Here is a 56,694-nt window from a genome sequence, read left to right as displayed (position 1 = left end):
CGGCAGCGGTACGGTGAGCGCCGAGGCGGTGCGCGCCATGCTTGGCCTTGCCGATCGCGCCCGCATCATCGACCTGTTCGAGTATGTCATGAAGGGCGACGTGGCGGCGGCGCTCGCCGAGTTCCGCGCGCAATACGACACCGGCGCCGATCCGGCCGCCGTGCTTACCGATCTTGCCGAGTTCAACCACCTCGTCACCCGCCTGCGCTTCGTGCCGGCAGCCGCCGACGATGCGTCGCTTTCCGAGGACGAGCGCCGGCGCGGTGCCGAATTCGCCGGCACGCTTTCGGTGCGCGTGCTGTCGCGGACCTGGCAGATGCTGCTCAAGGGCATTCCCGAGGTGCAGTCCTCCAACCGCCCGGTCAGCGCCGGCGAAATGGTGCTGATCAGGCTGGCGCACGCCGCCGACCTGCCGACGCTGGACGAGGCGCTGAAATCGCTGGAGGGCGCGGGCCCGCTGCCGAATGGTGCGCCGCGCGCCAACGGAGCGCCGGCCGGCAATGGCGGCGGCGCGAGCCCCGTCGCGCAGACCCGGATGCCTGCTTCCACCGGTGGCGGTGCCCAGACGATGCGCCTGGTCGAAACGCATCCCGCGCCCGCCGCCTTCGTTCCGGCGCCGGAGCCGGTCGCCGAGGCGCCCGTCGTTCCGGTCAAATCGCTGGCCGACATCGTTGCGCTTGCCGACGCCAATCGCGACATGGCCTTCAAGGTGCTGCTGAAACGCTGCGTGCGGCCGGTACGCATCGAGCCCGGCCGGCTCGACGTCACCTTGACCGACGACGCGCCGAAGATGCTGCTCAACGACCTCACCGCCAAGCTGCGCGCCTGGACCGGCCGCAACTGGCTGGTGTCGCTGTCGAAGGAAGAGGGCGGCCAGACATTGACCGAGATGGAGACGACGAAGCGCGAGAACGCGTTTTCCGACGCCAGGAGCGACCCGACTGTCGCGGCCATACTCGCCCGTTTCCCTGGCGCCAAGATCATCGATGTGCGCATCCCGGACGTGCCGGACGTGGAAGAAGCCGAGGCCGACCTGCCGGTCGAGCCGGCGGCCGATGACGACGAGACCTGAAACATTTTTAGAGGACCAACCGATGAAAGATCTTCTCGGCCTTATGGGCAAGGCGAAGGAAATGCAGGCCAAATTCCAGGCCATGCAGGACGAGATCGCCACGCTTGAAGCCACCGGCCAGGCCGGCGGCGGTCTGGTCAGCGTCACGCTTTCCGGCAAGTTCGAAATGAAGACGCTGAAGATCGATCCGTCCTTGATCAAGGCGGACGAAGCCGAGATCCTCGAGGACCTCATCCTGGCCGCCCACAATGACGCCAAAAATAAGGTCGAGCAGATCATGCAGGAGAAGACCAAGGCGCTCACGGCAGGCTTGCCGATCCCGCCCGGAATGAAATTGCCGTTCTGAGGCCGTGTCCGCCAGTTAATTGATTATGAACGGAAATTGAGTCCGGGCTGCAATATTAACTATTTTGCCGGCAATGCTCACGGGCACATTTCGCGGCATTCATAAAGTTTTACCCAAGTCCAGAAGTTGCTAACCTTCTAGCCATCTTTTTGCCCGAAAGAGTCTCATTCTTGCCACATCTCGGGGCGGGCTGGCATCTGGACATGAGGCTTTTTTGGTGATCGCGACGCGATGGAAGACGCCGCTGCTGCTTATCGGCATCGTCACTTCCCCCTTGCTCCTGGCCGGCTGCAGCCAGACCACTTCCTCGCATGGCATGTCGGGTCTGACCGATGCCCTTACGCCGAGCTTCCTCACGCGTTCCTCCAGCCATTCGCTGAAGGACAAGGAATGCTTGCAAAGGGCTATGTTCTTCGAGTCCAACCGGTCGAGCCGCGACGGCATGATCGCGGTCGGCACGGTCGTCATGAACCGGCTTCGCTCGGGCCAGCACGGCAACACCATCTGTCAGGTTGTCGGCGAGCCAGGCCAGTTTGCTCCGGGCGTCATGACTCGGCCGATGAACTCGAAGGCCCTGCCGGATGTCGAGGAGGCAGCCGATGCGGTGCTGAGAGGCGAACGCAAGGCCAAGCTCAAGAACACGATGTATTTCCACACCGCCGGCCTGCGCTTCCCCTACAAGAACATGCATTACACCATGGTTGCCGGCGGCAACGCCTTCTATGAGAAGCGCGGCCGCAACTGGCAGCCGCTGCCGGACGAGCCGATGGTCGCCATGAACGTGGACGACAAGCAGAAGTCTGACCGGCAGAAACCGGCGGCCGACGCTCCGGTGCTCGTGGCTTCCGCCGAGCCGATCGTCAAGACGATCGTCCGTCCGGACCCGGCAAAGCAGGCCGCATTGGCCACGGCCGCGCGGACCGAAGACGCTTCCGCCGAACAGACCTATGTGACGGCTTCTGTTGCACCTTCTGCCAAGTCCGGCCGTCTGGCGCAGAAGCAGATGGTCGTGGCGATGCAGGAGCCCATGGCCGAACCGGACGCCTCGCGTTTCGGCGGCACCCTCAAGGGCCGCTACATCACTTCGGTGCCCAATGCGCCGCAGGAAGCGGCGATGGGCTTCCAGTCGACGCCTGAGAACACCGACGCCATCGGCGCGATGATCGTCAGCCAGGACCGGCCGCTCGAAGCCAACTGAACCCGATTGCATCCAAAGCAAGGCCCGCCATGGCAGCATGGCGGGCTTGTGCCGTTGCTGGCTGTCCTGAAAAATCCTAGATCAAGGCGATGTCGAAGAGAATCGCCGGTCCGGAAATCGAACGCCTGATCCAGCTCCTGGCCAAGGTGCCGGGGCTTGGGCCGCGCTCGGCCAGGCGCGCCGCGCTTCATCTCATCAAGAAGAAGGAGCAGCTGCTCGAGCCTCTGGCCGCCGCCATGGGCGAAGCGGTCGACAAGGTGCGCATCTGCTCGACCTGCGGCAATGTCGATACATCCGACCCTTGCATGATCTGCACCGACCCGCGCCGCGACGCCGGCACGCTGATCGTCGTCGAGGACGTCTCGGACCTCTGGGCGCTGGAACGCGCCGCGGCCATGAACGTGCGCTACCACGTGCTTGGCGGCACGCTGTCGCCGCTCGACGGCATCGGTCCGGACCAGCTCAACATCCGCTCGCTGGTCGACCGTGTCGCCGGCGGCGAGGTGAAGGAAGTCATCCTTGCCGTCAATGCCACCGTCGAGGGGCAGACGACAGCGCATTATCTGACCGACCAGCTGTCTGGCTTCGAGGTCAAGGTGACGCGGCTCGCGCATGGCGTGCCGGTCGGCGGCGAGCTCGATTACCTCGACGAAGGCACGCTGGCCGCCGCGCTGCGGTCGAGGACGGCGTTTTGAAGTTGGCGGGGAGGGCGCGCGTGACAGATGTTATTCCTCGAGATTCCGCGCTCCGTCACACCCCCCTCTGCCCTGCCGGGCATCTCCCCCGCAAGGGGGGAGATTGGCAGTTTCTTTGCCGGCGCTTTTATCCCCACGTCGGCGATTGGCGAAAGCCTGCGCGACATCTGATCTCCCCCCTTGCGGGGGAGATGTCCGGCAGGACAGAGGGGGGTGTGAAGGAACACCAGCATTTCAGGTTGGCTATTCTTTCCTTCCTAGCGACGCTTCTCGCTCTCTTCATTACCACCCCCACCCATGCCGCCCCCATCGACGACCAGTTCCAGGCTTGGCTCCAAACCGACCTCTGGCCCGAAGCCAAGTCCAAAGGCATCTCGAAAAAAACCTTCGACGCTGCCTTCCTCGGCGTGAAGCCGAACCTCAAGCTGCCCGATCTCGTCCTGCCCGGCGAGAAGCCGACGACACCTGAGAAGCAGCATCAGGCCGAGTTCGGCCCGCCGGCCAACTACTTCGCCGAGAAGATCATTCGGGCCGTCACGTCGGGCGGAAGGACGCGCGACAACGCCAACGCCCGGACGCTCGGGCTGATCGAGAAGCGCTACGGCGTTCCGGGCGAGATCGTGCTGGCGATCTGGGGCCGCGAGACCGGCTTCGGCGCGGCCAAGATGCCGTACGACGCGTTCGAGGTGCTGGGCACCAAGGCGTTCATGTCGACCAAGAAGGACTTCTTCCGCACCGAGGTGCTGGCGGCGCTCGAAATCGTCGAGCGCGGGCTGGCGCCGGTCAATGCGATGAAGTCGTCCTGGGCCGGCGCGCTCGGCCAGCCGCAATTCATGCCGACCTCGTTCTTGAAGCACGCCGTCGACTTCGACGGCGACGGCCGGCCCGACATCTGGAACTCGACGCCCGACGTGCTCGCCTCGATCGCCAACTACCTCGTCCATTACGGCTGGGTGAGGGGGCGCGGCTGGGGGACCGAGGTGACGGTTCCGGCAAATGTCTCTTGCTCGCTCGAAGGACCCGACCAGGGCAAGAAGATCTCCGATTGGGTGGCGATGGGCATCAGGCGCGTCGACGGCAAAGCGTTTCCGGCGAGCGAATTGAAGGCGGAAGGTTTCCTGCTGATGCCGGCCGGGCGCAGTGGCCCGGCCTTCGTCGTCACGCCGAACTTCTATGTGATCAAGCAATACAACAACAGCGATCTCTATGGCCTGTTCATCGGCCATGCCGCCGACCGCATCGCCAAAGGCGACGCCACCTTTGCCGGCACCTGGGGCGCGGTCGGCGATCTCCATCGCTCCGATATCGCCACCCTGCAGCGGGCGCTGGAGGCCAAGGGCTACGATGTCGGCAGCGCTGACGGTCTGCCCGGCTTCAAGACCCGCCGCTCGATCGGCATCTGGCAGGCAAAGAACGGCAGGCCCGCCACCTGCTTTCCCGAGGCGGGCCTGGTCGCGCAGCTGAAATAGCGGCTGTCTCCCGAAAGCACGACCCCTGGCAAATTTTTCCGGATCGGCGGCTTCAATCGGCTGGCGCATGGGTCGACTCATGGCGGCTCGACTGGTCCGATACGGTGTCTCGCAGAGCGCGCGTTGCCGCTTCGTGCGCCGTCGAATAGGGAGTTGACCAACTGGACAAAAAACACGACGGTAAGCGGTCAAAGCCGCTGCTGGCCTTGCAAAGAACAATACAGCCCCTGAGCCGGGAACTCAGGTCAACAAGACAGGGAACGATCACCATGATGCTGGAAAAGTTTGCTCTCCGCTCTCGCGCCTTGCTTGCGGGCGCCGCGCTGTCCGCGCTGCTCGTCGCGCCCGCCTTCGCGGTCACGCCCGCCGATACGCTGGTCGAGGGCTTTGCCATCGACGACATCATCTCGATGGACCCGGGCGAAGCGTTCGAGTTGTCGACGGCCGAGGTCACCGGCAACACCTATGATCTCCTGGTCCGTCTCGACCTCAGCGACACGTCCAAGGTCAAGGGCGACCTTGCCGAGAGCTGGACCGTTTCCGACGACGGCCTGACCTACACATTCAAGCTCAAGCCCGGCATGAAGTTCGCGTCCGGCAATCCGATCACCGCGGCCGATGTCGCCTATTCCTTCGAACGCGCCATCAAGCTCGACAAGAGCCCGGCTTTCATCATCAACCAGTTCGGCATCACCGGCGACAATGTCACCGAAAAAGCCAAGGCCGTCGACGACACCACCTTCCAGTTCGTCGTCGACAAACCCTACGCACCGAGCTTCGTGCTGAACTGCCTGTCGGCCACGGTCGCCTCGGTCGTCGACGCCAAGCTGGTCAAGGAACATGTCGCCGCCGTCACGCCGAGCGCCGACTACAAATGGGACAACGACTTCGGCAATGCCTGGCTGAAGACCGGCTATGCGGGTTCGGGCCAGTACAAGCTGCGTGAGTGGCGCGCCAACGAGGCCGTCGTCATGGAGCGCAACGACAATTACAATGGCGAGAAGGCCAAGCTTGCCCGCATCATCTACCGCAACATGAAGGAAAGCTCGGCGCAGCGCCTGGCGCTCGAGGCCGGCGATATCGATGTCGCCCGCAACCTTGAGCCGAACGATCTCGACGCCATCGCCAAGAACGCCGATCTCACCACCACCAGCGCGCCGAAGGGCACGGTCTATTACATCAGCCTCAACCAGAAGAACCCGACACTTGCCAAGCCGGAGGTGCGGCAGGCGTTCAAATATCTGGTCGACTACGATGCGCTGGGCTCGACCATCCTCAAGGGCATCGGCGAAATCCACCAGTCCTTCCTGCCCAAGGGCGACCTCGGCGCGATGGATGACAATCCCTTCAAGTTCGACGTCGCCAAGGCCAAGGAATTGCTCGCCAAGGCGGGCGTGCCGGATGGCTTCAAGGTGACCATGGACGTGCGCACCGGACAGCCGACCACGGGCATGGCGGAATCGATCCAGCAGACGCTCGGCCAGGGCGGCATCCAACTGGAGATCATTCCCGGCGACGGTAAGCAGACGCTGACCAAATACCGCGCCCGCAACCACGACATCTATATCGGCCAATGGGGCCAGGACTATTTCGATCCGAACTCCAACGCCCAGACATTCGCCTCGAACCCGGACAATTCCGACGACGCCAAGATCAAGACGCTGGCCTGGCGCAATGCCTGGGACATCCCGGACCTGACCAAGGAAACCGAGGCGGCGCTGCTGGAGAAGGATTCGGGCAAGCGCGCCGATATGTACAAGGACCTGCAGCAGAAGATCCTCGACACCAGCCCCTTCGTCATCATCCATCAGCAACTGGAAGTGGCCGGGCTGCGCAAGAACCTCAAGGGCTTTGCGCTCGGCCCGAGCTTCGACACCAATTTTGTCGGCGCGGTTTCCAAGGAATAGCGTCGGCGGATCCGCCGCGTGAGCGTAGCTGACAATCAGGTGGCGGCGGGGCGCGGCAGCGCCCGCGCCGTCGCCGTCCTATCGTCGCTCGGTCGCTTCCTGGTCATCGCGGTGACCACCTATCTCGGTCTTCTCGCGGTGACCTTCTTCATCGGCCGCGTCATCCCGATCGATCCGGTTCTGGCCGTCCTCGGCGACCGTGCGCCCACGGCCGTGGTCGAGCGCACGCGCCGCGAAATGGGCCTCGACCTGCCCTGGATCGAACAGTTCTACATCTATGTCAAAAATGCGCTGAGCGGCGACTTCGGCACTTCGGTGCTGACCACCAATCCGGTGATGTCCGATATCCGCCGCGTCTTCCCGGCGACCATCGAGCTGGCGACGCTGGGCACGATCATCGGCGCCGTCATCGGCGTGCCGCTCGGCGTGCTGGCCGCGGTCAAGCGCGGCAGCCTGATCGACCAGGTCGCGCGCGTCGTCGGTCTCATAGGCTATTCGGTACCGATCTTCTGGCTTGGCCTGCTCGGGCTGGTGCTGTTCTACGCCAAGCTGCAATGGATCGCCTTTCCGGCGCGGCTCGACGTCGTCTACGAATACACATTCACGCCGATTACCGGCTTCTACCTGCTCGATGCCGCGATCCAGGGGCAGTGGGACGTCTTCTACGACGCCTGGCGCCACATCGTCCTGCCGGCCGCGCTGCTTGGCTATCTGTCACTCGCCTATATCAGCCGCATGACCCGCTCCTTCATGCTGAACGAGCTGGCGCAGGAATACATCGTCGCGGCGCGCGCCAAGGGCCTGTCGGAAGGTCGCATCATCTGGGGCCACGCGCTGCGCAACGCTGCCGTGCCGATGGTGACGGTGATCGCGCTTTCCTACGCCAACCTGCTCGAGGGTTCGGTGCTGACCGAGACCGTCTTCTCCTGGCCGGGCATCGGCCTCTACATCACCAATTCGCTGCAGAACGCCGACATGAACGCCGTGCTCGGCGGCACCATCGCCATCGGCTCGGTCTTCATCGCCATCAACCTTCTGTCCGATCTGCTCTACCGGCTGCTCGATCCAAGGACGAAGGCCGGATGAGCGCTGAAACCATCCAATCCAGGCGCGCGTGGCTGCTCAGCGACCGGCCGGCCTCGCGCCTGCAGGCAAGGCTCGGCCGCGCCTATGTCGCCTGGCGGCGCTTCTCCGCCAATCGGCTGGCGCTGGTCGGCATGCTGATCATCATCGCGTTGCTGGTGGTCGCCGCCTTTGCCGATGTGCTGGCGCCCTATTCGCCCACCATCGGCGATCTGAAGAACGCCCGCCTGCTGCCGCCCGGCGCCGAGCATTGGTTCGGCACCGACGACCTCGGCCGCGACATCTATTCGCGTATCGTCTATGGCTCGCGCTGGACGCTTTATGTGGTGATCCTCGTCGCCATCATCGCCGCGCCCATCGGCCTGCTGGTCGGCACGATCGCCGGTTATGCCGGCGGCTGGACCGACACGATCCTGATGCGCATCACCGATATTTTCCTGGCCTTTCCGAAGCTGGTGCTGGCGCTCGCCTTCGTCGCGGCGCTCGGACCCGGCATCGAGAACGCGGTAATCGCGATCGCTATCACCTCCTGGCCGCCTTACGCGCGCATTGCCCGTGCGGAAACGCTGACGGTGCGCAACTCCGACTACATCAAGGCGGTGCAGCTGATGGGCGCTTCGCCCTTCCGCATCGTGCTGCGCCACATCATGCCGCTCTGCATCTCCTCGCTGATCATCCGCGTGACGCTCGACATGGCCGGCATCATCCTGACTGCCGCCGGCCTTGGCTTCCTCGGCCTCGGCGCGCAGCCGCCGCTGCCGGAATGGGGCGCGATGATCGCGTCCGGCCGCCGTTTCATCCTCGATCAGTGGTGGGTTGCCGCCGCACCTGGTGCCGCGATCCTTGTCGTCAGCCTCGGCTTCAACCTGCTGGGCGACGGTCTTCGCGACGCGCTCGACCCCCGGAGCGGCGACCAATGAGCGACACGCTTCTCGACGTCGACGACCTGCGCGTCACCTTCCCGACCCGCACCGGCCTCGTGCAGGCCGTGCGTGGCGTCTCGTTCTCGCTCGGCCGCGAGCGGCTGGGCATCGTCGGAGAGAGCGGCTCCGGCAAATCGCAGACCGGCCGCGCCATCATGGGCCTCACCCCGCCGCAGGCCGAGGTTTCGGCGAAGAAGCTCGCCTTCGACGGCATTGATCTGCTCTCCATATCGCCCCGCCAGCGCCGCGCGCTGCGGGGAAACCGCGTCGCCATGATCCTGCAGGATCCCAAATATTCTCTCGATCCGGTGATGACCATCGGGCGCCAGATCGTCGAGACGCTGCGCACGCATGAAAAGGTCTCCAGGGCCGAGGCGCGCGAGCGGGCGCTGGAAATGCTGCGGGCGGTGCAGATCCGCGACCCGGCCCGCGTCTTCGACCTCTATCTGCACGAGGTCTCGGGTGGCATGGGCCAGCGCGCCATGATCGCCATGATGCTGATCGCCGGGCCGGAGCTGATGATCGCCGACGAGCCGACCTCGGCGCTCGACGTCACCGTGCAGCTCGACGTGCTCAAGATCCTCGACAAGCTCGTCGCCGAGCGCGGCATGGGCCTGATCTTCATCTCGCACGATCTGCGCCTGGTCTCCTCCTTTTGCGACCGCGTCGTCGTCATGTATGCCGGCAAGGTGGTCGAGCAGATCAAGGCTTCCGAACTGCGCGACGCCCGGCACCCCTACACGCGCGGCCTGCTCAACTGTATGCCGAGGATCGGCTTCGAGCGCCATCCGCTGCCGGTGCTCGACCGCAAGCCGGAGTGGGCGGCATGACGGCTTCCATCGCTGTCGAAGGGCTGGAAGTTGTCTTCGACCGATTTCGCGCGCTGAAGGGCGTAAGCCTCGAAGTGAGGGAAGGCGAATCCTACGGTCTGGTCGGGGAGAGCGGTTCCGGCAAGTCGACGCTGCTGAGAGCCATCACCGGCCTGGCGCCGGTTTCTTCCGGCACCATCTCTGTCAACGGCAAGCCCCTTGGCAAGACCCGCGACAAGGCTTTTTACCGCGATGTGCAGATGGTGTTCCAGGATCCCTATGGCTCGCTGCATCCGCGCCAGACGGTCGACCGCCTGCTGCAGGAGCCCCTCGCGATCCATGGCATTGCCGACGGCGAGAAGCGCATCGAGCGCGCGCTGGACGAGGTCGGCCTCGGCAATGGTTTTCGCTTCCGCTACGCGCACCAGCTCTCCGGCGGCCAGCGCCAGCGCGTGGCGATTGCCCGGGCGCTGATCCTCGAACCCTCGATCCTTTTACTCGACGAGCCGACCTCGGCGCTCGACGCGTCCGTGCAGGCGGAGGTGCTGAATCTTCTGGAAGAGGTGCGCCGCCGTCGCAAGCTCACCTTCCTGATGGTCAGCCACGACCTCGCCATCATCACCCACATGTGCCAACGGCTGATGGTCATGCAAAACGGTCAAGCGGTGGAGACCCTCAATGCGAGCCAGTTGATCGCGCATCGCGTCAGCGAGAATTATACGCGCAACCTGCTTCGGGCGAGCGAGGGGTTTGTGCGAACGGCGTGACGCCGCTCGGATTGCTTGGGGGACGGAGTATGGGCGAGTGGAAGTTCTCAGACCCACCCAATGTCGCGGTGTTCGTGGACGGGGGCATATTCCGCCGGAATGATTGGATCGCATACGTGTCGCATGACGACGAGGACGGCAGTTGGCAATTTCACAACTGCGACCCCGGACCCGTCGAAGATGGCGACATAATGCTCGTCGGCTTACAGGAAGTGGTTAAGCGCGACGAGAGCATCCTCGAACTGGCGGACTTGCCCGAGGGATGGCACGCTTGGCGCAGTTCAAAATCTTCGCCATGGCAGCGGGCAAAATCACCGCCCGTGGGGTTCAATGACAACGATGACTCGGCAAAAAGTTGAGTTGGGCTTGCAACGGTCCGGCCATCCAAAACCGGGCCTTCTTGGTCCGCCTTGGGCAGGCCCAATCGACCGGGCCATGGTGCCGACTTGAGGAAAACCTGAAATAAGGCCAGAACAGGCGTCACCAAACAAGAACGGGCGCCGGTCCGATGAGGAATGACATGAAGAACTCAGCCATTTCCGAACGCAAGAACCAGTCGATCTCGCGCGGCGTCGGCATGACCACGCAGATCTATGCCGATCGCGCCGAGAACTCGGAAATCTGGGATGTGGAAGGCCGGCGCTATATCGACTTCTCCTCGGGCATCGCCGTGGTCAACACCGGCCACCGACATCCCAAGGTGATCGAGGCCGTCAAGGCGCAGCTCGACCGCTTCACCCACACTTGCCATCAGGTCGTGCCCTATGAAAGCTATGTGCGTCTGGCCGAGCGCCTGAACGGCATGCTGCCGGGAAAATTCGAGAAGAAGACGGTGTTCGTCACGACAGGCGCCGAGGCGGTCGAGAACGCCATTAAGATCGCCCGCAATGCCACTGGGCGCCAGGCGGTCATCGCCTTTTCCGGCGGCTTCCACGGTCGCACCTTCATGGGCATGGCGCTGACCGGCAAGGTCGTGCCCTACAAGGTCGGCTTCGGCGCCATGCCGGCCGACGTCTTCCATGCGCCGTTCCCGGTCACGCTACACGGCGTCTCCGTCGCCGACTCGCTCGCCGCGCTCGACAGGCTGTTCAAGGCCGATGTCGATCCGGGCCGCGTCGCGGCAATCATCGTCGAGCCGGTGCAGGGCGAGGGCGGCTTCTACGAGGCGCCACGCGACTTTATGGCGGCACTTCGCAAGATCTGCGACCAGCACGGCATGCTGCTGATCGCCGACGAGGTGCAGACCGGCTTTGCCCGCACCGGCAAGATGTTCGCCATGGACCACCACGAAGTGGCGCCCGACATCACCACCATGGCCAAGAGCCTTGCCGGCGGCTTCCCGCTGTCGGCCGTCACCGGCCGCGCCGAGATCATGGATGCGCCTGGCCCCGGTGGGCTCGGCGGCACCTATGGCGGCAGCCCGATCGGTGTTGCCGCGGCCCATGCTGTGCTCGACGTCATCGAGGAGGAAAACCTCTGCGATCGCGCCAATGCCCTTGGCGCCAGGCTGAAGCAGCGGCTGGACTCGATCCGTGACGACGTGCCCGAGATCGTCGACATCCGCGGTCCGGGCTTCATGAACGCCGTCGAGTTCAACGACGTGAAGAAGGGCCTGCCGTCGGCGGAGTTCGCCAACGCGGTCAGGCTGAAGGCGCTGGACAAGGGCCTCATCCTGCTCACCTGCGGCGTCTACGGCAATGTCATCCGCTTCCTGTCGCCGATCACCATCCAGGACGGAGTCATGACCGAGGCGCTGGATATCCTGGAGACCTCGATCCGCGACGCGCGGGCCGCCTGATCGAAGTTGTCAGAGTGTCGGCTTCAACTATCCTTGGGCATTTTCCTTTCATCGAAAATGCCCTGGATGTCGCGCGAGCCATGCAGGATGCGCTCAACGCGCACATTGTTACGCTCGACGGTATAGAAGATGACATATCTCTGGAACGCGACGGAACGCAGGCCTCGCCAGAGTTCGGAACGGGGAGCGCCACCACGTGGTGCATCCAAGATGGTGTCGCATCGCACTCGAAGTGCCGCTATCAAGCGGCGGGCGGCCGCCGGATTTTCAGCTTGGATGTAATCGCCAATCTCTTCGATGTCCTGCACGGCGGCAGGCGCGAAACTGAGAGCCATTATTTGCGGCTTTCCGCCGCGTATCTTTTCTCCAGCCGATCGAAAACGTCGTCGGCTGTTATAGCTGGTCCGCTCTCTACACCCTTGCGGATGTCTTCACGCAGTGCAGCAAGCTTCGCCTGCCGGTGCTCTTCACGCTCCTCCAGCAGGCGCAGACTATCGCGCACGACTTCGCTTGCACTGGCGTAGCGGCCACTCTCGACAAGCTCGCGCACGAATGCCTCGTAGCGGGAGCCAATGCTGTAGCTTGCAGGCACGGAGCAAATCTTTCGCTTTATCCGAAATTATCAATTTATGATAATTCGGCGATCGCCTTTTGCCAAGGCTTGGTGGGTGCGTCCTTTCGCGCCCCCGAGCGTTGTTATCATCATATTGGATTGAACAATCAGCCCGCCGCCCTGGTCGGTTCGTCCTGACTGAAGTCCGCGAGCGCCGCCTTCAGCGCATCTGGCCCGCCTGCCACCGTCTGCGGCGCCGGCGAGAAGCCGGCGCCGAGCATCTTGCGGCCAAGCATATGGTCGGCCGGACGGTTGACGGATTCGATGCCGAGCAGCCGGTCGCCGGCATAATGGTAGATCGAGAACTTGTTGTCGGCGAGATCGCCGAGCACAACGTGGCTGTCCCCGCCTTGCGTCAGCCCCACCATCTGCAGCTTCATGTCGCCGATATCCGACCAGAACCACGGCACGGCCGAGAACGGCTCGGCATGGCCGAGGATGGTGCGGGCTGCAAGCCTGGCCTGGTCGGTGGCGTTCTGCACCGATTCCAGCCGCACGTCGCCGCCGGTGAACCAATGCCGATAGGAGGCCGCGTCGCCGATGGCGAGGATTTCGGGAACGGAGCTTTGCATATGCTGGTCGACGCGGATGCCGTTGCCGATGGCCAGGCCGGCGGCTTCCGCCAGTTCGACATTGGGCACCACGCCGATGCCGATGATGACCATCTGCGCCGGCAGGCGCTCGCCGCCGGACGTGATCGCGACCGAGACGCGGCCGTTTTCGCCCTCCAGGCGGACGATGGTGGTGCCGGTCAGGATGCGCACGCCGATCGCTTCCAGGCGCTGACGCACATGCGCGGCGATGACAGGCGCCACGGCGCGGCCAAGCAGCCGGTCGACGGCCTCGACGACGGTGACGTTGCGGCCCGCGGCTCTCAGTGTGGCCGCGATCTCCAGGCCGATGAAGCCGCCGCCGAGAATGACCACGTCCTCGGTTTGCGCGCTGAGCTCGCGGATCGCCCGCGCGTCGGCCAGCGAGCGCAGCGAGACCACGCCGGCAAGGCCGGCGCCGTCGAGCTTGAGCAGGCGCGGCCGCGAGCCGGTTGCAAGCACCAGCCGGTCGAAGCCGAGCGTTCCACCGCCTGCGACATTCAGCTGGCCCGCGCGGGCATCGGTGCTCTCGATGCGCACGCCCGGCCGGTAATCGATGTTGTTGCCGGTGTAGAACGCTTCGCCGCGCAGGGGCTGCGGCTTGGCCTCGGCGTCCTTGATGAAGGTCTTGGACAGCGGCGGCTTGTGATAGGGCAGTTCCTTCTCGTCGCCGATCAGGATGACAGGCCCTTCATAGCCCTCATCGCGCAGGCTGGCTGCGGCCTGCACGCCGGCATGGCCGGCACCGACAATCACAACCCCGTTCGTCATCGCAATCCTTTTGTCTTGGAACTCTAGGCTCTTGCGCCAAGTGGCGATTGTCTGCCGCCGCCGCAAGGGCAGGCGTCCGGGTCGCACCCAGAACGGCTGCCTGTCAATCCGGTCTCCCGGTCGGGCGATCGTCTTAAAGTTGATAATCCTAGTTTAGAATAATTCTAAACTATTGTTTCAATTGAATTTTTTCTGCCGCGCCAGTTGACTCCCGGCCTCTCCATCGCTTTATGGAGAGCTGCGCGCGAAGCGCATCCCTTTGATGGCTGGGCCTTGAACCCTTTCGATTGGAGGCAAGTGGGTGTCTTTTTATCGCGAACCGCGCATCGGCGCGGCCACCATTTTTCCCGGCATGCTCATGCCTCGGCGCGGGTGGACACATGCGCCTATTGTTGAATTTCCAAGGAACTGGAGAAGGATAATGACGGCACGTAATGGCGGCAGGCTGGCTGCGATCTGCGCCACGGCTGCGCTGACGGCGGCGGTGTTCGTGTTGCCGGCGAAAGCCGAAACGGACGCCAAAGCGGTAATCAAGACCTATGCCGACATCGCTTTGGCCAAATATGAGGATTCTCTGACCACTGCGCAGGCGCTGGATAAGGCGGTGGATGCGCTCATTGCCAGCCCCTCGGCAGACACGCTGAACGCCGCGCGCGAGGCCTGGAAGGCGGCGCGCATTCCTTACCAGCAGACAGAAGTCTACCGCTTCGGCAACAAGATCGTCGACGACTGGGAAGGCAAGGTGAATTCGTGGCCGCTGGATGAGGGCCTGATCGACTATGTCGCCAAGAGCTATGGCAGCGAGTCGGACGAAAACGCGCTCTATACAGCCAACGTCATCGCCAACAAGGAAATCGAGATCAACGGCAAGAAGGTCGACGCCTCGAAGCTGACGCCGGAGTTCCTTTCGGGCACGCTGCAGGAGGCCGGCGGCGTCGAGGCCAATGTCGCGACCGGCTATCATGCCATCGAATTCCTGCTCTGGGGCCAGGACCTGCACGGCACAGGCCCGGGCGCGGGCGAGCGGCCCTTTACCGACTACGATCTCAAGAACTGCACGGGCGGCAATTGCGACCGTCGCGCCGAATATCTGAAGTCGGCGAGCGATCTTCTGGTGTCCGACCTGCAGGAAATGGTCGGCAACTGGAAGGAGGACGGCGCCGCGCGCAAGAACCTCACCGACGGCGACGCGAATGCCGGCATCTCCACCATCTTCACCGGCATGGGCTCGCTCTCCTATGGCGAACTGGCCGGCGAGCGCATGAAGCTCGGCCTTTTGCTGCACGATCCGGAAGAGGAGCACGACTGCTTCTCCGACAACACCTACATCTCGCATCTCTATGACGCGGTCGGTATCCGCGACGCCTACCGTGCCAGCTACAAGCGGCTCGACGGCTCCGTGGTTTCGGGTCCGTCGGCGTCTGATATGGTGAAGGCCGCCGATCCGGCGATCGACAAGGAACTGTCGGGCAAGCTCGACACCACCGTCGCCAAGATGGAGGCCATCCAGGCGCGCGCGCTGGCCGGCGAGGCCTACGACCAGCAGATTGCCGAAGGCAACACCGAAGGCAACGCTACCGTCCAGGCGGCAATCGACGCCTTGATCGACCAGACCAAGTCGATCGAGCGCGCCGTCGGCTCGCTCAAGCTGAACCAGATCGCCTTCGAGGGCTCCGACAGCCTGGACGCTCCCGACAAGGTGTTCAAGTAAGGTCCAGGGCATGATCCCAAAAAGTGGATACCGGTTTTTTGGACGAGATCATGCCCGACTAGGAAACAGGCATGATCCCAAAAAGTGGATACCGGTTTTTGGATAAGATCATGCCCGACTAACAAATAATCCAAGCGGCGCCGTGGCCGGCGCCGTCAGCCAGAGCAAGTGAATGCTGATCTGCCATTGCAACATCATCACCGAGAAGGAGATCGAGCAGACGATCGTCGGCCTGCTGGATGAGGATCCCTGGCAGCTGATCGTGCCCGCGAAGGTCTATCATGCGATGCGCAAGCGCGGTCGCTGTTGCGGCTGTTTCCCAAATGTGGTGGAAACGATCATTCGGGTCACCGAGAACTACCACGCCCGCTCAGAGGTGGGCGGCGTGGACATCGTTTCACACCTGGACCGCGTGAGAGGCTTGCGCGTCCAATACGGGAGCAGACCCCATGAAAGGCGAACCGCAGGTCATCGGGCGGCTTAATGAAGCTCTGTTTCTGGAGCTTGGAGCCGTCAACCAGTACTGGGTGCATTATCGTCTGCTCGAGGATTGGGGCTACACCAAGCTGGCAAAGAAGGAGCGGGCGGAATCGATCGAGGAAATGCATCACGCCGACAGGCTGATCGCGCGCATCATCTTCCTCGAAGGCCATCCCAATCTGCAGTCCGTCGCGCCGTTGCGCATCGGCCAGAACGTCAAGGAAGTGCTCGAATCCGATCTGGCCGGCGAATATGACGCGCGCACCGCTTACAAACGCTCGCGCGAGATCTGCCACGAGGAAGGCGATTTCGTCTCGATGAAGCTGTTCGAGGACCTTTTGACCGACGAGGAAGGACATATCGACTTCCTGGAAACGCAGCTCGACCTGCTTGCCTCGATCGGCGAGGAAAAGTACGGCCAGCTCAACGCCGACTCGGCCAACGAGGCGGAGTAAGGACATGCGGGAATGCGGCGCCCCGTAGATCATTTTTCGCGCCGCGCGCTGCGGGCAGCAATCGACGGCCTGCCGCTTCGGAAGACCCCACGATACCGGATCGGCAGCGGGGCGTCGCTTTTGCTGGCGGTCATGCTTTCCGCGCCCGCCATGGCCGGTGAGCCAGCCGCTCTCCCGACGAGCCGCACCGACCTGACGCCGAAGGATCAGGCGCGGGTTCTGGCAGTCACCAGGCCAACGACCGACTTTACCAGGCCCGAACCGTTCGAGCTGATGCAGGGCGGCGCCGGCACGTCGCGGAAGGACGTCAACCGCGATGCCTTTTCGCAATCCTCCGCCAACATCACCTTTGAGGAAGAGGGCAGCTTCAAGCTCGGCAACGCGCTGTTCCGCAAGAACTGGGTGTCGTCGCCATCCTCGACCCAGGCTTCGGACGGGCTCGGCCCGCTGTTCAACGAGCGCGCCTGCCAGAACTGCCATCTGAAGGACGGCCGCGGCCGTCCGCCGGAAGGCGATGCCGGATCGACGTCGATGTTCCTGCGGCTGGCGCGCGACGCCGCCAGCGCCGAGGAAAAGGCCGCACTTGCCGACCACAAGGTGCTGAACTTTCCCGATCCGGTCTATGGCACGCAACTGCAGGATCTTGCGGTTCCGGGCCTCAAAGGCGAAGGCCGGATACGCGTCGATTACCAGGAGCAAAAAGTGACGCTCGGCGACGGCGCCATTGTTGCGCTGCGCAAGCCAAGCTATTCCGTCGAAAATCTCGGTTACGGCCCACTCGATCCGCGCACCACGCTCTCGCCTCGGCTGACGCCGCCGATGATCGGGCTGGGCCTGATCGAGCAGATCGCGCCGGCCGATATTCTCGCCCATGCCGATGCGGATGACCGCGACGGCGACGGCATTTCGGGCCAGCCGAACATCGTGCGCGACGAACTGAGCGGCGCGGTGACTTTGGGCCGCTTCGGCTGGAAGGCGCAGACCGCCTCGATCCGCCAGCAGGCGGCCGATGCCTTTGCCGGCGATATCGGCATCTCCACGCCGGAAATGCCGAAGCATTGGGGCGATTGCACCAAGGCGCAGACGGATTGCCTTGCCATGCCGAACGGCGTGCAGCAACGCCTCGGCACGGCCGAGGCGCCGCCCCCTGTCATGGACCTCGTCACCTTCTATTCGCAGAATCTGGCCGTGCCGGCGCGGCGCGATCTCGACAAACCAGACGTGCTCGCCGGCAAGAAGCAGTTCTACGAGATGGGCTGCATTTCCTGCCACACGCCGAAATTCGTCACCATGCGCGGCACGCCCAACAAGGCGCAGGCCTTCCAGCTGATCTGGCCTTATTCCGACTTCCTGCTGCACGACATGGGCGAGGGCCTTGCCGACGGGCAACGGGTAGGCGAAGCGAGCGGCAGCGAGTGGCGCACCCTTCCGCTCTGGGGTATTGGGCTCACCGCGACAGTCAACGGCAACAGCTTCTATCTGCATGACGGCCGCGCCCGCACGCTTGCCGAGGCGATCCTGTGGCATGGCGGCGAGGGTCGGAAGGCGCGCGATCGCTTTGCCGGGGCCGCCGCGGCCGATCGTGACGCGCTGATTAAATTCCTGGAGTCGCTTTGATGTCGAAACGCCTGGCCGCCGCCCTTGCCCTTCCGCTTTTTCTGGCGATCTCCCTGCCGGCATCGGCCGCGGTGAAAGCCTCCGATGTCATCGGCCGCGCGATCGATGGTTTCGTCCGCCCAGCCTATGCCAGCCTCGACGAGCATGCGGCGGGCCTGACCAAGGCGATGCACCAGCTCTGCGAAACGCCGTCCGAAAAGAATCTCGAAGCGGCGCGCGCGGCGTTTTCCGGCACGGTCGAGGCCTGGTCGGTGGCCGAGATCATCGCCTTCGGACCGATCAAGGAGAACAACCGGCTGGAGCGCATGCTCTATTGGCCGGACCGCAAGAGCATCGGCCTGAGGCAAGTGCAGGCCACGCTGGCATCCAAGGATCCGTCAGCCACCGATCCGTCGCAACTGGCGCAGAAGAGCGTCGCCATGCAGGGCCTCGGCGGGCTCGAATATGTGCTTTACGGCGACGGCGCCGAAACGCTCGCGAGGAAGGACGATCCTTACCGCTGCGCCTATGGTGAGGCGGTTGCCGGCAATGTCGAAGCGATGGCCGGCGAGGTGCGTGATGCCTGGCAAAACCCCGATGGCTTTGCGTCGCTCTGGGCCAACCCAGGACCGAAAAACCCGCTCTACCGAGACGGCAACGAAGCGGTGACGGAACTGGTCGGCGTCTTCATCAACGAGCTGGACATGATCCGCGACGTGCGGCTGAAAGGTTTTCTCGGCGCCAGGCCCGATGCCGACAAGCCGAAGCAGGCGATCTACTGGCGCTCGCGGAACACGACGGCTTCGCTGGCCGCAAACCTGTCCGGCATCGACCAACTGTTCCAGGCTTCCAAGCTCGGCGACGCGCTGCCAGCCGATGCGCAATGGATGGCCGAATCCATCCACATCCAGCTCAGCAACGGCGTGGCGACGGCGAAGTCGATCGCCGGTCCGATCGACAAGGCGCTCGCGGATCCCGCGCTGCGCGGCAAGCTCGAGCATTTCGCGCTGATAACCTCGAGCCTGTCGACCTTGATCGGCACCAGGATGACCGCCGAATTCGGCCTGACCGCCGGCTTCTCGTCGCTGGACGGAGACTGATCGATGGCGTGGACAGGTACAAAGCTCATCGATCGCCGCGATTTCCTGCGGGCCGCGGGCGCGGGCTTTGCCGCCGCCATGGCGCCGCGTGCCTGGGCCGACACGCTTGCCGCGGACGCGGTGTTTGCCACGGCCTTCGTCAAGCGTGACGGCAGCTTCGGCGCCGCCGTGCTCTCCGAGGCGGGAAAAATCCTGCATACGGTCGATCTGCCCGATCGCGGCCATGACGTCGCCTTCGATCCGGTGTCGAAGCGTTCGGTGGTCTTCGCCCGTCAGCCCGGCACCTTCGCCGTCGTCTTCGACCAAGCCGGCCGCGACAAGCCCTTGACCATCGCCAGCATCGCCGGCCGGCATTTCTTCGGCCATGGCGTGTTCTCGCCCGACGGCGCCTTGCTCTATGCGACCGAGAACGATTTCGACAATGCGGCAGGTGTCGTCGGTGTCTACGATGCGCGGGAGAAATTCAATCGCATCGGCGAATTCCCGACCTATGGCATGGGACCGCATGAGCTGCTCCTGCTCGGCGATGGCCGCACTTTAGCCATCGCCAATGGCGGCATCGAAACCCATCCCGACTATGGCCGGGCCGAGCTCAACATCGCGACGATGAAGCCGTCCTACACGCTGGTCGACCGCGTCACCGGCGACCTCATCGAAAAACATGAATTGCCGCCGGCGCTGCATCAGCTGTCGATCCGCCACATGGATCGCGACCAGGCGGGCACCGTCTGGTTCGGCTGCCAATATCGCGGGCCGGCGACCGACCGCCCCGCGCTGGTCGGCCGCGCCGCGCGCGGCAAGGAGCTCGAGCTCTTGGAGATGCCGCAGGATGTGCTCTCCGGCTTCCGCAATTATATCGGTTCGGTCGCCGCCAATGCCGCCACAGGTACGGTCGCCATCACTTCGCCGGAAGGCAATTCGCTGGCCGTCCTCGACGCCGCCAGCGGACGCGTGGTCGCGACCAGATCGCTGGTCGAGGTCTGCGGCCTCGCGCCCGACGGCGCTGGCTTCATGGCAACGACCGGCGCCGGCGAGATCGTTGGCGGCGCCGGCTCGACCCGTTCCGAGCCGGACTATGTCTGGGACAACCACATGCTGCGCATCGCGGTCTCTGCCTGACAACAAGGTCCTGGCGCTGCCGGAAAGCAAAGCCGCTTAACATTTCTCCGCCCTGGCTCTTGCGGCGGCGGCCTATGCCGGGCAGAGGGAATTGTGTTTCGATCCAGTTCATTAATGGCCATATGAAGTTGCCTATATGAAGCTGCTCGCCATCGACTGCGCCGCCAGTCTCTGCGCTGCCTGCGTCTATGATGCAGGCGCGGGGAAGGAGCTTGGCCGTGAGGTGCGCGACCTCGGCAAGGGGCATGCGGAGCATCTGATGGCCGTCATCGAGACAGCCCTGCAAGCCGGCGGGGTCGGTTACCCTGACCTCAACGCTGTTGCCGTCTCGATCGGACCCGGCTCCTTCACCGGCCTGCGCGTCGGCGTCTCGGCAGCGCGCGGCCTGGCGCTGGCGCTGAAAATCCCGGCGATCGGCGTGACGACGCTGGAAGCCCTGGCGGCGGAGGCTGCGAATGCGTTTCCCGGGCGCGCGGTGCTTGCCGCGCTCGATGCCAGCCGCGAGGAAATCCATGCGGCGCTCTATGATAAAGCGTTAGTCGAGACTTACGGACCTTCCGTAGCTGCGCTTTCCGAGGCAGTGACCATGGCCATCGGCGCCGACGCGGTCCTGGTCGGGACCGCCGCGCCGCAGATTGCCAAGGCGGCGGGTCGTGCCTTCGAAACTGGTCCTGTGGCCGCCACAGCCGACATCGCGACCTATGCCAAGCTGGCCTTGGCCAAGGAACCGGGCGAAAAGCCGAAGCCGCTTTATCTGCGCGGCGCCGACGCCAAGCCGCAGGCGGGTTTCATTCTGCCAAGGCAGGACAGGGGAAACGATTCCTGATGCGCATACCGTTCTTTCAGCCGCGCCGCAGGGACTATGCGCTGGAACCGTTGACGGTCGCCGACAGCGCCGCTGTTTCGGTGCTGCATCGCGAGGATTTCGTGCGGCCCTGGACCGACGGCGAATTCGCAGCACTTCTCGAGCAGGACACGGTCTTCGGCTATGCCGCGCGTGAGACCGGCCAAGGCTCCAAGCCGCCGGTTGGCTTCGTGCTCGCGCGGCTGGCGGCCGGCGAGGGCGAGATCCTGACCTTGGCCGTCGCCCGCACGCATCGCCGCCAGGGGCTCGGCTGGCAATTGATGGACGCGGTGCTGCGCGAATTGCATACGCAGCGCGCCGCGGCGCTCTTCCTCGAGGTCGACGAGACCAACACGCCGGCGATCGGGCTTTACCGCAGGCTCGGCTTCCGCCAGGTCGGCCATCGGCCGAACTATTATCGCTCGACCGAGCACGGCCCGACCGGCGCGCTTGTCATGCGCCGCGATCTTCGCTAGCCAGTCCGCGCGATAGGGCCGGAGCGAATGATCAAGAAATTGCGGATTTTCCTGGCGCTCGCCTATGTCGTCGTCTGTTCGCTGGTGCTGGTGCCGCTGCAGATGCTGTCGATGAAGACGGGGCTGTGGCCCGAAACCTTCATTCTCAAAATCTGGCACAGCATGATCCTGCGGGCGCTCGGCATGCGGGTGCATGTGAAGGGCGCGCTGGCCAGGGAACGTCCGCTGCTGGTGGCGGCCAACCACATTTCCTGGACCGACATCATGGTGCTCGCCTCCTTTGTCGATGTGAAATTCATCGCCAGGGCCGACATGGAGGGCTGGCCGCTGATCGGCATGCTGTCCAAGCTGCAGCGCACCGTCTACATCGAGCGCGAGCGCAAGCGCACCTCCGGCGACCAGGCAAGCCAGATTGCCAGGCGCATGGCCAAGGGCGATGCCATGGTGCTGTTCGCCGAAGGCTCGACCGGCGACGGCAACCTCGTGCTGCCGTTCAAGAGCACGCTGTTCGGCGCGGCCTCCATGGCGATTTCGGAAGGGGCGGCCGAACAGGTCTTCATCCAGCCCGTGGCGATCGCCTACACGCGACTGCACGGCATGCCCATGGGACGCCGCCATCGGCCGATGACCGCCTGGATCGGCGACCAGGATCTGATGCCGCACCTGAAAACCTTGCTTGCCGAAGGGGCGATCGATGCCGAGGTGCATTTCGGCGAGCCGGTGCCGTTCTCCAAGGGTTCGAACCGCAAGGAGACGGCAAGGCTGATGGAAGCCAAGGTGCGCGAGATGATGCAGGCCATCCTCGCCGACCCGGCCAAGAGCCGCTGATTGTTATGTCGCCCAAAGGCCTGTAACGGTTTTGGAACAAGGCGGCGCGACGCGCCGCGGGCAGAATCGTCTGTTTTTTGTCACGGAAAGGCGCTAGAAGCCGCCCGATGGAATTGAACACGATTGAAAGCCACGGCATCGGCACTGCGGCCGAGCACTCGGCCGGCACTGACCGCGCGGCGAAAAAGGTCTTCGTCAAGACCTATGGCTGCCAGATGAATGTCTACGATTCCCAGCGCATGACCGATGCGCTGGCCGCCGACGGCTATGTCGCCACCGACGCCGTCGAAGACGCCGATCTGGTGCTGCTCAACACATGCCATATCCGCGAAAAGGCGGCGGAAAAGGTCTATTCCGAGCTTGGCCGCATCCGCGACATGAAAGCCGAACGCGCCGTGGCCGGCCGCGAGCTCTTGATCGGCGTCGCCGGCTGCGTGGCGCAGGCCGAAGGCGCCGAGATCATCCGCCGCGCCCCGGCGGTCGATCTGGTCATCGGCCCGCAGACCTATCACCGGCTGCCCGACGTGCTGGCGCGGGTCCGCGGCGGCGAAAAGATCGTCGAGACCGAATACGCCATCGAGGACAAGTTCGAGCATCTGCCGCAGCCCAGGCGCGCCGAATTGGCAAAGCGCGGCGTCACCGCCTTCCTGACGGTGCAGGAGGGGTGCGACAAGTTCTGCACCTTCTGCGTCGTGCCTTATACGCGCGGCTCCGAGGTTTCGCGCCCGGTGGCGCAGATCGTCGCCGAGGCCGAGCGCCTGGCCGAGGCCGGCGTGCGCGAGGTGACGCTGCTCGGCCAGAACGTTAACGCCTGGCACGGCGTCGGCGGAAATGGTGAGGAATGGGGGCTCGGCCGCCTGCTGTTCCGCCTGGCGGAAATCCCCGGCCTGGCACGGCTGCGCTACACCACCAGCCATCCGCGCGACATGGACGACGAACTGATCGCCGCGCACCGCGATCTGCCGGCGCTGATGCCCTATCTGCATCTGCCCGTGCAGTCCGGCTCGGATCGCATTCTCAAGGCGATGAACCGCCGGCATACGGCGCGCGATTATCTCGCGCTGATCGAGCGCATCCGCGCCGCCCGAACCGACATCGCCATGTCCGGCGACTTCATCGTCGGTTTCCCCGGCGAGACCGATGCCGACTTCGAAGCGACGCTGCAGCTGGTGCGCGAGGTGAACTATGCCTCGGCCTTTTCGTTCAAATATTCGCCGCGTCCCGGCACGCCGGGCGCCGAAATGGATGGCCATGTCTCGGAAGCGGTGAAGGACGAGCGTCTGCAGCGTCTGCAGGCTCTCCTTCTCAGGCAGCAGCAGGATTTCGGCTCGAGCCTGGTCGGCAAGACCATCGGCACGCTGATCGAGAAGCCTGGCCGACAGGCCGGCCAGAAAGTAGGCCGTTCACCGTGGCTGCAGCCGGTTATTGTTGACGACAAGGCCGGCGGAATCGGTGACATTATCGACGTACGAATCACAAGGACGGGCTACAACAGCCTGTTCGCCGAATTGGTCTGACGACCTCGGCAGATGAGGAGAGACGGTTGAGCGCTGCTGAACTGAAGAATCCGCCCCAGAACCAGGCGTCCGGGGCCTCCGACATGGCGCACATCGTACTGACCTTCGACAACAACAAGCTAGCCAGCGCCCTTTACGGCCAGTTCGATGAGAACCTCGCCCGGCTCGAGCAGAAGCTCGGCGTCGACATCCGCTCGCGCGGCAATCAACTGACGATCAAGGGCTCCGCCGCCGCCGCCGAACAGGCGCGCCGCGCGCTGGACACCCTCTACGGCATCCTGCAGAAGGGCGTCGACATTGGCCAGTCGGATGTCGACGGCGCCGTGCGCATGGCGATTGCCGCCGACGACCAGCTGACCCTGCCGACGATGGAGCGCAAGGGCAAGGTTTCGGCCGCCCAGATCGCGACGCGCAAGAAGACGATCTACGCCCGCTCGCTCAACCAGGACGCCTATATGCGGGCGCTGGAGCGTTCCGAAATGGTGTTCGGCATAGGTCCCGCCGGCACCGGCAAGACCTATCTGGCGGTGGCGCATGCGGCGATGCTGCTAGAACGCGGCATGGTCGAGCGCATCATCCTGTCGCGCCCGGCCGTCGAGGCCGGCGAGCGGCTGGGCTTCCTGCCCGGCGACATGAAGGAGAAGGTGGACCCGTATCTCAGGCCCCTCTACGACGCGCTTTACGACATGATGCCGGCCGACAAGGTCGAGCGGGCGATCGCCGCCGAAGTGATCGAGATCGCGCCCTTGGCCTTCATGCGCGGCCGCACGCTGGCGCATGCGGCGGTGATCCTCGACGAGGCGCAGAACACCACGCCGATGCAGATGAAGATGTTCCTGACCCGTCTCGGCGAGAACTCCCGCATGATCGTCACCGGCGATCCGACCCAGATCGACCTTCCGCCCAACACCAAGTCGGGCCTGGTCGAAGCGCTGCGCGTGCTCGACGGCGTGCCCGGCATCGTCACCGTCCGCTTCAACGAAGGCGATGTGGTGCGCCACCCGCTGGTCGCCGAGATCGTCAAGGCATATGACCGCGACGGCAAGCTGGCGCGAGGCTTGGGCGCCGAAAGCTGACTATAGGCCCTATGGCTCAGAAGCCGGAATTTGGCGGCGAAGCGCCGGTCGATATCGATATTTTCGTCGAGGCAGGCGCTTGGCCCGCGGAAGCCGAACTGACGCGTCTCGTCGATCGCGCCGTTGCGGCCGCCTTTGCCGAAACCGGCGCGGGCGGCGCCTCCGAGCTCAGCGTCGTCTTTTCCGACGATGCCCATATCCGGACGCTCAATGCCGAGTGGCGCGGCAAGGACAAGCCCACCAACGTCTTGTCTTTCCCGGCTTTTTCCTTTCCGAAAGGCGGCAAGCTGCCGCCGATGCTGGGCGATATCGTGCTGGCTTCTGGGACGGTGGCGCGCGAGGCCGCTCTGGAAGACAAGCCGATTGAAGACCATATCACCCATCTCGTTATCCATGGCCTGCTGCATCTTTTGGGCCATGATCACGAGACCGACGCTGAGGCGGAGGAGATGGAAGCGATCGAGCGAGCGGCGCTTGCGAGGCTTGCCATTCCCGATCCCTACGCGTAACAAAAAAGCTCAATTGACCCGATGGCGATGAACGACACACCAGAAACTGCCGCCCGTCCGGACGCCGGCAGTGCTGCCAAGCCTTCCGAAAAGACGGAAGAGGGCTCCAGTCCGAGTATTCCCGCCGGCAGCGCGGCCGCGGAGCCGACGCATGCCGGTCCTTCGCTCTTCGACCGCGTGCTCGGCCTGTTCCGGCACCGCAACGGCACCAGCCTGCGCGAAGAGATTGCCGGCGCGCTCGCGGAAACGGCGACCGATGCCGGCGCCTTCTCGCCCGGCGAACGCGCCATGCTCAACAACATCCTTCGCCTGCGCGAAGTCCGGGTCGAGGATGTCATGGTGCCGCGCGCCGATATCGAGGCGGTCGAGATCAACACGACGCTTGGCGATCTGCTCGGCCTGTTCGAGCAGTCCGGCCATTCGCGCATGCCGGTGTATTCCGAGACGCTGGACGATCCGCGTGGCATGGTCCACATCCGCGACGTGCTCGCCCACATCACCAAGCTCGCCCGCGTCAAGAAGGGCCGCAGCAGATCGAAGACGCCGGCGTCGACCGCGCTCGACCTTGCCCAGGTTGATCTTGCGCGTACCATCGGCGATCTCAGCCTGATCCGCCCGGTGCTGTTCGTGCCACCCTCCATGCTTGCCTCCGACCTGATGGGGCGCATGCAGACGAACCGCACGCAGATGGCGCTGGTCATCGACGAATATGGTGGCACCGATGGCCTCGCCTCGCTGGAGGATATCGTCGAGATGGTGGTCGGCGACATCGAGGACGAGCATGACGACGACGAGCCGATGATCACGCAGACCGGCGACGGCGTCTTCGTTGTCGACGGCAAGGCCGAGATCGACGAGGTCGCCAAGATGATCGGCGAGGATTTCGCCGCCGGCGAGCATGGCGAATATGTCGACACCATCGGCGGCATGATCTTCAACACGCTCGGCCGCGTCCCCGCTCGCGGCGAAGTGGTGCAGGCCATTCCCGGCTTCGAGTTCCACGTGCTCGACGCCGACCCGCGCCGCGTCAAGCGCGTGCGCATCGTGCAGAGCCAGAAGGGCGAGCGCCAGCGCCGCCGCGCGGCCCGCACCGAACAGGCCTGATATCGCCGTCCGATGGCGATAGACGATCCGTTCAAGCACGCGGTTCTGGGTTCGGGTGTTTTCTACAAGGATCCACGCGCGGCATTGATCTGGCTGCAGGCGGCCTTCGGCTTCGAGCCGAGCATGCTGGTGAGCGATGCCGACGGTCGGCTGGTGCATGCCGAAATGCGTTTTGGCGACGGCTACATCATCGTCGATTCCGAATGGGATGAGCATATCGCCAGCCCGGCCTCCGTCGGCGGCAAGAACACGCAGGCCGTCTATGTGCGCCTGCAGCAAGATATCGACGTGCATTGCGAGCAAGCGCGCGCGGCGGGCGCGCAGATCGTCGAGGAGCCCGCCGACCATTTCTACGGCGAGCGCCAATACCGCGCTCGTGACCTCGAAGGCCATGTCTGGACATTCACCCGCACCGTGCGCGTTGTCCCCAAGGACGAGGCTGAGCGACTGAGTGGCCTGCGCATCCAGGGCTGGCACCGCTGAGCTTTTGCAACCAAGCGGAACCGCTTGGCGTTGCAGAAATGCGGCTAAACAAAGAGCTATGGCGGGATTCCCGCGATAGTGCGACCGTGTGTCAGGCCGCGCTTATCTGGGTTTGGAACGCCGGGCCTAGCCTGTTAAACCTCTAGCTCCCTGATTCGCGCGACTTGGGAAGCTGGATGCAGCGCTTTACCGGCCGGATAATTCTGCTGTGGGGGTGGCGGCGGGCGCTGGTGGCGTTTGCCGCCGGAGCGCTGGCGGTGCTTGCCCAGGCGCCTTACGATTTCTTCGCCGTCTGCTTCGTTTCGTTCCCGGTCCTCGTCTGGCTGCTCGACGGCGCCACCGGCGAGGCTTCCGATGGCTGGTTCCGGCGCCTGCGGCCGGCTTTCGCAACAGGCTGGTGGTTCGGCTTCGGCTACTTCCTCGCCGGTCTCTGGTGGATCGGCCAGGCCTTGCTGGTCGAGGCCGACAATTTCGCTTGGGCCTTGCCCTTCGCCGTCGTCGGCATCCCCTTCGCATTGGCCTTCTTCTATGGCTTTGCCACCGTGGTGGCGCGGCTGTTCTGGAGCAGCGATATCGGCCGCATCGCCGCCCTTGCCTTCGGGTTCGGCCTTGCCGAATGGTTGCGCGACTTCCTCTTCACCGGCTTTCCCTGGAACGCCGTCGGCTACGCGGCGATGCCGGTGCCGCTTCTGATGCAGAGCGTGTCGGTGACCGGCATGATCGGCATGAACGCGCTCGCGGTCTTCCTGTTTTCGCTGCCGGCGCTGGTGGCGGCGCGCCGGCATCTGAGGCTGGGCGTTGCCCTGTTCGTCGTCCTCGCCGCCGCCCATGTCGGCTTCGGCTATTTCAGGCTCGCCATGCCCGCCGAGCCGGCAACACGATCCATCGACGTCCGCATCGTCCAGCCCGCGGTCGACCTCAGCGAAAAATGGGACGCCTCGGTGCGCGACCGCATCTTCGCGACTTTGCTGGGGATATCGGGGAAAGCACCCGAAGAAAGTCACGCCAAGCCCCAGCTCATTCTGTGGCCGGAGACATCGGTGCCGTTTCTCTTCACCGAGCGTCCGGACGCGCTGACGGCACTGGGCGACATGCTGACCGACGGCCAGATGCTGATTGCCGGCGTCGTGCGCGAGGAGGGCGGTTCGGCGAATGCCGGCAGCCGCTATTACAATTCCGTGGTGGCGATCAACGACAAGGGCGAGATCGTCGATGCCGTCGACAAGGTGCATCTGGTGCCCTTCGGCGAATATCTGCCTTTCGCCGACCTGTTCGAACGCTTCGGCATAGGCCAACTCGTCGCCGGACCGATGAATTTCGCCGCCGGCAACGAGCGCCATCCAATCGCCGTGCCGGGCGGCCTGCGTGCCGCGCCGTTCATCTGCTACGAGGTTATCTTTCCCGATCTCGTCGCCGCCGACTCTGCGTCATCTGACGTAATCGTGAACGTCACCAACGACGCATGGTTTGGCGACACGCCAGGCCCGTATCAGCACTTCAGGCAGGCGCAGATTCGGGCAGTGGAGAATGGATTGCCGCTGCTGCGCGCGGCCAACAATGGCATCTCCGCAGTCGTCGATTCGCGCGGGCGCATTATCGACGCGCTTGCCGTCGACGCGCGCGGCGCCATCGACGCGCATGTGCCGGTTTCTGGGCGCGCCCTCCTGTCTGCGAAACAGCGGCGCATTAACGGATTGCTGATCATGTTGCTGTTAGCGCTGATTGCCCTCACATTGAATGTAAGGCAGCGGCTACGGGTGAATTGACAGTCGGCACATTAGAAACTCATACTGTAACGCCTAAAATTTTCTCGAAGTCGGTTGGAGGGTTCTGTTGGGGCAGGTGGCTCCGGCTTCATATGGGCGGAACAAAATAGAAAAAGCCGGAAAAATTCGGCGAGGAAAAAATGACAGAAGAGAACAAGAAGAAGCCGAATCCGATCGACATCCATGTCGGGAGTCGCATCCGGCTGCGTCGCAATATGCTTGGAATGAGCCAGGAAAAGCTGGGTGAAAATCTCGGCATCACCTTTCAGCAGATCCAGAAGTACGAAAAGGGCACGAACAGGGTTGGCGCCAGCCGTCTGCAGGCGATCGCCTCCATCCTGAGCGTTCCTGTCGCCTTCTTCTTCGAGGATGCCCCGGGCGAGGAGGCCGGCGGCGGCAATCGAGGATTTGCGGAAGACTCCTCGATGGCGTTCGCCATCGAATTCTGCGGCAGTCCCGAGGGGCTTCAGCTCAACCGGGCTTTCGTCAAGATCGGCGACGTCAAGGTGCGCCGCAGGATCATCGATCTGGTCAAGGCGCTTTCCGCGGAAGACGCCGATTGATTTTACCGATGCCACCGGCGGCGCTCTGCCGCCGGTGGCATAGCCGGCCTTACCGACATTCATGCCAGATCCGTCGCGCCGCTTGACGAGCGGCGCCCGGCACCGCTAACACGTGGCGCGCCAAAATCGGCAGCCTGCCGATCTTTTTTCAAGAGGGGACACCCGTGACGCGGCAGAATTATCTCTTCACCTCGGAATCCGTCTCCGAGGGTCATCCCGACAAAGTTTGTGACCGCATCTCGGACGAGATCGTCGATCTGGTCTATCGCGAAGCCAAGAAGACGGGCATGGATCCGTGGAAGGTGCGCGTCGCCTGCGAAACGCTGGCCACCACCAACCGCGTCGTCATCGCCGGCGAGGTCCGCGTCCCCGACACGCTTTTGAAGAAGGACAAGGCGGGCAACGTCCTCAAGGATGCGTCCGGCCACCCTGTGGTCAACCCGGCCAAGTTCAAGTCGGTTGCCCGCAAGGCGATCCGCGAGATCGGCTACGAGCAGTCCGGCTTCCACTGGAAGACCGCCAAGATCGACGTGCTGCTGCATGGCCAGTCGCCCGACATCGGCCAGGGCGTCGACAATGCCGCCGACCGCCAGGGCGAGGAAGGCGCGGGCGACCAGGGCATCATGTTCGGCTACGCCTGCCGCGAGACGCCCGACCTCATGCCGGCGCCGATCTATTACAGCCACAAGATTCTCGAATTGCTGGCGGCGGCACGCCATGAAGGCAATGGCGAGGCCGGCAAGCTCGGCCCGGACGCCAAGAGCCAGGTCACCGTGCGCTATGCCGACGGCAAGGCGGCGGAAGTCACGCAGATCGTGCTCTCCACCCAGCATCTCGATACGAGCTGGGACTCCAAGAAGGTCCGCAAGGTGGTCGAGCCCTATATCCGCGAGGCGCTTGGCGACCTGAAGATCGCCGAGGACTGCAACTGGTACATCAACCCGACCGGCAAGTTCGTCATCGGCGGGCCTGACGGCGATGCCGGCCTCACCGGCCGCAAGATCATCGTCGACACCTATGGTGGCGCGGCGCCCCATGGCGGCGGCGCCTTCTCGGGCAAGGACACCACCAAGGTCGACCGCTCGGCCGCCTATGCGGCGCGCTACCTTGCCAAGAACGTGGTGGCGGCCAAGCTTGCCGACCGCTGCACCATCCAGCTCTCCTACGCCATCGGCGTCGCCCAGCCGCTGTCGGTCTATGTCGACCTGCACGGCACCGGAAAGGTGGACGAATCGAAGCTCGAGGATGCGCTGCGCAAGGTCATGGACCTGTCGCCGTCGGGCATCCGCCGTCATCTGGACCTCAACAAGCCGATCTATGCAAAAACCTCGTCCTACGGCCATTTCGGCCGCAAGGCCGGTCGCGACGGCTCCTTCTCCTGGGAAAAGACCGATCTCGCCAAGGCGCTCAAGGACGCCGTCGCCGCCTGACGCCAGCGGACGCAAAGGACAGGCCAAGCCGGGCGACCGAAGGCTTCTTCGGTCGCCGGCACGGCAAGACTATACGCCCTCAGCAGGCGATCGCCCTCGAAGGCGGCCTGCGCGAATACCGGGTCGACCTGACGGCGGAAGCGCCGGCTGATCTCAGGACCTTGTTCAAGGCACAGGTTTCGGCGCTCCAGCTGGAAATCGGCTTCGGCGGCGGTGAGCATCTGTTGCATCGCGCCGCGGAAGCGCCGGCAACCGGCTTCATCGGCGTCGAACCCTTCGTCAACGGCATGGCCAAGATGATGACGGCGCTTGGCAAGACGCCGCTTGCCAATCTGAGAGTCTATGACGACGACGCCACGCGCCTGCTCGACTGGCTGCCGGAAGCCTCGCTCGACGGCATCGATCTGCTCTATCCCGATCCATGGCCCAAGAAGAAGCATTGGAAGCGACGCTTCGTCGGCGCCGCCAATCTCGGCCGCTTCGCCCGGGTGCTGAAAGCCGGCGGCAGGTTCCGCTTCGCCTCCGACATCGACAGCTATGTGAACTGGACGCTGCTTGCCTGCCGCGCCAGTGGCGCCTTTGAATGGCAGGTGCGGGATGCCGCCGATTGGCACCGGCCCTATGAAGGTTGGCCCGGCACGCGCTATGAGGCCAAGGCCATCCGCGAGGGGCGGCGGCCCGCCTATCTGACGTTCATCCGGAAGTAATCGGGCAATCTGTATTGCATATAGGGCTACAGATCGCTGCATTGCAGGCTGGAGACAGCTATGGCCGCCTCGGTTGAACGTAAGGAATACCCGATCTCGATGCGCCTGCCGGAAGCGGACGTGGCGATGATCGATCGTGCCGCCACTCTGCGCGGCCGGTCCCGCACGGATTTCGTGCGCGATGCCGCCGTGCGCGGCCGAGGATGTGCTGATGGATAACCGTCTTGTCCGCATGAGACCGGAAGGGTTCGCGGAGTTCATGCAGGTTCTGTCGGCCCCGGCCGCGCCGGTTCCCGACATGGTGGAATTGGTAAAGCGGTCTGCGCCTTGGGAAGCTGGTTATACGACGAAGCGCTGACCAGTGGCCTTATCGGCTCCCGAACCGCTTACGGCAGTTCACGACGTGTCCGGATTTTCCTGTGGGAAGCCTGCACTTGATCACTGGCTAAAAACCCGCGCGCTTTCCAATCAGGAGAAGGGCTTCACAGCCGTTCTCGTCGTCCACGAAGCCGGCCGCGTGATTGGATATTACGGTTTGGCGCCGACGGCCGTCGTGCCTTCGATCCTGCCCCGGTCAGTCCGCACGGGCAACCGCTCGACCCGGTGCCGTGCCTGCTCCTCGGCCAGCTTGCGACCGATACCGGTTGGGCTGGGCGCGGCATCGGCACCGGCTTGGTAAAAGCATGCCCTTCAGCGCTGCGTTCAGGCGGCGGAACTGATCGGAGGGCGTGCGCTGATGATCAATGCAGTCGATGCGGAAGCGGCGCAGTTCTGGCAGCGCGGGGGATTTCTCCCGACGAGAGACGATCCGCTCATCTTATTTCGTTCGATCGCGGCAATCGCCGCGTCGCTGGTGGACGCCCACCGCCATTCAGCGAGATGTTGACGGTCGGGCTTCCGTTTATGAGGCTAGAAGTGGCCTATCCGATCGAAAGCGGCCGGATCGATGCCGAGCTTCTTCAGGGCGCTGCGGCGCGGCTTGCGCCCGGCCTCGACGGCTCGCGCGGCCGTTGCCGCGCTGCCGAATGTGTTGAAGAAATCGCCGATGACGAAAAACAATCCACGGTCCATATGATCAGCTTCACGCGCCACCGCGCGCGTCCTTTCTTTTGCACTGCAACCTAGATGGTGACGACAGTCGGTTCACAAAGGGCTGCATGGCCGCCATGCGCGGCGCGCAACGCAGGCAGTCCAGGCGGGTTCTTGACGAACCACTTTGGTTCCATCACATTCAGAGTGAACCAGAATGGAGACAGGATGATGAGTGCCTTTACCGTGCGGCTTCCTGATGAGACCGTGGCCAAGCTCGACCAATTGGCCGAAAAGGTGGATCGCTCCCGTTCCTACGTCGCTGCTCAAGCGATCGAAGACTATGTCGCCAGGGAAGAATGGCAGCTTGCCGAGATCGAGGCCGGCCTTGATGAAGCCGATCGAGGAGAATTTGCAAGTGAGAAGGATTTGGCCGGCGTCATAGCGAAATACGTCAAGTCCGAACGATGAAGCGGATCCGCTGGACCCAGCGCGCCGTGCGCCGTCTCGACCAGATTGGCGCTTTCATCGAAAAGGACAATCCAACAGCCGCGGCGAGGGTTGTTGCCCGCATCGTTTCCTCCGCGGACAATCTCGCCGAGCAACCCGCCATGGGGCGGGTCGGGCGGGTGAAAGGGACACGAGAGCTGGTCCTGGCTGACATGCCATACATAATTCCCTACCGCGTGGTCGCCGGCGAGATCGAGATACTCACCGTGATGCATGCGGCCCAGCGATGGCCGCGCCAGTTGTAGACACGGCCGCCAGCCTTGCCTGCAGGCTTGAAATACAATTCGGGATCGTCTATATCGACCTCAAATTCTTGGTCGGTATGACGAAGAGTGGGTCCACCCGGTCCCGCTCTTTTTTATTACCTGCCGGCCGGAAGTGAAAAGCGACAGGGATCTGATGACTGTAGCGGCAAGCGAGGCCGACGACCGTATCATCCGCGAAAGCGGCATCGATGCGCGCATTGCGCTGATCGTGCAGCCGGTGCTCAAGGCCATCGGCTTCCGGCTCGTGCGGGTGCAGTTGACCGGCCAGAACGGGCTGACGCTGCAGATCATGGCCGAACGCGAAGACGGCACCATGACAGTCGAGGATTGCGAAGAGGTCAGCCGCGCCGTGTCGCCGGCGCTCGATGTCGATGATCCGATCGAAAAAGCGTATCATCTCGAAGTTTCGTCGCCAGGCATCGACCGGCCGCTGGTGCGCAAGTCGGATTTCACCGCCTGGACCGGCCATCTGGTCAAGCTGGAGACATCGGTTCTTGTCAGCGACCGCAAGCGCTTCAAGGGCAAGATCGCCGAGGCGGATGCCGACGGCATCCTGATCGAGCGCGACAAGGCGGCCTATGGCGAAGAGCCGACGGTGCGCGTGCCTTACGACGCGATCGCAGAGGCCCGGCTGGTGCTGACCGACGATCTCATCCGCGATGCCCTGTCGAAGGACAACCGGGCGCGCAAGGAAGCCAGGAAGCGCCGCGGCGAAGCGGAAGACGCCGCCGCCGGCGAGGAAAATGAAACCGAACAGGAAAGTTGATTGAGTAGCCGGGCTGTATGCCCGGCGCGAAATCGGGAGAAAGACAATGGTTGTAAGCGCCAACAGGCTTGAACTGCTGCAGATCGCCGATGCGGTCGCGCGCGAAAAGTCGATCGACAAGCAGATCGTCATCGCCGCCATGGCCGATGCGATCCAGAAGGCGGCGCGCTCTCGTTACGGCCAGGAGACCAACATCCGCGCCGACATCAACCCGAACACCGGCGAGATGAAGCTGCAGCGGCTGATGGAGGTGGTCGAGGCGGTCGAGGACTACGCGACGCAGATCGCGCTTTCCACGGCTCGCGAGCGCAATCCCGATGCCCAGGTCGGCGACTTCATCGCCGAGCAGCTGCCGCCGATGGATTTCGGCCGCATCGCCGCCCAGTCGGCCAAGCAGGTCATCGTGCAGAAGGTGCGTGAGGCCGAGCGCGATCGCCAGTATGACGAATACAAGGATCGCATCGGCGAGATCGTCAACGGCACCGTCAAGCGCGTCGAGTACGGCAATGTCATCGTCGATCTCGGCCGGGGCGAGGCGATCATCCGCCGGGACGAGCTGATCCCGCGCGAGAACTACAAATATGGCGACCGCGTGCGGGCCTATGTCTATGACGTGCGCCGCGAGCAGCGCGGGCCGCAGATCTTCCTGTCGCGCACGCATCCGCAGTTCATGGCCAAGCTCTTCACCATGGAAGTGCCGGAAATCTACGACGGCATCATCGAGATCAAGTCGGTCGCCCGCGATCCGGGCTCGCGCGCCAAGATCGCCGTCATCTCACGCGACAGCTCGATCGATCCGGTCGGCGCCTGCGTCGGTATGCGCGGCAGCCGCGTCCAGGCGGTGGTCGGCGAATTGCAGGGCGAGAAGATCGACATCATTCCGTGGTCGCCATCGGCCGCGTCCTTCATCGTCAACGCGCTGCAGCCGGCCGAGGTCGCCAAGGTGGTGCTCGACGAGGATGCCGAGCGCATCGAGGTGGTGGTGCCGGACGACCAGTTGTCGCTGGCCATCGGCCGTCGCGGCCAGAACGTGCGGCTTGCCTCGCAGCTCACCGGCTGGGATATCGACATCCTGACCGAGCAGGAGGAGAGCGAGCGTCGCCAGAAGGAATTCGTCGAGCGTTCCGCACTCTTCATGGAAGCTCTCGACGTCGACGAGATGGTCGGCCAGGTGCTCGCCTCCGAAGGTTTCACCAGCGTCGAGGAAGTCGCTTATGTCGACTCGGGCGAAATCGCCTCGATCGACGGCTTCGACGAGGACACCGCTTCGGAAATCCAGACCCGCGCCCGCGAATATCTGGAAAAGATCGAGGCCGAGCACGACGAAAAGCGCAAGGCGCTGGGCGTCCAGGACGAGCTGCGCGAGATCCCCGGCGTTACCACCGCCATGATGGTGACGCTCGGCGAGGACGGCGTGAAGACGATCGAGGACTTCGCCGGCTATGCCGCCGACGATCTGACCGGCTGGAAAGAGCGCAAGGACGGCGAGACCAAGGTCTATCCGGGCGTGCTTGCCAGCCACGGTGTCTCGCGCGCCGATGCCGAGCAGATGGTGCTCGCCGCCCGCAAGCAGGCCGGCTGGATCACCGAAGACGAGCTTGCAGCCGAACAAGTCGCGGCTGACGAAGCCGTTGGTGCGTGAGGTGAACCCGCATCGCACACAACCCGCCCCAGGACGAGATGAACGATCGCACTTGCATCGTTACGCGCAGGCAGGCCGAACCGGATGAACTGATCCGTTTCGTCGTCGGCCCGGATTCGGCCGTCGTTCCGGATATCAAGAGAAACCTGCCCGGCCGTGGTTGTTGGGTGAGCGCTGACCGCCTACATATCGAGAAGGCAGCGGCGAAGAACCTGTTTGCCCGCGCCTTCAAGGCGCAGGTGACCGTGCCGACCGATCTTGGCGGCATGGTTGACGGGCTGCTCTCCAGATCCGCTCTGGGTATGCTTGGCCTTGCCCGCAAGGCTGGCGCTGTCGTTCTTGGCGCCGCCAAGGTCGAGGGTGCGGTGCGCGACGGCCAAGCGCTTCTGGTGCTGCATGCGACCGAGGCTTCGGACGACGGTGTCCGCAAGATCAGTCAGGCACGGCGGGCAACCGTCCATCTCGGCGGCCCGGCCATCCTTGCCTACAAACTTTTCCCTGAAGCCGAGTTGAGCTTGGCATTGGGGGGTACAAATGTGATACATGCTGCCGTCCTCGCGCAGGACGCGGGACAGGCGGTTGAGAAGCGCGTTGTTGCGCTCGACCGATATCGGGGCGGTACCCCGAACGATCTGGCAATGCTTGCGGCCGTTGCTGACGAAGATGATGCCGCAGAGGATATGGAATGAACGATACGAAATCGGGCGACGACAAGACGTTGAGCGTTACGCCGAAGAAGACCTTGACGCTGAAGCGCCCCGGCCTCGAGCAGGGCACCGTGCGCCAGAATTTCTCGCATGGCCGCACCAAGTCGGTCGTGGTCGAGACCAAGAAGCGCAAGTTCTCGCTGCCCGGCGACAAGCCGGAGCCGGTGGCTGCGTCCGTCTTCACGCCGAAGCCCGCCCCTGCCCCTGTTGCCGTCGCCCCTGTCGTGCAGGAAGCACCGAAGGCGCCGCCTCCGCCGCCGGAGCGTTCCGGCATGGTTCTGAACGAACTCTCGCGCGGCGAGATGGAAGCGCGTCGCAAGGCGCTGGAAGGTTCCAAGGTCCGCGAGGCCGAGGATCGTCAGCGCGCTCAGGAAGATGCCAAGCGCCGCACCGAGGAAGAAGAACGCCGCAAGCGCGAGCGTGACGAATCCGCGCGCCGTCAGGCCGAGGAGGAAGCACGCCTGCAGACTGAGGCCGAGGCCCGCCGGCGCGCCGAGGAAGAGGCTCGCCGCCGCGCGCCGCTGGCGGCGGATGTCGCCACGGCTGACGACGAGGAAGAGGCCAAGCCGAGGCGTACCGGCGCCGGCGCCGGGGCGAGTGCGCCGCCGCGCCGTCTTGCGACGCCGGAAGTGGCGCGGCCGGCCAAGCCGACAAAGGGCGAGGAAGATCGCCGCCGTGGCAAGCTGACGCTGAACTCGGCGCTGTCGGATGACGACGCGCGCGCCCGCTCGCTGTCGTCGATGCGTCGCCGCCAGGAAAAATTCAAACGCGCGATGCATAACGAGCCGCGCGAGAAAGTCATGCGCGAAGTGATCCTGCCCGAAACCATTACCATCCAGGAATTGGCGCAGCGCATGTCCGAGCGCGCCGTGGACGTGGTCAAGTTCTTCATGAAGCAGGGCCAGATCCTCAAGCCGGGCGACGTCATCGACGCCGACACGGCCGAGCTGGTCGCCTCCGAATTCGGCCACACGGTCCGCCGCGTTGCCGAGTCCGACATCGAGGAAGGCCTGTTCAACATCGCCGACCGCCCGGAAGACCTGGTGTCGCGTCCGCCGGTCGTGACCATCATGGGCCATGTCGACCACGGCAAGACCTCGCTGCTCGACGCCATCCGCAACGCCAATGTCGTCTCCGGCGAGGCCGGCGGCATCACTCAGCATATCGGTGCCTACCAGATCGAGAAGAACGGTCAGAAGATCACCTTCATCGACACGCCCGGCCACGCCGCCTTTACAGCGATGCGCGCCCGCGGCGCGCAGGTCACCGACATCGCCGTGCTGGTGGTGGCGGCCGACGACAGCGTGATGCCGCAGACGATCGAATCGATCAATCACGCCAAGGCGGCCGGCGTGCCGATCATCGTGGCGATCAACAAGATCGACAAGCATGACGCCGACCCGCAGAAGGTGCGGACCGAACTGCTGCGCCACGAAGTGTTCGTGGAATCGATGGGCGGTGAGGTGTTGGACGTCGAGGTTTCGGCGACCAAGGGCACCAATCTCGACAAGCTGCTGGAAGCGATCCTGCTGCAGGCCGAAGTGCTCGACCTCAAGGCCAATCCTGACCGCACCGCCGAAGGCGCGGTCATCGAGGCGCAGCTGGACAAGGGACGCGGGCCTGTCGCCACCGTGCTGGTGCAGACCGGCACGCTGATGCCGGGCGACATCATCGTCGCCGGCAACGAGTGGGGCCGTGTGCGCGCGCTCGTCAACGATCGCGGCGAGCACGTTCCGGAAGCGCCGCCGGCAATGCCGGTCGAGGTGCTTGGCCTCCAGGGCACGCCGCAGGCGGGCGACCGCTTCGCCGTCGTCAACAACGAGGCGCGCGCCCGTGAGATCACCGAATACCGCCAGCGCCTGGCGCGCGACAAGGCGGTGGCCAGGCATGCCGGCCAGCGCGGCTCGCTCGAGCAGATGATGTCGCAGCTGCAGACGAGTGGATTGAAGGAATTCCCGCTGGTCATCAAGGGCGACGTGCAGGGCTCGATCGAGGCGATCAATGCCGCACTTGAAAAGCTCGGCAATGACGAGGTGCGCGCGCGCATCGTCCATGCCGGTGCCGGCGGCATCACCGAAAGCGACGTCTCGCTCGCCGAGACGTCCGGAGCGGCGATCATCGGCTTCAACGTCCGCGCCAATGCGCAGGCGCGTGCGGCCGCGGTCGCGGCCGGCATCGAGATCCGCTACTATTCGATCATCTACAACCTCGTCGATGACGTGAAGGCAGCGCTTTCCGGTATGCTTTCGCCGGAGCGGCGCGAGACCTTCATCGGCAATGCCGAGATCCTCGAGATATTCGACATCTCCAAGGTCGGCAAGATCGCCGGCTGCCGTGTCACCGAAGGCAAGGTCGAGCGTGGCGCGGGTGTTCGCCTGATCCGCGACAACGTCGTGATCCACGAAGGCACGCTGAAGACGCTGAAGCGCTTCAAGGACGAGGTTTCGGAAGTGCCGGGCGGCCAGGAGTGCGGCATGGCCTTCCAGAACTACGAGGACATGCGTGTCGGCGACGTCATCGAGTGCTTCCGCATCGAGATGGTAACCAGAACGCTCTAATTCAGATATACTTGCCGAATAATAACAGGCGGCGGCCGAAAGGCTGCCGCCCACACCCCTTGTGCATGTTGAGACATGTGGCGCGGTCCCATCCCGCGCCTCACGATTTCAGGACCAGAGAAAAATGCCCCGTTCGACACCGTCAGGCCCCTCCCAGCGCATGCTGCGCGTCGGCGAACAGGTGCGCCATGCCCTTTCCGAGACCTTGCAGCGCGGCGAAATCATCGATCCGGTGATCGAGAACAGCGTCGTCTCGGTCTCCGAGGTGCGCATGTCGCCCGATCTCAAGATCGCCACCGCTTTCGTCTCGCCGCTTGGCGCGGGCGACGACGGCGTCGTGATCGAGGCGCTCAACAGGCATGCGAAGTTCATCCGCGGCCGTGTCTCCGGCGCGCTCAGGCAGATGAAGTACATGCCGGAGTTCCGCTTCCGGCTCGATACCTCCTTCGACAATTTCGCGAAGATCAATGAACTGCTGAAATCGCCCGAAGTGGCGCGCGATCTCGGTGACGGCAAGAACAACGACAAGGACGAGGAATAGGTGGCGCGTCGCGGCAAGAAGAAGGGGCGGCCGGTCTCCGGCTGGGTAGTGCTGGACAAGCCCGTCGGCATGGGTTCGACCGAAGCGGTCTCCAAGATCAAATGGCTGTTCCAGGCCGAGAAGGCCGGCCATGCCGGCACGCTCGATCCGCTGGCCTCCGGCATGCTGCCGATCGCCTTGGGCGAGGCGACCAAGACCGTTCCTTACGTGCAGGACGGCGCCAAGGTCTATCGCTTCACCGTCGCTTGGGGGCAGGAGCGCTCGACCGACGACCTCGAAGGCCCGGTGACCAACAGTTCCGACCGTCGGCCGGACGAGGCGGAGGTGAGGGCGCTGCTGCCGAAATACACCGGCGTCATCATGCAGACACCGCCGCAATTCTCGGCCATCAAGATCGCCGGCGAACGCGCCTATGACCTTGCCCGTGAAGGCGAGACGGTCGACATCCCGGCGCGCGAGATCGAGATCGGCCGCCTCGACATCGTCGAGCATGATGCCGGCAAGACCGTCTTCGAGGTCGAGTGCGGCAAGGGCACCTATGTGCGCTCGCTGGCCCGCGACATGGGCCGCGACCTCGGCTGCTTCGGCCATATCGCCGAATTGCGCCGCGTCGAGGTCGAGCCGTTCACGCCGGATGATTTCGTCACGGTCGCCGAGCTGGAAGCGGCCCGCTTTGGCGAAAAGAATGACGACAAATCGGACGAAATGGACGTCCCGATCGATTTCAGCGCCATCGATGCGCTGCTTGTCGAAACGGCGGTGGCGCTAGACTGTCTGCCGCAGGTCGCGGTCAGCGACGATGCGGCGACGAAGATCCGCCTCGGCAATCCCGTCATCATTCGCGGCCGCGACGCACCGGTCGAGGCCGAGGAGGCCTGCGCCACAGCGCGCGGCAAGCTCGTCGCCATCGGCGCCATCGAGCAGGGCATGTTCAAGCCCAAGCGGGTCTTTGTCGGGTGAATCCGGTCTAAAGCGCGACGCGCTGAAACGGATTCTGGCGCCGCGCTTTAAGTCTCTGTTTTGATGCATGTCGTTGTCCCAGAACCGCTGCGCACTTCTGGGCGACATGCACTAAGTGTCTGTTATTTACGCAATTCCGGACAGAAAACCGCCGCGCAGTTTTCCTGGAATTGCTCTAATCTCGGCCGAATGCTGAGTCCCGAGGATATCTCATGGCCAAGGCTGATGCAGGCAAGAAGCGGGCATCGCTGAAAACCCGCCGGCCACCGGTCGGGGCGTCGCCCGGCACGCTTATCGCCGATCCGGCGGCGCGACGCAGCGAGCTTCGGCTGACGCTGATCTCGCCCGAGAAATACAAAACCATCGACAATGCCTCGATCGACGATCTCAACGCCCATTGCGAGAAATGGCCCGTCGTCTGGCTGGATTGCACCGGACTTGCCAATATCCCGCTGATCGAGGAGATCGGCCGCATCTTCAATTTGCACCCGCTGGCGCTGGAAGATGTCGTCAACACCGGCCAGCGGCCCAAGGTGGATTTCTTCGAGGATCATGCCTTCGTCGTCATGCGCATGATCGACGATGTCACCTCGCATCGTTACGAGCAGATGTCGCTGTTCTTCGGCGGGAATTTCGTCGTCACCTTCCAGGAGCGCGAGGGAGACCCGTTCGATCCGGTGCGCAAGCGCATTGCGGGCGCGATGCCCAACCGCCTGCGCTCGCGCGGCGCCGATTATCTGGCCTATGCGCTGATCGATGCTATCGTCGACAGCTATTTTCCCCCGATCGAGGCGGCGAGCGAAGCGGTCGACGGCATCGAGGACGAGATGCTGAACAAACCGCACAAGCACCAGATGCGGCAGCTGCATGAACTCAGGCGCGACGCCAACGTGCTCAAAGGCGTGCTGTGGCCGATGCGCGACGCGCTGGCGACGCTGATCCGCAACGACGTGGCCTTCGTGAAGGCGGAGACCAAGATCTTCTTCAACGACACGCTCGACCATTCGCTGCGCCTGATCGAGCTGGTCGAGAACCAGCGCGACATGCTCACCGGCCTGATCGAGATGCATGTCTCGCTGACCCAGGCCCGCACCAACGACGTCATCTCCTATCTGACGATCGTCTCGGTGATCTTCATGCCGCTGACGTTCCTGGTCGGCGTCTGGGGAATGAATTTCGATCCGGAAAGCTCGCCCTGGAACATGCCGGAACTGAAAACCTATTACGGTTATCCGGCGGCAATTCTGTTCATGGCGCTTGTCGCTGCCGGACTGATCTTCTTCTTCAAATGGAAGAAGTGGCTATAGCCGCTGAAGCCTTTGTTTTCATGGCAAGACCTGCGACAAGCCGGCTTGATATTTGGGCTGGTGTTTTTTCCGGAATTGCACTATATGCGCCGCAGCTTCGCGCCCTGACGCGTCGCTTGCACTGGCCCCTGCTGGACGACATCCCGGCTGTGGGCGTCCCGTTTCCTCCAACAGATAAGGAAAAGCACGATGTCGATTACTGCCGACCGCAAGAAGGAATTGATGACCGAATTCGCAACCACCAAGGGCGACACCGGATCTCCGGAAGTCCAGGTTGCCATTCTTTCCGAGCGCATCAAGAACCTGACCGAGCACTTCAAGGACCACAAGAAGGATAACCATTCCCGCCGGGGCCTGCTTGCTCTGGTCTCCCAGCGCCGCAGCCTGCTTGACTACCTCAAGCGCAAGGATGACGCGCGCTATCAGACGCTGATCGACAAGCTCGGTCTCCGTCGCTGACGAATTGACCGGCGGGCCCTCCCCGGAGGGCCCGCCGGTCGCGCATTGGCGCATCGGTCGATACGGTGCGATAATGGCGGAGCGCGACGCGCTCTTGAAATTCGCATTCGCGCAGGACGCGTTCTGGAAACAGTGGTTTCCGGCGTCATGCGCAAGCCGGCCGATCGGTCGGCCAAACACGGTTCCGGACGCGCAGAGGGCCATTCGGAACCGCCCCATGGACGGTCATGGGGCAGGATTGCAGGATGCTCGCTCGGCTTATGAGCCGAACCTACGAGCCTCCCGTTGTCTTGCCCGTGGCTGCCCGAAAGAAGCCAGGAAAGGGAGAACCCGTGACCGTTAGGACGGCGCGGCCCTTTCCGCATACGAAGGACAAGACATGTTCAATCAACACAAAGTGGAAATCGAATGGGGCGGCCGTCCGCTCATCCTGGAAACCGGCAAGATCGCACGCCAGGCTGACGGCGCGGTGCTCGCCACCTATGGCGAGACGGTCGTTCTCGCCACCGTCGTTTCGATGAAGGAGCCGAAGCCCGGCCTCGATTTCTTCCCGCTTACCGTCAACTACCAGGAAAAGACCTATGCCGCCGGCAAGATCCCGGGCGGCTACTTCAAGCGTGAGGGCCGTCCGAGCGAAAAGGAAACGCTGGTTTCCCGCCTGATCGACCGCCCGATCCGCCCGCTTTTCGCCGACGGCTACAAGAACGACACCCAGATCGTCGTCACCGTCGTCCAGCATGATCTCGAGAACGATCCGGACATCCTGTCGATCGTCGCCACCTCCGCCGCGCTGACCCTTTCCGGCGTGCCCTTCATGGGCCCGATCGGCGGCGCCCGCGTCGGCTACATCAACGGCGAATATGTGCTCAACCCGCATATCGACGAAATGCAGGAATCCAAGCTCGACCTCGTCGTTGCCGGCACCGGCGACGCTGTGCTTATGGTCGAATCCGAGGCCAAGGAACTCTCCGAGGACCTGATGCTCGGCGCCGTCGTGTTCGGCCACAAGGGCTTCCAGCCGGTGATCGACGCGATCATCAAGCTGGCCGAGGTCGCCGCCAAGGAGCCGCGCGACTTCACCGCGCCGGATCATTCCGCGCTCGAAGCCGAGATGCTGAAGATCGTCGGCGACGAGCTTCGCGAAGCCTACAAGATCACCGACAAGCAGAAGCGCTATGCCGCCGTCGACGCCGTCAAGGCGAAGGTCAAGGCCGCGTTTGCGCCGGCCGAAGGCGAAGAGGCCAAACACACCTCAGAGCAGATCGGCTCGGTGTTCAAGGAGCTCCAGGCCAAGGTCGTGCGCTGGAACATCCTCGACACCGGCTCGCGCATTGATGGCCGCGACCTGAAGACGGTCCGCAAGATCGTCTCCGAAGTCGGCGTCCTGGCGCGCACCCATGGTTCGGCGCTGTTCACGCGCGGCGAGACCCAGGCGCTGGTCGTTGCCACGCTCGGCACCGGCGAAGACGAGCAGTATGTCGATTCGCTGACCGGCATGTACAAGGAGAAGTTCCTCCTTCACTACAACTTCCCGCCCTATTCCGTCGGCGAGACCGGCCGCATGGGTTCGCCGGGTCGCCGCGAAATCGGCCACGGCAAGCTCGCCTGGCGCGCCATCCGCCCGATGCTGCCGAGCGCGGACCAGTTCCCCTACACGCTGCGCGTCGTTTCGGAGATCACCGAGTCCAACGGCTCGTCCTCGATGGCGACCGTCTGCGGCACCTCGCTGGCTCTGATGGATGCCGGCGTGCCGCTGGCAAAGCCGGTCGCCGGCATCGCCATGGGCCTGATCAAGGAAGGCGAGCGTTTTGCCGTGCTCTCCGACATCCTGGGCGATGAGGACCACCTCGGCGACATGGACTTCAAGGTCGCCGGCACCGCCAATGGCGTCACTTCGCTGCAGATGGACATCAAGATCGATGGCATCACCGAGGAGATCATGGGCATCGCTCTGGCCCAGGCCAAGGATGGCCGCCTGCATATCCTCGGCGAGATGGCGCATGCGCTGTCCGGCGCCCGCGCCGAGCTCGGCGAGTTCGCGCCGCGCATCGAGGTCATGCATATCCCGACCGACAAGATCCGCGACGTCATCGGCTCCGGCGGCAAGGTGATCCGCGAGATCGTCGAGAAGACCGGCGCCAAGATCAACATCGAGGACGACGGCACGGTCAAGATCGCTTCGGCGAACGCCAAGGAGATCGAGGCGGCGAAGAAGTGGATCCACACCATTGTCGCCGAGCCGGAAGTCGGCGAGATCTACGAAGGCACCGTCGTCAAGACGGCCGACTTCGGCGCGTTCGTCAACTTCTTCGGCCCGCGCGACGGTCTCGTCCACATCTCGCAGCTCGCCAATGAGCGCGTCGCCAAGACCTCCGACGTCGTCAAGGAAGGCGACAAGGTCTGGGTCAAGCTGATGGGCTTCGACGAGCGCGGCAAGGTCCGCCTGTCGATGAAGGTCGTCGACCAGGCGACCGGCAAGGAAATCGTCCAGGAAAAGAAGAAGTCGGACGGCGAGGAAGACGCCGCCTGATCGGTTTTACCGTATAATCCAAGACGGGCGCGCCGCGAGGTCGCGCCCGTTTTGTTTCGGGGCAATTCCAGGAAAAGCGGGAACCGGTTCTCCGTCCGGAATTGCGTCCGAACAAAAGTCCTACGGAGCAGGTGAATGGCCGCAGAGCCGCTTAAGACGCTGTTCTACCCGTTCGAGGCCGAGGCGCTGCCTCTGCCGCGAAAGGATGCCCGGGTCCTGTTTCTCGGCGCCGAGCCCGGCTTCCGCTTGCCCGCCGGCTTCGAGGCGGCGCTGCATCTCGTGCAAGGCTTTCGGCCACATTTTCGAACGCTGCAGGCGTCTGGCTATGCGGTCACGCCGCGCGCCGAGGGTACCGGCTTCGAGCTGGCGCTGGTGCTTGCGGGCCGTCATCGTGGGCAAAATGAGTTGCGCATCGCCGACGCCATCGAACGCACCGTGCCGGGCGGGCTGATCGCGGTCGCGGGTGGCAAGGAGGACGGCATCGACAGCCTGCGCAAGCGGATCAACGCGCTGGCGTCGCTGGAAGGCCATCTGCCGAAGCACCACGGCGTCGCCTTCTGGTTCAGGCGAACCGGTACGGAGGCGGCCGCGACCCTGCGCGCCGGCAACCCCGACCTTGTCGTCGACGGCGGCTTCAAGACCAAGCCTGGCATGTTCTCTTTCGACCGTGTCGATGCGGGATCGAAATTGCTGGCCGCGCACCTGCCTGGCGATCTCAAGGGCAATCTCGCCGATTTCTGCGCCGGCTGGGGCTATTTGGCGGCCGAGGTCCTGCAGCGCTCGCACGCCCTCACGGCCATTGATCTCTACGAAGCCGATTTCGAAGCCCTGGAAGCGGCCAGGCTGAACGTCCATGGCGCCATCGAGCCCCGTTTCTTCTGGACCGATCTGCTCACCGAGACGGTCGAGCAGCGCTACGACGCGATCGTCATGAACCCGCCCTTCCACAGTGGGCGTGCGGCTGAACCCGGCATCGGCGCCGGCATGATCCGCACCGCATCGAAAGCCCTGAAATCGGGCGGCCGCCTGTTCATGGTCGCCAACCGCCAGCTTCCTTACGAGCAGGTGCTTTCGGCGGCCTTTGCCAGCCATGCCGAGATTGCCCGCGACGGGATGTTCAAGGTGTTTTCGGCGCGCCGCTGAAAGCAATTCCAGGAAAAGTGTGAAGCGGTTTTCCGTCCGGAATTGCGTCGTCAGGAAAAATGCAATTCCAGGAAAAGTGTGGAGCGGTTTTCCGTCCGGAATTGCGTCGTCAGGAAAAATGCAATTCCAGGAAAAGTGTGAAGCGGTTTTCCGTCCGGAATTGCGTCGTCAGGAAAAAGCAATTCCAGGAAAAGTGTGAAGCGGTTTTCCGTCCGGAATTGCGTCAGCAAAAGAGCGAGGTGCTTTATTGCACGCTGACGATGCGGGCGGGTTCGTGCGTGCCGAAGGCGGGCCGCGCTTCGCCAAGCTCGACCTTGAGCGGTGCCGGCCGGCCGAACAGATAGCCCTGCACGACCTCGCAGCCGGCCGCTCGGAGCAGGGTGGCCTGGTTCTCGGTCTCCACGCCTTCTGCGATGATGCCGACGCCCAGCGCCCGCGACAGGCCGACAATGGTCGACACGATCGCGCCGGAGCTGGAGTCGGTGTCGATGCGGCTGACGAACGAGCGGTCGATCTTCAGCTTGCCGAAGGAGAAATCGATCAGGTAGCTCAAATTGGAATAGCCGGTGCCGAAATCGTCGACGGCCACGGAGATGCCCATCTCGGCAAGCTGCTCCAGGATCGCCGCGGCGCGGTCGCGGTCCTGCATCATCGCGGTCTCGGTGACCTCGAGCTCCAGCCGCGACGGCTTGATGCCGGTCGATTCCATCACCTCCCGCACGATGCCGACGAAATCCCTGGTCATGAACTGGGCCGGCGAGATGTTGACGGCGACGAAGCAGTCCTCCGGCAGGTAGCGGGCGTCGCTGCAGGCCTTGCGCAGCACCCACTCGCCGATCGGATTGATCATGCCGGTTTCCTCGGCGATCGGAATGAATTCCATCGGCGGGATCATGCCGCGCTCCGGATGCTTCCAGCGGATCAGCGCCTCATAGCCGACGATGCGGCCGCTCGGCAGGTTGAGCTGCGGCTGATAGTGAAGGCTGAAGTCGCCGCGGTCGAAGGCGGTCTTCAACTCCGACTCGATCCACTGCCGGTAGTCCGCCACCCGGCCCATGTCGGCGTGGAAGACAGACCAGTTGCCGACGCCGCTGGCGCGCGCGTTCTGCAGCGCCAGGTTCGAGCGGCGCAGGATGAGCACTGGGTCGACGCCGTCCTTCGGCATCGCCACGATGCCGACCGACAGGCTGACCGACTGCAGATGGCTCTGCAGCTGGTAGGGCTCCATCATCTCGTTGATGAGCTTCTCGATGAGCCGCTCGATCGAACCCCTGATGTCGCGATCCGGCAGCAGCACGCCGAATTCGCCGGCGCCGAGGCGCCCGATCACCGCGTTCTTCGGCATGTTGTCCTTCAGCCTGCTGGTGAAGGCGCGGATCAGTTCGTCACCCTGGCTGTAGCCGATGGCGTCATTGATCTGCTTGAAGCGGTCGATATCGATGTCGATGAGGAACACCGGCTCGCCGGTTCGGATCGTCCCGGAGGCGGCCTCGGCTATCTTGCCGACCATGGCCTGGCGCGACAAAAGGCCGGTCAGCTTGTCGAAATGGGTTTCCTTGAAGACATAGGCCGCCGATTCATCGACGCCCGCGAAGAACGACAGCGCGGCACCGCCGGCGGCCAAAGCGCAGAGCGCGGCGATGACGCCGGCCATCGTTTCGGCCGGCATGCCGGCCATGCCGTCGCCGAAGCCGAACCGCAGGCCCCATAATCCAAGGATGAAACTGCCCATGCCCGAGCTGGCGATGGTGATCAGCCGGAACAGCGGAGTCCGTTTCGGATTGCTGACTGCAGGCATGCATTGTCCCTAGATTAGGGGACCTTATAGCGGATATCTCCTTAAAATGAGTTTCCGCCAATGCGTTCAATTTTACTGGAACGCTACTGTCGCCACTGCAAACTATTCGCGCGTGCCGTCGTTCTGCTTCAGTTCCTCCAGTGCCGGCATCGAAACGATGTGATAGCCGGAATCGACATAGTGGATTTCACCGGTGACGCCCGACGACAGGTCGGAGAGCAGGTAGAGCGCCGAGCCGCCGACTTCGTCGATGGTCACGGTGCGCCGCAAAGGCGAGTTGCGCTGCTGGTAGGAGAACATGTGGCGGGCATCGGACACGCCGGAGCCGGCCAGTGTCCGCACCGGCCCGGCCGAGATGCCGTTCACCCTGATACCGCGTGGGCCGTAGTCGTTGGCAAGGTAGCGCACGCTGGCCTCCAGCCCGGCCTTGGCGACGCCCATGACATTGTAGTTCGGCATCACCCTGACCGAGCCGGCATAGGTGAGCGTGATCATCGAGCCGCCATTGCCCATCAGCGCGGCGGCGTTGCGGGCGATCTCGGTGAAGGAATAGCAGGAGATCACCATTGTGCGCACGAAATTGTCGCGGCTGGTGTCGGCGTAAAGGCCCTTCAGCTCGTTCTTGTCGGAAAAACCGATGGCGTGCACCACGAAATCCAGCCCGCCCCAGGCCTTGCCGAGGGTCTCGAAGGTCGCGGTGACCGAGGCGCTGTCCTCGACATCGCAGGGCACGATCAGCGAGGCTCCCACCTTCTCGGCGAGGGGCTTGACCCGCCGCCCGAAGGCGTCGCCCTGGTAGGTGAAAGCGAGTTCCGCCCCGTGTTCCGACAGTTTCTTGGCGATGCCCCAGGCAATCGAATGGTCGTTGGCGACACCCATGACAAGCCCGCGCTTGCCCTTCATCAACCCTTCCATGCCTTGGCAATCCTTATGAAAAACGCTGGTCTTACGCGGAATAGCGCTGGAAAATCAACGTTGCGTTGGTGCCGCCGAAACCGAATGAGTTGGACAGGACGGTGTCGATCCTGGCATCGTCGATACGCTTGCGCACGATCGGCATGCCCTCGAATTCCGGATCGAGCTCCTCGATATGGGCGCTCTCGCCGATGAAGCCACCCTGCATCATCAGAATCGAATAGATCGATTCCTGCACGCCGGCCGCCCCCAGCGAATGGCCGGTGAGCGACTTGGTCGAGGTGATGTAAGGCATCTTGTCGCCGAACACCTCGCGAATGGCGCCCATTTCCTTGGAATCGCCGACCGGCGTCGAGGTGCCGTGGGTGTTGATGTAGTCGACCGGCGAAGACACCGTGGCAAGCGCCTGGCGCATGCAGCGCATGGCGCCTTCCCCCGAAGGCGCAACCATGTCGTAGCCGTCGGAAGTCGCGCCGTAGCCGATGATCTCGGCGTAGATCTTGGCGCCGCGCGCCCTGGCATGTTCCAGCTCTTCCAGCACCAGCACGCCGGCGCCGCCGGCGATGACGAAACCGTCGCGGTTGACGTCATAGGCGCGGGAAGCGGTCGATGCGTTGTCGTTGAACTTCGACGACATGGCGCCCATGGCGTCGAATAGGTCCGACATGGTCCAGTCGAGATCCTCATGGCCGCCGGCGAACATCACGTCCTGCTTTCCCCACTGGATCAGCTCATACGCATTGCCGATGCAGTGCGCCGAGGTCGAGCAGGCCGACGAGATCGAATAATTGACGCCGTGGATCTTGAACCATGTGGCCAGGGTGGCCGACGCCGTCGACGACATGGCCTTCGGCACGGCGAACGGGCCGATGCGCTTGGGGCTGTTGTTCTTGAGCGTGGTTTCGGCCGCTTCGACGATGGTGCGGGTCGACGGCCCGCCGGAACCCATCACGATGCCGGTCCGCTCATTCGTGACGTCGCCTTCGCTTAAGCCGGCATCAGCGATCGCCTGGTCCATGGCGACGTGGTTCCAGGCAGCGCCTTGGCTCAGGAAGCGCATGGCGCGGCGGTCGATCATCGGAGTGGGATCGAGCGTCGGCGCGCCCCAGACCTGGCAGCGGAAGCCGTGTTCGGCGAAGGAATTGGAAAAGCTGATGCCTGATTTGGCATCGTAAAGCGAGCTCTGCACCTCATTGGCATTGTTACCGATCGACGACACAATGCCGAGCCCTGTCACTACGACCCGTCTCATTCGCAACTCCTTCCCGCGTATTCGGGCGAAAGACCTAGCCGGTTTTCCCCTTGATCATACGCAAATAAACTGACGTGGCGTCCATTGGCTATGCGGGCGCCGTGGCGGAAAACGGTCAGGCGGCCGACTGCTTGGACAGGCCGACCTTCAGATCCGTAGCCGCATATATGGGTTCGCCATCCGCCTTGAGCCAGCCATCGGCGATGCCGAGCACCAGGCGGCCGCGCATCACGCGCTTGAAGTCGATGCCGTATTCGACCTTCTTCACCGATGGCGTCACCATGCCCTTGAACTTCACCTCGCCGGTCGACAGCGCCATGCCCTTGCCGGGTTCGCCCAGCCAGCCGAGATAGAAACCGGTCAACTGCCACATGGCGTCGAGGCCGAGGCAGCCCGGCATGATCGGGTTGCCGATGAAGTGGCAGGCGAAGAACCACAGGTCCGGCTTGATATCGAATTCGGCGCGGATGAAGCCCTTGTCGAAAGCGCCGCCGGTCTCGCTGATCTCGGTGATGCGGTCGAACATCAGCATCGGTGGGTAGGGCAGCTGGGCATTGCCCGGCCCGAACAGGTCGCCGCGGGCGCAGGCGAGCAGTTCTTCGTAATCGTAGCTGGACTTTTGACCCGCCATCAAGTTTCTGTCCCCGTGTTCTTCGCGGGCGGCAGGGCGCCCTTGTCGTTGGTTTCCTAACACACTCTGTTTGCGGCCGGAAACCGGCGTTTGCGCTTAACCCGTGCGCCTGCCCGGGTCAATGCGCGCTATTGATCGCATTCGGACTACAGAATATATGTCGGCTGATGTCCGGCTTTGGCTTTTGACGTCTTTTTGCCATGCTGGACCTGTTGATGGGCTGGGCAACAAAGCTTCGACGTGAAGATGGATTCGGGCTATCGGAAGGAAAATGTCGCTGTGGACAAGCGGGTTCGCGAAGCCGGCCTGAGGCCGACGCGTCAGCGCATTGCGCTGGCCGACCTGCTGTTCGCCAAGGGCGATCGCCACCTTTCCGCCGAGGAACTGCACGAAGAGGCGATTGCCGCCGGCGTGCCGGTTTCGCTGGCGACGGTGTACAACGCGCTCCACCAATTCACCCAGGCCGGCCTGTTGCGCATCCTGGCGGTCGAAGGCTCGAAAACCTATTTCGACACCAACACCTCCGACCATCATCACTTCTACGTCGAGGGCGAGAACCGGATTTTCGACATCGAGAGCGGACCGGTCACCGTCTCCAACCTGCCGGCGCCGCCGGAAGGCATGGAGATCGCCAATGTCGACATCGTGGTGAGACTGCGTCCCAAACGCTGCGATTGATCCCGTGGCGATGCGGCCCGTCGACCTGATTGTCCGGTTTGAATGGGTCACCGTCGCCGCGTTGGCTATCGTTTGCTACGCAATGGCCGGCTTTTCCTGGTGGCTGTTTGCGCTGCTCATCCTTGCGCCGGACCTGTCGATGCTGGGCTACCTCGCCGGGCCAGGCGTCGGCGCCGTCCTCTACAACGCCTTGCATATCCTGATCGCCCCGCTCGTCCTTCTGCTTGCGGGCGCGTTGCTCGCTGGCCCGATCATGACCGCTGTGGCGCTCATCTGGATCGCGCACGTCGCCATCGACAGTGCCCTCGGCTACGGCCTCAAGCTGCCTACCGGTTTTCAGGACACGCATCTCGGCCGCATCGGCCGCGAGCGCCCTGGCGCGGCCCAATAGGGGAGTGCCGAGATTCAGGTCAGGCCGAGCCGAGAATGGTAGGCTCCGAGAACCGGAGCGGAGCGTACTAAAAGTACGTGAGCACCGGAAGCGCAGGAGACCGCCGTTCGCAGGCCGGCATCACCTGAATATCGGCACGCCCTAGTTCTTGACCTTCTCGCCCGGATAAGCGCCCCACACCTGCGACTGGGCCATCCAGCCGGTATGGCCGTCGAAGGTCATCTCGCACCATTGGCCGTCGCATTTCTTGATCGAGCCGATCACGCCCGGCTCGATGATGGCGACGACACCGGCATCCTTGTCGGGCTCGTTGAGCAGGTTGATTCGCCCGCCCTTGCCGCGCTGCCAGGGCGCGACGATGGCGGTGCGGCGGCCCGAGAGCAGCGACTGGTTGATCCAGCCTTCCGAACCGTCGGCATCGCGCACGCGGCGCCATGTGTCGAACTCCTGGATGACTTCCATCGGCAGGCCGGCCTTCAGATACATCCAGTTGACGGAATAATTGGCGCCGGGCCCGACGCGCGAGTTGACGCGGGCCGGCTTCAGGCTGACGAAACGCGGCAGCGGCAGGCCGCTTGGGCCGAGCGTTATGGTCTGCGCGGGAGCGGCGGCACTCTGGGCGAACGCCTGCGGCGCGCAAAGCAGGGCGCCAAGAAGGGCTGCGCTGAAGGCCAGGCGAAGCGACGCGAAACCAGACACTTTCGTTCCTTTCGGCGCCGGCCCGTCGGGACGGGCGCCCCTTTTTCTTTGTCTTCGGCGGCACCGCTTGTTACAGGAGTGGGCTGGTGCCGCGATTGGCTGCAAGTTTCGCCGGTCTTGGTTAAAGAGGTCTCAACGAGATCGGTTTCGAGGAAGCTTCGGGGATAAAATGGCAGGCAAAAAACGGCCCCTCGTCGTCATTACGCGCAAGCTGCCCGACCCGGTCGAAACGCGCATGCGCGAGCTGTTCGACGCGCGCCTGAATGTCGAGGACCGGCCGATGACGCAGCCGGAGCTGGTCGCGGCGGTCAAGGAAGCCGATGTGCTGGTCCCCACCATCACCGACCATATCGATGCCGCGCTGATCGCCCAGGCCGGCGAAAACCTCAAGCTGATCGCGAATTTCGGCAATGGCGTCGACAAGATCGACGTCGCGGCGGCGGCCAAGAAAGGCATCACCGTCACCAACACGCCGAACGTGCTCACCGAAGACACCGCCGACATGACCATGGCCCTGATGCTCGCCGTGCCGCGCAGGCTGGCCGAAGGCGCCAACGTGCTGACCGGCGAGAAGAAATGGGCCGGCTGGTCGCCGACCTGGATGCTCGGCCGGCGCATCTGGGGCAAACGTCTCGGCATCGTCGGCATGGGCCGCATCGGCACGGCCGTCGCCAGGCGCGCCAAGGCCTTCGGCCTCTCGATCCACTACCACAACCGGCACCGCGTGCTGCCGGCGGTCGAGGAGGAACTGGAGGCGACCTACTGGGAAAGCCTCGACCAGATGCTGGCCCGCATGGACATCATCTCCGTCAACTGCCCGTCGACGCCGGCGACGTTCCACCTGCTGTCGGGTCGTCGCCTCGCGCTGATGCAGCCTTCGGCCTACCTCGTCAACACCGCGCGCGGCGATATCATCGACGAGGAATCGCTGGTCAAGCTCATCCATGACGGCAAGATCGCCGGCGCCGGCCTCGACGTCTACGAGCACGAGCCGGCGCTCAACACCAAGCTCATGAAGCTTGCCGCCAAGGGCAAGGTGGTGCTTTTGCCGCACATGGGCTCGGCCACGCTCGAGGGCCGCATCGACATGGGCGAGAAGGTGATCATCAACATCCGCGCCTTCTTCGACGGCCACCGTCCGCCGGATCGTGTCCTGCCGCTCAGGACCTGAAAAGGTTCAAACAGCGGCGGTCACTGCGCCGTCCGAAGCAACCGTGACGGTGGCTCCGCGGTAGCTGTCGAACGAGCCGCGTTCGAGCCGCACCGCCATCGGCGTTGCCCAGCCCATCTCCCGGGCGACGATCAGGCCGAGCAGCAGGATGGCGTCCGGCTCGTGCAGCACCAGGGCGGCCGGCGCGCGGCCGTTGTGGACGAGCTCCATCAGCACCGCCGAAGCGGATGACGAGCCGATCGTGCCCGGCAGGAACAGCACCCGGCCGGCAATGACTTCGCCATGCTGCGGGTGGCGGACATCGGCGATGCGGCCTGTCTTCGGGTCGACGCCGCCCCAGAAGCTGATCGGCGCCGTCAGCACCAGCGCGTCGCCTTCGCCTGCTCTGCCCGGCACCAGGATTTCGGCCATGGCGCTCATGCGGCGATCTCCGTGAAGACCGGCCTGCCAAGGACCGCGCTTTCGACGCAGTCGGCAAGCGAGGCGTAGAGCACCGCATAGCCGGTGTTGCCCGGCGCGTAATGCGCGAACTTGCCCGAATTGGTCATCAGAACGCCGTTGCCGAGCTCCGGCATGATCGGCGTCACCACCACGCAGGTGTCGGCGACGATGACGACGCCGCTGGCTTCAAGCTGCTTCCGCCGGCCATTCTGCTCCAGCAGGGCAAGCGCATGGCGGCCGGTGCAGGCGTAGATCGGCACCGCGAGCCGCCGCCCGGCGATCAGACGCTCCAGGCTGTCGAACTCGGCGTGCGACAGATGCGGGCTGCCAATCGCCACCGCGTCGATGGTCTTGGCCGCTGCCGCGGTCGACAGGCCGGCGCGCGCCTGCGCCACCATGTCGGGCGTCACGCGGATCACCGCTTCCGGTTCCGGCCCGGCCAGGATGGTTTCGACGTCGGATGCCTCGGGCGTCACGCCGGCAATGTGGAACAGGCCGACCGCGCCGGACGAGGCTGCCGCCGCGCCGAAGGCCTTCAACGCGTCCTCGCCGGGATGACCGGTCACGCCTCTGACGACACCGATCGCATTGCCCACCTCGCGGCCATAGAGGCTGCCCAGCACCGGCCATGCGATCTCCGAGGCGAGGAAGGATGGCGACAGGCTCGAGACATCGAAGACAAGCCGCGCCCGGCGGTTATCAGGCCGGTGCAGGCCATAGTCAGGCGCGCGGCCGACAATCGCGCAGGCAATGTCCAGAAAGTCGCCATAGCGGTTGGTGCGCGCGCCCAGCACCGAATTGCAGAAGACGACCGCGTTGGACTCACCCCAGGCGACGTCGCTGCCGAGCGCGGGCCTGTGTCCGGCCTGGTAGGGGGCGCAGGTCCAGCTCTGCTCGCAGCCGAGCTTGCGATAGGCCTCCATCATCCGCCGCGCCATGCCGCGCCGCGGCTCTTCGAGGCGGATGCGCGAGCATCCCATAAGGTCGAGCGCTCCGACATTGAGCGTCGAGCGCACCGCGACCTTCGCGCCGCCTTCGACCAGCCGCTCGGCGAACAAGGTACCGGAATCGCCGTGGTAAAGCGCCCCGTCGATATGGGTGGAAGCGATCGGGATGAGCCGCGGCGCGCCGAGCAGGCGGGCGCTTTCGGCGACGATGCGCATCGCAATTGCCGCGCCATCCTGGCCGGCGGCGATCACCTGTTCTTGCGGGCTAAGTGCGAGGCTCAAGACAGCACCTTGCACATGGTGACGGAGGTTGGCCTGTCATAGCCCGCATGCGCCGTGCGCGCGGTCTCGCCAAAGCCGAGCCGGGCGAAGGCCGCATGGTTTGCGGTCAGTTCGATACGGGTCTGAAGCTCGATCGCGTCCTTGCCGCGCTTGCGGGCAAGATTCTCGACCGCCCGCATCAGCCGGGTTCCAATGCCTTGGCCCTGAAGCCGTGGCTCGACGGCGAGCTTGCCGACATAGAAATCTTGCGACCGTTCCAGCGCGAAGACGCAGCCGACGATGCGGCCGTTCTCGACGGCCAGAAACCCCGTCTCCCGCTTCGCCTTCTCGCCAAGCGCCTTGGCGGTTAAAAGATACGCCGATGACGGCGGGTCTATGACCCCGTCCATATAGGCAAAAGCGCGCCGAATCAGCGCGAGCAAGTCGCCCCATTGGTCGAAATCCGCGGCAAGGCGAATTATGGAGATGCCGACGATCTGGTCCATGCTTACACGGCCTTGTAGCGGATGGTGTCGAAGCGGGCCGTGAGCCCGTCATAGAGCAGCAGCCGGCCGATCAGCGGCTCGCCTATGCCGGTGATCAGCTTGATCGCCTCCATCGCCTCCAGCGTGCCGACGACGCCCGTCAGCGCGCCGACGATGCCGGCGACGGCGCAGGACGGCACCAGCCCTTCCGGCGGCGCTTCCGGGAACAGGTCGCGATAGCTCGGATTGCGCTTGCCGTCGGCGCCGGCCTCGAACGGCTTCAGCACCGTCACCGAGCCGTCGAAGCGGCCGACGGCCGCGGTGACGAGGGGTTTCTTCTCGCCGGCGCAGGCATCGGCGACCGCGTAGCGCGTTTCGAAATTGTCGGAGCCGTCGATGACGACATCGTAGCGGGCGACGAGGGCCTGGGCGTTCGCTTCCGTCAGCCTCAGGCGATGCGATTCCACCGTGACGTTGGGGTTGATGCGCATGATCGCTTCCCGTGCGCTGTCGGTCTTGGCCATGCCGATCGTGTCGCTTCCATGAATCACCTGCCGTTGCAGGTTGGACAAGGAGACCGTGTCGTCATCGACGATACCGAGCGTGCCGACACCGGCGGCGGCAAGATATTCGAGCACCGGCGCGCCGAGCCCGCCGGCGCCGATCACCAGTACCCGGGCCCGTTTCAGCTTCTGCTGGCCGGGGCCGCCGATCTCGGGCAGCACGATGTGGCGGGCGTAGCGTTCGAGCTCTTCGTCGGTCAGCGCGGCATTGGTCATGGCTAGACCTTATAGCCGGTGCA

At 64.0% G+C, this 56,694-nt stretch carries 58 protein-coding genes and 2 pseudogenes (1 of these 60 cut by a window edge); 48 read left to right on the top strand and 12 right to left on the bottom strand.

The features are described from left to right. The 12 genes from FJ414_RS16210 to FJ414_RS16150 all read left to right on the top strand — a co-directional run. Positions 1–1,072 carry the 3' portion of a DNA polymerase III subunit gamma/tau gene (locus FJ414_RS16210; protein ID WP_140645374.1) on the top strand. The gene continues 743 nt to the left of window position 1, outside the view, so the window shows 1,072 of its 1,815 coding nt (coding positions 744–1,815); the start codon falls outside the window, past its left edge; the stop codon is at positions 1,070–1,072. Between the two features lie 22 nt (positions 1,073–1,094). Further along, complete coding sequence (locus FJ414_RS16205; protein ID WP_140645373.1) at positions 1,095–1,418, top strand: YbaB/EbfC family nucleoid-associated protein; 324 nt, start codon at positions 1,095–1,097, stop codon at positions 1,416–1,418. A 217-nt stretch (positions 1,419–1,635) separates the two neighbouring features. Further along, a complete protein-coding gene (locus tag FJ414_RS16200; RefSeq protein WP_140645372.1) occupies positions 1,636–2,616 on the top strand; it encodes a cell wall hydrolase in 981 nt (326 codons plus the stop codon). Between the two features lie 89 nt (positions 2,617–2,705). Next, entirely contained in the window at positions 2,706–3,311 is a 606-nt protein-coding gene (recR, locus tag FJ414_RS16195; RefSeq protein ID WP_040985994.1) for a recombination mediator RecR, read from the top strand. Positions 3,312–3,502: 191 nt separating this feature from the next. Continuing rightward, the gene (locus FJ414_RS16185) at positions 3,503–4,780 is read left to right on the top strand and encodes a lytic murein transglycosylase (protein ID WP_140645371.1); all 1,278 of its coding nucleotides are present in this window, start codon (positions 3,503–3,505) and stop codon (positions 4,778–4,780) included. A 272-nt stretch (positions 4,781–5,052) separates the two neighbouring features. Beyond that, on the top strand, positions 5,053–6,687 hold the full coding sequence (locus FJ414_RS16180) for an ABC transporter substrate-binding protein (protein ID WP_181181632.1): 1,635 nt from the start codon (positions 5,053–5,055) through the stop codon (positions 6,685–6,687). A gap of 18 nt (positions 6,688–6,705) precedes the next feature. Next, complete coding sequence (locus FJ414_RS16175) at positions 6,706–7,773, top strand: ABC transporter permease (RefSeq protein ID WP_140645369.1); 1,068 nt, start codon at positions 6,706–6,708, stop codon at positions 7,771–7,773. Continuing rightward, complete coding sequence (nikC, locus tag FJ414_RS16170; RefSeq protein ID WP_140645368.1) at positions 7,770–8,690, top strand: nickel transporter permease; 921 nt, start codon at positions 7,770–7,772, stop codon at positions 8,688–8,690. Before FJ414_RS16175 ends, nikC begins: the two co-directional genes overlap by 4 nt. After that, positions 8,687–9,523, top strand: a complete 837-nt coding sequence (locus FJ414_RS16165) for an ABC transporter ATP-binding protein (protein ID WP_140645367.1) — start codon at positions 8,687–8,689, stop codon at positions 9,521–9,523. Before nikC ends, FJ414_RS16165 begins: the two co-directional genes overlap by 4 nt. Continuing rightward, positions 9,520–10,269, top strand: a complete 750-nt coding sequence (locus FJ414_RS16160) for an ABC transporter ATP-binding protein (protein WP_140645366.1) — start codon at positions 9,520–9,522, stop codon at positions 10,267–10,269. The genes FJ414_RS16165 and FJ414_RS16160 overlap by 4 nt, the downstream gene beginning before the upstream one ends. Before the next feature lie 29 nt (positions 10,270–10,298). Next, positions 10,299–10,628: a hypothetical protein gene (locus tag FJ414_RS16155; RefSeq protein WP_140645365.1), complete on the top strand. Its 330-nt coding sequence runs from the start codon at positions 10,299–10,301 to the stop codon at positions 10,626–10,628. 161 nt (positions 10,629–10,789) lie between these two features. Then, complete coding sequence (locus FJ414_RS16150) at positions 10,790–12,067, top strand: 4-aminobutyrate--2-oxoglutarate transaminase (RefSeq protein WP_140645364.1); 1,278 nt, start codon at positions 10,790–10,792, stop codon at positions 12,065–12,067. Positions 12,068–12,090: 23 nt separating this feature from the next. Here the strand turns inward: FJ414_RS16150 and FJ414_RS16145 are convergent, their stop codons facing one another. The 3 genes from FJ414_RS16145 to FJ414_RS16135 form a co-directional block, all read right to left on the bottom strand. Then, the gene (locus FJ414_RS16145) at positions 12,091–12,402 is read right to left on the bottom strand and encodes a type II toxin-antitoxin system RelE/ParE family toxin (protein WP_140645363.1); all 312 of its coding nucleotides are present in this window, start codon (positions 12,400–12,402) and stop codon (positions 12,091–12,093) included. Beyond that, the gene (locus tag FJ414_RS16140) at positions 12,402–12,659 is read right to left on the bottom strand and encodes a type II toxin-antitoxin system ParD family antitoxin (RefSeq protein ID WP_140645362.1); all 258 of its coding nucleotides are present in this window, start codon (positions 12,657–12,659) and stop codon (positions 12,402–12,404) included. The genes FJ414_RS16145 and FJ414_RS16140 overlap by 1 nt, the downstream gene beginning before the upstream one ends. Positions 12,660–12,787: 128 nt before the next feature. Next, positions 12,788–14,041: an FAD-dependent oxidoreductase gene (locus FJ414_RS16135; RefSeq protein WP_140645361.1), complete on the bottom strand. Its 1,254-nt coding sequence runs from the start codon at positions 14,039–14,041 to the stop codon at positions 12,788–12,790. Between the two features lie 421 nt (positions 14,042–14,462). Between FJ414_RS16135 and FJ414_RS16130 the strand changes: the two genes are divergently transcribed. From FJ414_RS16130 to FJ414_RS15970, 33 genes and pseudogenes are all read left to right on the top strand, one after another. Then, positions 14,463–15,752, top strand: coding sequence for an imelysin family protein (locus tag FJ414_RS16130; RefSeq protein WP_140645360.1), 1,290 nt, complete (start codon positions 14,463–14,465; stop codon positions 15,750–15,752). A gap of 172 nt (positions 15,753–15,924) precedes the next feature. After that, the gene (locus FJ414_RS16125) at positions 15,925–16,236 is read left to right on the top strand and encodes a (2Fe-2S)-binding protein (protein WP_140645359.1); all 312 of its coding nucleotides are present in this window, start codon (positions 15,925–15,927) and stop codon (positions 16,234–16,236) included. Further along, the gene (gene bfr, locus FJ414_RS16120; RefSeq protein ID WP_140645358.1) at positions 16,202–16,687 is read left to right on the top strand and encodes a bacterioferritin; all 486 of its coding nucleotides are present in this window, start codon (positions 16,202–16,204) and stop codon (positions 16,685–16,687) included. The genes FJ414_RS16125 and bfr overlap by 35 nt, the downstream gene beginning before the upstream one ends. Before the next feature lie 12 nt (positions 16,688–16,699). After that, a complete protein-coding gene (locus FJ414_RS16115; RefSeq protein ID WP_140645357.1) occupies positions 16,700–18,304 on the top strand; it encodes a di-heme oxidoredictase family protein in 1,605 nt (534 codons plus the stop codon). After that, the gene (locus tag FJ414_RS16110; protein WP_140645356.1) at positions 18,304–19,383 is read left to right on the top strand and encodes an imelysin family protein; all 1,080 of its coding nucleotides are present in this window, start codon (positions 18,304–18,306) and stop codon (positions 19,381–19,383) included. The genes FJ414_RS16115 and FJ414_RS16110 overlap by 1 nt, the downstream gene beginning before the upstream one ends. Positions 19,384–19,386: 3 nt before the next feature. Next, positions 19,387–20,502 (top strand): DUF1513 domain-containing protein, encoded by a 1,116-nt coding sequence (locus FJ414_RS16105; RefSeq protein ID WP_140645355.1) that lies wholly within the window; start codon positions 19,387–19,389, stop codon positions 20,500–20,502. A 136-nt stretch (positions 20,503–20,638) separates the two neighbouring features. Further along, a complete protein-coding gene (tsaB, locus tag FJ414_RS16100; RefSeq protein WP_140645354.1) occupies positions 20,639–21,328 on the top strand; it encodes a tRNA (adenosine(37)-N6)-threonylcarbamoyltransferase complex dimerization subunit type 1 TsaB in 690 nt (229 codons plus the stop codon). Further along, complete coding sequence (locus FJ414_RS16095) at positions 21,328–21,822, top strand: N-acetyltransferase (protein ID WP_140645353.1); 495 nt, start codon at positions 21,328–21,330, stop codon at positions 21,820–21,822. Before tsaB ends, FJ414_RS16095 begins: the two co-directional genes overlap by 1 nt. Before the next feature lie 27 nt (positions 21,823–21,849). After that, positions 21,850–22,650: a lysophospholipid acyltransferase family protein gene (locus FJ414_RS16090; RefSeq protein WP_140645352.1), complete on the top strand. Its 801-nt coding sequence runs from the start codon at positions 21,850–21,852 to the stop codon at positions 22,648–22,650. A gap of 107 nt (positions 22,651–22,757) precedes the next feature. Further along, positions 22,758–24,167 (top strand): tRNA (N6-isopentenyl adenosine(37)-C2)-methylthiotransferase MiaB, encoded by a 1,410-nt coding sequence (gene miaB, locus FJ414_RS16085; RefSeq protein ID WP_140645351.1) that lies wholly within the window; start codon positions 22,758–22,760, stop codon positions 24,165–24,167. A gap of 83 nt (positions 24,168–24,250) precedes the next feature. Continuing rightward, on the top strand, positions 24,251–25,243 hold the full coding sequence (locus FJ414_RS16080; RefSeq protein WP_226892268.1) for a PhoH family protein: 993 nt from the start codon (positions 24,251–24,253) through the stop codon (positions 25,241–25,243). Between the two features lie 11 nt (positions 25,244–25,254). Next, a complete protein-coding gene (ybeY, locus tag FJ414_RS16075) occupies positions 25,255–25,752 on the top strand; it encodes an rRNA maturation RNase YbeY (RefSeq protein ID WP_140645349.1) in 498 nt (165 codons plus the stop codon). A 27-nt stretch (positions 25,753–25,779) separates the two neighbouring features. Then, on the top strand, positions 25,780–26,856 hold the full coding sequence (locus tag FJ414_RS16070; protein WP_140645348.1) for a hemolysin family protein: 1,077 nt from the start codon (positions 25,780–25,782) through the stop codon (positions 26,854–26,856). A gap of 12 nt (positions 26,857–26,868) precedes the next feature. Further along, entirely contained in the window at positions 26,869–27,339 is a 471-nt protein-coding gene (locus FJ414_RS16065) for a VOC family protein (protein WP_140645347.1), read from the top strand. Between the two features lie 176 nt (positions 27,340–27,515). Continuing rightward, positions 27,516–29,105 (top strand): apolipoprotein N-acyltransferase, encoded by a 1,590-nt coding sequence (lnt, locus tag FJ414_RS16060; protein WP_140645346.1) that lies wholly within the window; start codon positions 27,516–27,518, stop codon positions 29,103–29,105. Positions 29,106–29,245: 140 nt separating this feature from the next. Continuing rightward, positions 29,246–29,668, top strand: coding sequence for a helix-turn-helix transcriptional regulator (locus tag FJ414_RS16055; protein ID WP_140645345.1), 423 nt, complete (start codon positions 29,246–29,248; stop codon positions 29,666–29,668). Between the two features lie 164 nt (positions 29,669–29,832). Continuing rightward, positions 29,833–31,098 (top strand): methionine adenosyltransferase, encoded by a 1,266-nt coding sequence (metK, locus tag FJ414_RS16050; RefSeq protein WP_140645344.1) that lies wholly within the window; start codon positions 29,833–29,835, stop codon positions 31,096–31,098. Next, the gene (locus FJ414_RS16045) at positions 31,095–31,805 is read left to right on the top strand and encodes a tRNA (guanine(46)-N(7))-methyltransferase TrmB (RefSeq protein ID WP_140645343.1); all 711 of its coding nucleotides are present in this window, start codon (positions 31,095–31,097) and stop codon (positions 31,803–31,805) included. Before metK ends, FJ414_RS16045 begins: the two co-directional genes overlap by 4 nt. A 60-nt stretch (positions 31,806–31,865) precedes the next feature. Further along, positions 31,866–32,163: pseudogene (locus FJ414_RS16040) on the top strand (DUF1778 domain-containing protein). A 3-nt stretch (positions 32,164–32,166) separates the two neighbouring features. Beyond that, positions 32,167–32,691: pseudogene (locus FJ414_RS16035) on the top strand (GNAT family N-acetyltransferase). Positions 32,692–32,720: 29 nt separating this feature from the next. Then, positions 32,721–32,930, top strand: a complete 210-nt coding sequence (locus FJ414_RS31495; protein ID WP_181166833.1) for a hypothetical protein — start codon at positions 32,721–32,723, stop codon at positions 32,928–32,930. Between the two features lie 132 nt (positions 32,931–33,062). Further along, a complete protein-coding gene (locus FJ414_RS16025) occupies positions 33,063–33,305 on the top strand; it encodes a CopG family ribbon-helix-helix protein (RefSeq protein ID WP_176476948.1) in 243 nt (80 codons plus the stop codon). Then, positions 33,302–33,589, top strand: coding sequence for a type II toxin-antitoxin system RelE/ParE family toxin (locus tag FJ414_RS16020; protein WP_140645341.1), 288 nt, complete (start codon positions 33,302–33,304; stop codon positions 33,587–33,589). The genes FJ414_RS16025 and FJ414_RS16020 overlap by 4 nt, the downstream gene beginning before the upstream one ends. A gap of 154 nt (positions 33,590–33,743) precedes the next feature. Continuing rightward, entirely contained in the window at positions 33,744–34,376 is a 633-nt protein-coding gene (gene rimP / locus FJ414_RS16015; RefSeq protein ID WP_140645340.1) for a ribosome maturation factor RimP, read from the top strand. Between the two features lie 46 nt (positions 34,377–34,422). Then, complete coding sequence (nusA, locus tag FJ414_RS16010) at positions 34,423–36,018, top strand: transcription termination factor NusA (RefSeq protein ID WP_140645339.1); 1,596 nt, start codon at positions 34,423–34,425, stop codon at positions 36,016–36,018. Positions 36,019–36,056: 38 nt separating this feature from the next. Then, entirely contained in the window at positions 36,057–36,707 is a 651-nt protein-coding gene (locus FJ414_RS16005) for an RNA-binding protein (protein WP_140645338.1), read from the top strand. After that, complete coding sequence (gene infB / locus FJ414_RS16000; RefSeq protein WP_140645337.1) at positions 36,704–39,283, top strand: translation initiation factor IF-2; 2,580 nt, start codon at positions 36,704–36,706, stop codon at positions 39,281–39,283. The genes FJ414_RS16005 and infB overlap by 4 nt, the downstream gene beginning before the upstream one ends. 124 nt (positions 39,284–39,407) lie before the next feature. Continuing rightward, positions 39,408–39,824: a 30S ribosome-binding factor RbfA gene (gene rbfA, locus FJ414_RS15995; protein ID WP_140645336.1), complete on the top strand. Its 417-nt coding sequence runs from the start codon at positions 39,408–39,410 to the stop codon at positions 39,822–39,824. Beyond that, complete coding sequence (gene truB, locus FJ414_RS15990) at positions 39,825–40,784, top strand: tRNA pseudouridine(55) synthase TruB (RefSeq protein ID WP_140645335.1); 960 nt, start codon at positions 39,825–39,827, stop codon at positions 40,782–40,784. 212 nt (positions 40,785–40,996) lie between these two features. After that, the gene (gene corA / locus FJ414_RS15985; protein WP_140645334.1) at positions 40,997–42,091 is read left to right on the top strand and encodes a magnesium/cobalt transporter CorA; all 1,095 of its coding nucleotides are present in this window, start codon (positions 40,997–40,999) and stop codon (positions 42,089–42,091) included. A 147-nt stretch (positions 42,092–42,238) separates the two neighbouring features. Beyond that, complete coding sequence (gene rpsO, locus FJ414_RS15980) at positions 42,239–42,550, top strand: 30S ribosomal protein S15 (protein WP_281405321.1); 312 nt, start codon at positions 42,239–42,241, stop codon at positions 42,548–42,550. A gap of 379 nt (positions 42,551–42,929) precedes the next feature. After that, entirely contained in the window at positions 42,930–45,080 is a 2,151-nt protein-coding gene (pnp, locus tag FJ414_RS15975) for a polyribonucleotide nucleotidyltransferase (RefSeq protein ID WP_140645332.1), read from the top strand. Between the two features lie 135 nt (positions 45,081–45,215). Then, entirely contained in the window at positions 45,216–46,223 is a 1,008-nt protein-coding gene (locus tag FJ414_RS15970) for a class I SAM-dependent methyltransferase (protein ID WP_140645331.1), read from the top strand. 244 nt (positions 46,224–46,467) lie between these two features. Here the strand turns inward: FJ414_RS15970 and FJ414_RS15965 are convergent, their stop codons facing one another. From FJ414_RS15965 to fabA, 4 genes are all read right to left on the bottom strand, one after another. After that, positions 46,468–48,021, bottom strand: coding sequence for a bifunctional diguanylate cyclase/phosphodiesterase (locus FJ414_RS15965; protein ID WP_140645330.1), 1,554 nt, complete (start codon positions 48,019–48,021; stop codon positions 46,468–46,470). Between the two features lie 102 nt (positions 48,022–48,123). After that, entirely contained in the window at positions 48,124–48,936 is an 813-nt protein-coding gene (fabI, locus tag FJ414_RS15960) for an enoyl-ACP reductase FabI (protein WP_095765954.1), read from the bottom strand. 31 nt (positions 48,937–48,967) lie between these two features. Further along, positions 48,968–50,188 (bottom strand): beta-ketoacyl-ACP synthase I, encoded by a 1,221-nt coding sequence (gene fabB / locus FJ414_RS15955; RefSeq protein ID WP_140645329.1) that lies wholly within the window; start codon positions 50,186–50,188, stop codon positions 48,968–48,970. A gap of 115 nt (positions 50,189–50,303) precedes the next feature. After that, positions 50,304–50,819 carry a 3-hydroxyacyl-[acyl-carrier-protein] dehydratase FabA gene (fabA, locus tag FJ414_RS15950; protein ID WP_140645328.1) on the bottom strand — a complete coding sequence of 172 codons (516 nt, stop codon included), beginning with the start codon at positions 50,817–50,819 and terminating at the stop codon, positions 50,304–50,306. Positions 50,820–51,065: 246 nt separating this feature from the next. Between fabA and irrA the strand changes: the two genes are divergently transcribed. Together irrA and FJ414_RS15940 are read left to right on the top strand one after the other, a co-directional pair. After that, the gene (gene irrA, locus FJ414_RS15945; RefSeq protein ID WP_140645394.1) at positions 51,066–51,497 is read left to right on the top strand and encodes an iron response transcriptional regulator IrrA; all 432 of its coding nucleotides are present in this window, start codon (positions 51,066–51,068) and stop codon (positions 51,495–51,497) included. A gap of 10 nt (positions 51,498–51,507) precedes the next feature. Beyond that, positions 51,508–51,888 (top strand): DUF4260 domain-containing protein, encoded by a 381-nt coding sequence (locus tag FJ414_RS15940; RefSeq protein WP_140645327.1) that lies wholly within the window; start codon positions 51,508–51,510, stop codon positions 51,886–51,888. 141 nt (positions 51,889–52,029) lie between these two features. Here the strand turns inward: FJ414_RS15940 and FJ414_RS15935 are convergent, their stop codons facing one another. Beyond that, positions 52,030–52,587 carry an SH3 domain-containing protein gene (locus FJ414_RS15935; protein WP_140645326.1) on the bottom strand — a complete coding sequence of 186 codons (558 nt, stop codon included), beginning with the start codon at positions 52,585–52,587 and terminating at the stop codon, positions 52,030–52,032. A gap of 169 nt (positions 52,588–52,756) precedes the next feature. On the opposite strand from FJ414_RS15935, the gene FJ414_RS15930 reads away from it, so the two are divergent. Continuing rightward, positions 52,757–53,758, top strand: a complete 1,002-nt coding sequence (locus tag FJ414_RS15930; RefSeq protein ID WP_140645325.1) for a D-glycerate dehydrogenase — start codon at positions 52,757–52,759, stop codon at positions 53,756–53,758. Between the two features lie 6 nt (positions 53,759–53,764). Here FJ414_RS15930 and FJ414_RS15925 read toward each other — a convergent pair whose 3' ends face one another. The 4 genes from FJ414_RS15925 to FJ414_RS15910 are packed head-to-tail and all read right to left on the bottom strand — an operon-like array spanning position 53,765 to position 56,671. Then, a complete protein-coding gene (locus FJ414_RS15925; protein WP_140645324.1) occupies positions 53,765–54,178 on the bottom strand; it encodes a DUF126 domain-containing protein in 414 nt (137 codons plus the stop codon). After that, complete coding sequence (locus FJ414_RS15920) at positions 54,175–55,428, bottom strand: aconitase X catalytic domain-containing protein (protein WP_140645323.1); 1,254 nt, start codon at positions 55,426–55,428, stop codon at positions 54,175–54,177. Before FJ414_RS15920 ends, FJ414_RS15925 begins: the two co-directional genes overlap by 4 nt. Next, on the bottom strand, positions 55,425–55,913 hold the full coding sequence (locus FJ414_RS15915; RefSeq protein WP_140645322.1) for a GNAT family N-acetyltransferase: 489 nt from the start codon (positions 55,911–55,913) through the stop codon (positions 55,425–55,427). The genes FJ414_RS15920 and FJ414_RS15915 overlap by 4 nt, the downstream gene beginning before the upstream one ends. Positions 55,914–55,915: 2 nt before the next feature. Beyond that, positions 55,916–56,671: a molybdopterin-synthase adenylyltransferase MoeB gene (locus FJ414_RS15910; protein ID WP_140645321.1), complete on the bottom strand. Its 756-nt coding sequence runs from the start codon at positions 56,669–56,671 to the stop codon at positions 55,916–55,918. Between the last annotated feature and the right edge of the window lie 23 nt (positions 56,672–56,694).

Origin of the sequence: Mesorhizobium sp. B3-1-6, assembly GCF_006439555.1 — a bacterium.
GTDB lineage: Bacteria > Pseudomonadota > Alphaproteobacteria > Rhizobiales > Rhizobiaceae > Mesorhizobium.
The sequence above is the reverse complement of the archived record's forward strand: the minus strand, read 5'-3'. Positions and strand labels throughout refer to the sequence as shown.

Bases quoted from the DNA above. Each gene is read 5' to 3' on its own strand.
- FJ414_RS15940 (WP_140645327.1), top strand. From the start codon at position 51,508: ATGCGGCCCGTCGACCTGATTGTCCGGTTTGAATGGGTCACCGTCGCC.
- nikC (WP_140645368.1), top strand. From the start codon at position 7,770: ATGAGCGCTGAAACCATCCAATCCAGGCGCGCGTGGCTGCTCAGCGAC.
- FJ414_RS16160 (WP_140645366.1), top strand. From the start codon at position 9,520: ATGACGGCTTCCATCGCTGTCGAAGGGCTGGAAGTTGTCTTCGACCGA.
- FJ414_RS15915 (WP_140645322.1), bottom strand. From the start codon at position 55,913: ATGGACCAGATCGTCGGCATCTCCATAATTCGCCTTGCCGCGGATTTC.
- FJ414_RS16155 (WP_140645365.1), top strand. From the start codon at position 10,299: ATGGGCGAGTGGAAGTTCTCAGACCCACCCAATGTCGCGGTGTTCGTG.
- bfr (WP_140645358.1), top strand. From the start codon at position 16,202: ATGAAAGGCGAACCGCAGGTCATCGGGCGGCTTAATGAAGCTCTGTTT.
- miaB (WP_140645351.1), top strand. From the start codon at position 22,758: ATGGAATTGAACACGATTGAAAGCCACGGCATCGGCACTGCGGCCGAG.
- fabI (WP_095765954.1), bottom strand. From the start codon at position 48,936: ATGGAAGGGTTGATGAAGGGCAAGCGCGGGCTTGTCATGGGTGTCGCC.
- FJ414_RS15910 (WP_140645321.1), bottom strand. From the start codon at position 56,671: ATGACCAATGCCGCGCTGACCGACGAAGAGCTCGAACGCTACGCCCGC.
- FJ414_RS16065 (WP_140645347.1), top strand. From the start codon at position 26,869: ATGGCGATAGACGATCCGTTCAAGCACGCGGTTCTGGGTTCGGGTGTT.
- fabB (WP_140645329.1), bottom strand. From the start codon at position 50,188: ATGAGACGGGTCGTAGTGACAGGGCTCGGCATTGTGTCGTCGATCGGT.
- FJ414_RS16130 (WP_140645360.1), top strand. From the start codon at position 14,463: ATGACGGCACGTAATGGCGGCAGGCTGGCTGCGATCTGCGCCACGGCT.
- FJ414_RS16070 (WP_140645348.1), top strand. From the start codon at position 25,780: ATGAACGACACACCAGAAACTGCCGCCCGTCCGGACGCCGGCAGTGCT.
- infB (WP_140645337.1), top strand. From the start codon at position 36,704: ATGAACGATACGAAATCGGGCGACGACAAGACGTTGAGCGTTACGCCG.
- FJ414_RS16105 (WP_140645355.1), top strand. From the start codon at position 19,387: ATGGCGTGGACAGGTACAAAGCTCATCGATCGCCGCGATTTCCTGCGG.
- FJ414_RS16005 (WP_140645338.1), top strand. From the start codon at position 36,057: ATGAACGATCGCACTTGCATCGTTACGCGCAGGCAGGCCGAACCGGAT.
- FJ414_RS15970 (WP_140645331.1), top strand. From the start codon at position 45,216: ATGGCCGCAGAGCCGCTTAAGACGCTGTTCTACCCGTTCGAGGCCGAG.
- FJ414_RS16205 (WP_140645373.1), top strand. From the start codon at position 1,095: ATGAAAGATCTTCTCGGCCTTATGGGCAAGGCGAAGGAAATGCAGGCC.
- pnp (WP_140645332.1), top strand. From the start codon at position 42,930: ATGTTCAATCAACACAAAGTGGAAATCGAATGGGGCGGCCGTCCGCTC.
- FJ414_RS16055 (WP_140645345.1), top strand. From the start codon at position 29,246: ATGACAGAAGAGAACAAGAAGAAGCCGAATCCGATCGACATCCATGTC.
- FJ414_RS16095 (WP_140645353.1), top strand. From the start codon at position 21,328: ATGCGCATACCGTTCTTTCAGCCGCGCCGCAGGGACTATGCGCTGGAA.
- corA (WP_140645334.1), top strand. From the start codon at position 40,997: ATGGCCAAGGCTGATGCAGGCAAGAAGCGGGCATCGCTGAAAACCCGC.
- FJ414_RS16090 (WP_140645352.1), top strand. From the start codon at position 21,850: ATGATCAAGAAATTGCGGATTTTCCTGGCGCTCGCCTATGTCGTCGTC.
- FJ414_RS16080 (WP_226892268.1), top strand. From the start codon at position 24,251: ATGGCGCACATCGTACTGACCTTCGACAACAACAAGCTAGCCAGCGCC.
- FJ414_RS16185 (WP_140645371.1), top strand. From the start codon at position 3,503: ATGTCCGGCAGGACAGAGGGGGGTGTGAAGGAACACCAGCATTTCAGG.
- FJ414_RS16165 (WP_140645367.1), top strand. From the start codon at position 8,687: ATGAGCGACACGCTTCTCGACGTCGACGACCTGCGCGTCACCTTCCCG.
- irrA (WP_140645394.1), top strand. From the start codon at position 51,066: ATGGATTCGGGCTATCGGAAGGAAAATGTCGCTGTGGACAAGCGGGTT.
- FJ414_RS15930 (WP_140645325.1), top strand. From the start codon at position 52,757: ATGGCAGGCAAAAAACGGCCCCTCGTCGTCATTACGCGCAAGCTGCCC.
- FJ414_RS16135 (WP_140645361.1), bottom strand. From the start codon at position 14,041: ATGACGAACGGGGTTGTGATTGTCGGTGCCGGCCATGCCGGCGTGCAG.
- recR (WP_040985994.1), top strand. From the start codon at position 2,706: ATGTCGAAGAGAATCGCCGGTCCGGAAATCGAACGCCTGATCCAGCTC.
- ybeY (WP_140645349.1), top strand. From the start codon at position 25,255: ATGGCTCAGAAGCCGGAATTTGGCGGCGAAGCGCCGGTCGATATCGAT.
- FJ414_RS16180 (WP_181181632.1), top strand. From the start codon at position 5,053: ATGCTGGAAAAGTTTGCTCTCCGCTCTCGCGCCTTGCTTGCGGGCGCC.
- rbfA (WP_140645336.1), top strand. From the start codon at position 39,408: ATGCCCCGTTCGACACCGTCAGGCCCCTCCCAGCGCATGCTGCGCGTC.
- lnt (WP_140645346.1), top strand. From the start codon at position 27,516: ATGCAGCGCTTTACCGGCCGGATAATTCTGCTGTGGGGGTGGCGGCGG.
- FJ414_RS16110 (WP_140645356.1), top strand. From the start codon at position 18,304: ATGTCGAAACGCCTGGCCGCCGCCCTTGCCCTTCCGCTTTTTCTGGCG.
- FJ414_RS16020 (WP_140645341.1), top strand. From the start codon at position 33,302: ATGAAGCGGATCCGCTGGACCCAGCGCGCCGTGCGCCGTCTCGACCAG.
- FJ414_RS16145 (WP_140645363.1), bottom strand. From the start codon at position 12,402: ATGGCTCTCAGTTTCGCGCCTGCCGCCGTGCAGGACATCGAAGAGATT.
- FJ414_RS15925 (WP_140645324.1), bottom strand. From the start codon at position 54,178: ATGAGCGCCATGGCCGAAATCCTGGTGCCGGGCAGAGCAGGCGAAGGC.
- nusA (WP_140645339.1), top strand. From the start codon at position 34,423: ATGGTTGTAAGCGCCAACAGGCTTGAACTGCTGCAGATCGCCGATGCG.
- FJ414_RS16115 (WP_140645357.1), top strand. From the start codon at position 16,700: ATGCGGCGCCCCGTAGATCATTTTTCGCGCCGCGCGCTGCGGGCAGCA.
- FJ414_RS16125 (WP_140645359.1), top strand. From the start codon at position 15,925: ATGCTGATCTGCCATTGCAACATCATCACCGAGAAGGAGATCGAGCAG.
- rimP (WP_140645340.1), top strand. From the start codon at position 33,744: ATGACTGTAGCGGCAAGCGAGGCCGACGACCGTATCATCCGCGAAAGC.
- FJ414_RS16150 (WP_140645364.1), top strand. From the start codon at position 10,790: ATGAAGAACTCAGCCATTTCCGAACGCAAGAACCAGTCGATCTCGCGC.
- fabA (WP_140645328.1), bottom strand. From the start codon at position 50,819: ATGGCGGGTCAAAAGTCCAGCTACGATTACGAAGAACTGCTCGCCTGC.
- tsaB (WP_140645354.1), top strand. From the start codon at position 20,639: ATGAAGCTGCTCGCCATCGACTGCGCCGCCAGTCTCTGCGCTGCCTGC.
- FJ414_RS15965 (WP_140645330.1), bottom strand. From the start codon at position 48,021: ATGCCTGCAGTCAGCAATCCGAAACGGACTCCGCTGTTCCGGCTGATC.
- FJ414_RS16025 (WP_176476948.1), top strand. From the start codon at position 33,063: ATGATGAGTGCCTTTACCGTGCGGCTTCCTGATGAGACCGTGGCCAAG.